This is a genomic window from Streptomyces sp. NRRL S-455 (assembly GCF_000717875.1).
GTDB lineage: Bacteria > Actinomycetota > Actinomycetes > Streptomycetales > Streptomycetaceae > Streptomyces.
Genome location: NZ_JOCT01000038.1, coordinates 1 through 55,124, shown reverse-complemented (window position 1 = coordinate 55,124; position 55,124 = coordinate 1). Strand labels below are relative to the sequence as shown.

Here is a 55,124-nt window from a genome sequence, read left to right as displayed (position 1 = left end):
CCCCCCCCCGCCCCACCCCGGCCCGCCACCCACCCCTGGTTCACTCCGGATGCGGGCCCACCGGACTCGACGAAGGCATGAAAAGGCATGAAAAGCATGAGAAAGGGCCGCCGCACCACAGGAGTGCGACGGCCCGTTCCCCAGGGACCGGTGAGGGCGGTCAGCGGACGTCGCCCATCATCGCCCTGACCTTCTTGCGGTACATGAACACCGCGAAACCGGCGACCGCGGCCAGCGCCGCCTCCAGCGCCACGAAGCCCATCCGGTCGAGGTTGATCCCCCCGACGGCCGGGTTGGACAGCAGCGCGGTGACGGAGTCGCCCGCGGTGACCGCGAGGAACCAGACGCCCATCATCTGCGAGGCGTACTTCACCGGCGCCATCTTCGTCGTCACGGACAGACCCACCGGCGACAGCGTCAGCTCACCAACCGTCTGCGCGAAGTAGATCGCGACCAGCCACATCGCCGCGGCCTTGTGACCGCCCTCCGCGATCGACAGCGGGGCGAGGAAGAGGAAGAAGGACGCACCCACGAGCACCAGACCGGAGGCGAACTTCACGATGGTGCTCGGCTCCTTGCCACGCCGGTTCAGCCACAGCCACAGCCAGGCGAAGACCGGCGCCAGAGCCATGATCATGACCGGGTTGACCGACTGGTACCAGGAGACCGGGAACTCCCAGCCGAAGATCGAGTTGTCGGCGCTCTTCTCGGCGAACAGCGACAGGGTGGAGCCGCCCTGGTCGTAGATCATCCAGAAGACGGCGGCGGCGGCGAAGAACCAGATGTACGCCGACACCTTCGACCGCTCACCGGAGTCGAGGTCCTTGTCCCGCATGATCCGGGAGATGACCAGGATCGGCACGATCAGGCCGAGCAGTGTGAGCGGGATCAGCGCCCAGTTCAGGGTGAAGTGGCCGGTGCCGCCGACGACGCCGTAGAACACCACGGCGACGGCCAGCCAGATCAGGCCCTTGCGCAGGGTGGACGCCTTCTCGGCGGGCGACAGCGGGGTCGGGACCTCGCTGCTCCGCGCGCTCAGGTGGCGTCCGCCGAGCAGGAACTGGACGAGACCCAGCGCCATGCCGAGCGCGGCCAGCGCGAAGCCCAGGTGCCAGTCGACGTTCTCGCCGACCGTGCCGATGACCAGCGGAGCGACGAAGGCACCGAGGTTGATGCCGATGTAGAAGACCGTGAAGCCACCGTCGCGGCGCGGGTCCTCCGGGCCGTCGTAGAGGTGGCCGACCATCGTGGAGATGTTGGCCTTCAGGAGGCCGGAGCCGATGGCGACGAGCCCCAGGCCGGTGTAGAAGCTCGCGGCCGCGGGCAGTGCGAGGCACAGGTGGCCGAGCATGATGACCAGGCCCGCGACGGCGACCGTCTTGCGGGGGCCGAGCACACGGTCGGCGAACCAGCCGCCGGGCAGGGTGAGCAGGTACACGAGCGACAGGTACACGGAGTAGATCGCCGTGGCCGTGCCCGCGCTGAGGTGCAGGCCACCCGGGGACACCAGGTACAGCGGGAGCAGGGCCCGCATGCCGTAGTAGGAGAACCGCTCCCACATCTCGGTCATGAACAGAGTGGCCAGTCCGCGGGGGTGGCCGAAGAAGGTCTTCTCGGAGCCGGGTGTGCCCGGGTGGGCCGAGTCCTTCGTCAGGCTGGACGCCATGGTCGTTCCTTGCTGGTCGGGACGCGCCACCGCGACAGCGGTGATGCGCCCGGTGGGGGGGCCGGCACCGGTGTGTACGGCCGTCCGTCCGACGCCTACGGGGTCCGCTCCGGGGCACGGAGCGGTGGGCGGTCGCCACCGGGATCCACGCCTCTACGCGCGTCGCCGCGCGCGAGGCCCGGTCACAGGTCGTTTCGGGTCGGGCCGGCGAGAAACCAGCCCGCACACAAAAGAGACCCCCGGGGCAGACAGCCTCCGAAGGTCGCCATGGTGCTACAGGCGTTCATTCACCATACGGCAGGACACTGCCGCATATGAAAGGACTTGAGACACGGATCACAGGATACTGGGGAACCATACGCCCCCTTTCCAAGGTCCTTACGGGAATCCCACCTCTAAGCCAGAGGTCACTCAGCCTTCCCCCAGGAGGTAAGAAGCGGGTGTGTCACCGGTAAGAATCAAGGCTTCCGGTCACACCCCAGCTCAGGGCCGTGCAGGTCTACCATCACTGGCATGACCCGTGTACTGCTCGCCGAGGACGACGCGTCCATCTCGGAGCCGCTGGCCCGTGCTCTGCGCCGGGAGGGCTACGAGGTCGAGGTGCGTGAGGACGGCCCCGCCGCCCTCGACGCCGGAATGCAGGGCGGCGTCGACCTGGTCGTGCTCGACCTGGGTCTGCCCGGCATGGACGGCCTCGAGGTGGCCCGTCGGCTGCGTGGCGAGGGCCACAGCATCCCGATCCTCATCCTGACCGCGCGCGCCGACGAGGTGGACACCGTCGTCGGGCTCGACGCGGGCGCCGACGACTACGTCACCAAGCCCTTCCGGCTCGCCGAGCTGCTCGCGCGCGTCCGGGCCCTGCTCCGGCGCGGTGCCGCCGAGCCCCAGCAGCCGCCCGCCACGCACGGCGTGCGCATCGACGTCGAGTCGCACCGCGCCTGGATGGGCGAGGAGGAGCTCCAGCTCACCGCCAAGGAGTTCGACCTGCTGCGTGTCCTGGTGCGCGACGCGGGCCGGGTCGTCACCCGCGACCAGCTGATGCGCGAGGTCTGGGACACCACCTGGTGGTCCTCGACCAAGACCCTCGACATGCACATCTCCTGGCTGCGCAAGAAGCTCGGCGACGACGCGGCCAACCCCCGCTACATCGCCACCGTGCGCGGTGTCGGCTTCCGCTTCGAGAAGAGCTGAGCGGCGGACAGGCACGAGTAACCGGGTATAGGACATGCGTCGCCGACTGATCCAGTCCACGCTCGCCGTGGTGCTCGTCGTGATCGCCGTCTTCGGTGTCTCACTCGTCATCGTCGAGACCCGCACGATCAGCAACAGCGCTCAGGAGCGGGTGGAGTCCGAGGCGGTCCGGCTGGCCAGCATCGTCGACAGCCGGCTCTTCGGGGAGCAGCAGGTCGACGCGGAGATGCTGCGCGACCAGGTCACGCAGGACCACTACTACGCGGTGATCCGGCTCCCCGGCGAGGCACCCATCGAGGTCGGCACCAAGCCGGACGGTGACGTCATCACCGCGACCGAGCCCGGTGAGGAGGGCGAGACGGTCACGGTCCAGGAGCCGCGCTCCTCCGTGACCCGGGAGGTCGGCCGCACACTGCTGATCATCGCCCTGGTGGCGCTGCTGGCGGTGGTGGCCGCGGTGCTGCTGGCGGTCCGCCAGGCGAACCGGCTGGCGTCGCCGCTGACCGACCTCGCGGAGACGGCCGAGCGGCTCGGCTCGGGAGACCCCCGCCCCCGGCACAAGCGGTACGGGGTGCCCGAGCTGGACCGGGTGGCGGACGTGCTGGACGGCTCCGCCGAGCGCATCGCGCGCATGCTCACCGCCGAACGACGGCTCGCCGCGGACGCCTCCCACCAGCTGCGGACCCCGCTGACGGCTCTGTCGATGCGGCTGGAGGAGATCACCCTCACCGACGACCTGGACACGGTGAAGGAGGAGGCGACGATCGCGTTGACGCAGGTGGAGCGCCTGACCGATGTCGTGGAGCGGCTGCTCACCAATTCCCGCGATCCGCGCACCGGCTCCGCCGTCACCTTCGACCTCGACGAGGTCATCCAGCAGCAGCTCGCCGAGTGGCGTCCCGCCTACCGCAGCGCGGGCCGGGCGATCGTCAGCTCAGGCAAACGCCACCTGGAGGCGGTCGGCACGCCCGGGGCGGTCGCGCAGGTCCTGGCCGCGCTGATCGAGAACTCCCTGATGCACGGCGGTGGCACGGTCGCGCTGCGTACCCGCGTCACCGGCAACCAGGCCGTCATCGAGGTCACCGACGAGGGCCCCGGCGTCCCCGCCGACCTCGGCGCACGCATCTTCGAGCGGGCGATCAGCGGCCGCAACTCCACGGGTATCGGCCTGGCCGTGGCCCGTGACCTGGCGGAAGCCGACGGCGGCCGCCTGGAGATGCTCCAGACCAAGCCCCCGGTGTTCGGCCTGTTCCTGTCCCGCACGCCGGTGCGGAAGTCCTCCGGCGGCGCGGACGAGCCGACGATCCGCTGACCCGGCTCACCGACACCCTCTGAGGACCTCTAAGGCACCCGCTGCCCGGCCCGGGACTTCCCGGCCCGCTCCCGCTCCAGGACCGCTTCCGCGTCCGCCACCGCCTCGCGGGACGGCAGGGCGCGGAACACCCAGGTGCGGTAGGACCAGAAGCGGAACAGCGTGGCGACGCCGATGCCGAGGAACTTGAAGATGTTGTTCTGCAGCGGGGTGTTCCAGTCGAAACCGTAGGTCGCCACGTACAGGACGCCGTTCTCGATGACCAGGCCCACCGCGCTGAACAGCAGGAACATGGTCATCTCACGCGTACGGCCGGTCTTGTCGCGGTCGCGGTACGTGAAGTGGCGGAAGCCGACGTAGTTGAAGACGATCGCCACGACGGTCGCGATGACGCTCGCGCGCACCACCTGGAGGTCGGTGACGTGCCGTACCAGGTTGAACACGAGGAGGTTGACCAGCACCCCGGCACCGCCCACCGCGCCGAACTTGGCGACTTCGTGAGCGAGCCGTCGGAGCCGCGAGGCACCATGTCCCATGGTCGTGCAGGCCCCCGTCCCTTGCTTCGGCGTCAACTCAGTCATGCTAACCACCCTCCTGCGCGATCTTCCTGCGGATGGCGGTCGACGGCCGCAGATGGTCCGGACCCGGCCGGGGCGGGGCAGGAAACCGGCCACCTTGGCGCGGCCGATACTCTGGGGGAGTGACGTTCCCGGTAGTCGGCATGGTCGGCGGTGGCCAGCTCGCTCGTATGACACACGAGGCTGGTATCCCGCTGGGCATCAGGTTCAAGCTCCTCAGTGACACCCCGCAGGACTCCGCTGCGCAGGTCGTGAGCGATGTCGTCGTCGGCGACTATCGCGACCTCGACACGCTGCGCGAGTTCGCCCGCGGGTGCGATGTGATCACCTTCGATCACGAACACGTACCCACCGAGCACCTCCGGGCCCTGGAGGCGGACGGCATCCCCGTGCGCCCCGGTCCCGACGCGCTGGTGCACGCGCAGGACAAGGGCGTGATGCGCGCGAAGCTCGACGCGATCGGCGTGCCCTGCCCCAGACACAGAATCGTGTCCGATCCGCAGGACGTGGCGGTCTTCGCGGCCGAGGGCGACGGTTTCCCCGTCGTCCTCAAGACCGTCCGCGGCGGCTACGACGGCAAGGGCGTGTGGGTCGTCGGCTCCGTCGAGGAGGCCGCCGACCCGTTCAAGGCCGGTGTCCCCGTGCTCGCCGAGGAGAAGGTCGACTTCGTCCGCGAGCTCGCCGCCAACGTCGTACGGTCCCCGCACGGCCAGGCCGTCGCCTACCCGGTCGTGGAGTCCCGCCAGGTCAACGGCGTGTGCGACACGGTGATCGCTCCGGCCCCCGACCTCGACGAGGCCCTCGCCCTCAGGGCCGAGCAGATGGCGCTGAACATCGCCAAGGAACTCGGCGTCGTCGGCCACCTCGCGGTCGAGCTGTTCGAGGTCCGCAGGGCCGACGGGACCTCCGAAGTCCTCGTCAACGAACTCGCCATGCGCCCGCACAACTCCGGCCACTGGTCGATGGACGGCGCCGTCACCAGCCAGTTCGCCAACCACGTCCGGGCCGTCCTGGACCTGCCCCTCGGCGACCCGCGCCCGCGCGCCCCGTGGACGGTCATGGTCAACGTCCTCGGCGGCGACTTCCCGGACATGTACTCCGCGTACCTGCACTGCATGGCCCGCGACCCCCAGCTCAAGATCCACATGTACGGCAAGGACGTGAAGCCCGGCCGCAAGGTGGGCCACGTCAACACCTACGGCGACGACCTGGACGACGTGCTGGAGCGCGCCAGTCACGCAGCCGGCTATCTGAGAGGCACCATCACCGAATGAGCCCTGTTGTTGGCATCGTCATGGGGTCGGACTCCGACTGGCCCGTCATGGAGGCCGCCGCCAAGGCCCTCGACGAGTTCGAGATCCCCTACGAGGTGGACGTCGTCTCGGCCCACCGTATGCCGCGCGAGATGGTCGCCTACGGCGAGCAGGCCGACGAACGCGGGCTCAAGGTGATCATCGCCGGGGCGGGCGGCGCCGCCCACCTGCCCGGAATGCTCGCCTCCGTGACCCCGCTGCCGGTCATCGGTGTGCCCGTGCCGCTGAAGTACCTCGACGGCATGGACAGCCTCCTGTCGATCGTGCAGATGCCGGCCGGTGTCCCGGTCGCCACGGTCTCCGTCGCCGGCGCCCGCAACGCCGGTCTGCTCGCGGCCCGCATCCTCGCCGCGCACGACGAGGAACTGCGCGGCCGGATGCGCGAGTTCCAGCAGGAGCTCAACGACCAGGCCACCGAGAAGGGCAAGCGCCTGCGCTCCAAGGTCGAGGGCACGGGCGGCTTCGGTTTCGGCGCGGGGAAGTGACGACGATGACCTCCCTGGAGGCAGCCCGGGAACTCCTGCGCGAGTTCCCGGTCGCCGACGGGCACAACGACCTGCCCTGGGCACTGCGCGAACAGGTCCGCTACGACCTGGACGCCCGTGACGTCGCCGCCGACCAGAGCGCGCACCTGCACACCGACATCCCGCGGCTGCGCGCCGGCGGCGTCGGCGCCCAGTACTGGTCGGTGTACGTCCGCACGGACTCGCCAGAACCGGTCGCGGCCACCCTCGAACAGATCGACTGCGTACGGCAGTTGCTCGCCCGGTACCCCGAGCACCTGCGGCCCGCGCTGACGGCCGCCGACATGGAGGCCGCGCGCCGCGACGGCCGGATCGCCTCCCTCATGGGCGCGGAGGGCGGCCACTCCATCGCCAACTCGCTGGGCACTCTGCGCGGCATGTACGGACTCGGCGTGCGCTACCTCACGCTCACCCACAACGACAACGTGGACTGGGCGGACTCCGCCACCGACGAGCCGAAGGCCGGCGGCCTCACCGCGTTCGGCCGTGAGGTCGTGCGGGAGATGAACCGGCTCGGCATGCTCGTCGACCTCTCCCACGTGGCGGCGACGACCATGCGGCACGCGCTCGACACGAGCACCGCCCCGGTGATCTTCTCGCACTCCTCCGCGCGGGCCGTGTGCGACCACCCGCGCAACGTCCCGGACGACGTCCTGGAGCGGCTGCCCGCCAACGGCGGCATCGCGATGGTCACGTTCGTACCGAAGTTCGTGCTCCAGGCGGCCGTGGACTGGACGGCCGAAGCCGACGAGAACATGCGCGCCCACGGCTTCCACCACCTCGACACCACCGCGGAGGCCATGGAGGTCCACCGGGCCTTCGAGGAGCGCCACCCGCGTCCGGTCGCCACGGTGTCGACGGTCGCCGACCACCTGGACCACATGCGGGAGGTCGCGGGCGTCGACCACCTCGGCATCGGCGGCGACTACGACGGCACGGCCTTCACCCCCGACGGCCTGGACGACGTCTCCGGCTACCCGAACCTCCTCGCGGAACTCCTCGACCGCGGCTGGTCGAAAGCCGACCTGGCCAAGCTGACCTGGAAGAACGCGCTGCGGGTGCTGGACGCGGCGGAGGACGTGGCACGCGGGCTGCAGGCCACGCGCCCGCCGTCCAACGCCACCATCGAGTCACTCGACTCGCCGGCGGGCTGAGCGTCGAGGGCGGGGTGATCGGCCGTCGGCCGTACCCCGCCCTCGTGCATGCAGCGGGTGCGCTCCGGGGACACCCCGGGACGAGGTACCCCGACGAGCGCGGGACCGCTCAGGCGACGATCTCGGAGCTGGACGGGTAACGGGCCCGGCCCCCCGGGCGGGCCCGTCGGCTCAGCCGTGCTCGATCCGGCACAGGCAGAACGGATGCCCCGCCGGATCCGCGTACACCCGGAAGTCCTTCTTCTCGAAGTCCTCCTTGTCCAGCACCCGCGCCCCCAGAGCCAGCACCCGCTCCTCGGCCGCGTCGATCTCCTCCCAGGTCGACCCGCCGTCGAAGTCCAGGTGGAACTGCTGGGCGTTGCGGTCGGCCCGCGGCCACTCCGGCGGGGTGTATCCCGGCGAGCGCTGGAAAGCGAGCCGAGGCCCGCCGGGGACGTTCAGCACCACCCAGTCCGGGTCGTCGTCCTCCGGCGTGCCACCCCCGACCTGCGCGTAGAAGCGAGCCAGCTCGCGCGGCTCGGGGCAGTCGACGACCACGGAACGGAAACGTGCCACAGCGGACATGGACCCTCCCTGGGGTCAGCAGGCGCAGAGACAGAACGGGTGCCCGGCCGGGTCGGCGTAAACCCGGAAGCTCCGCTCACGGTCCTCGGCGTCCAGCACCGTCGCGCCGAGCGCCAGCACACCCTTCTCGGCCGCGTCCAGATCCTCCACGTCCAGGTCGAGGTGGAACTGCTGCGAGTGCTCGGGCGACGGCCACCGCGGCGCCACGTACCCGGGGGCGGCCTGGAACGCCAGCGCCGGTCCGCCCGGCACCTTCAGGTCGACCCACTCGTCCTGCCCGTCCGTCTCCTCCGTCGGCGTGCCGCCGAGTACCTCGGCGTAGAACGCGGCCAGTGCCCGCGGGTCGGGACAGTCCAGGACGACGACACCCAGCTTGGCGAGAGCCATGACTTCCTCCTCGAAGTCGCTGTTACCTTCACATCCAGGTAACCGGTAACCGTTACTGCATGCTCCCGCATAAGCGGTAACCTCGCAAGGGAAACGCGAGAGGTACGGTCCAGCCATGACGGAGAGATCGCCCGCACCGGGCGGCCTGGCACTGGTCGAGGCCCTGGTGAACACGCTGGACATCGAGTCGGGCGCCGACTCGCTGGACACCGCCGAGGGCCGGGCGCGCTTCGGCATCACACCGGACGAGACCGACCGGGCCCGTACCCTGCGCGAGTCACTCCGGGCGACTCTCCTCGCCCACGCCGGCCACCCGCCCCACCGCGAGGTGCCTCCGCTCGGCGACCTCCTGGCCGCGGCTCCCCTCGTCGTCACGGTCGACACGGCGGACGGCTCGGCCGCCCTCACCCCCACCGACGCCGGCACCCTCCACGCGCGCGTGGCCGCCGCCGTGGCCGAGTCACTGATCGCCGGCACCTGGACCCGCCTCAAGGCCTGCGAGGCCCCGGACTGCCACTGGGCCTACTACGATCGCAGCCCGGCGGGCCGTGGCCGCTGGTGCTCGATGCAGGTCTGCGGAGCCCGGGCGAAGATGCGCCGCTACCGCGCGAAAGGGGCATGACCGCCCCGCCTTCCCACCCGGTGAGGCAGAATGCAACACGACGCCGTTTCGGCCGACTGAGCCTCGGCCGAAACGGCGTCACCTGTTCGACGCGTCGTACGCTCAGGCCCTGGGGCGGCCCATCGCCCGGTACGTCCAGCCGGCCTTGCGCCAGCGCTCCGGGTCGAGGGCGTTGCGGCCGTCGAGGATGAGCCGGGCCGCCGCGACCTCGCCGAGAGCCTCCTCGTCCAGCTCCCGGAACTCCCGCCACTCCGTCAGGTGCAGCACGATGTCGGCGCCCCGCACGGCCTCCAGCGCCGAGTCGGCGTAACCGAGGGTCGGGAAGACACGGCGGGCGTTCTCCATGCCCTTCGGGTCGTAGACCGTGACCTGGCCGCCCTGGAGGTGGATCTGCCCGGCGACGTTCAGCGCGGGCGAGTCCCGCACGTCGTCCGAGTCGGGCTTGAAGGTCGCGCCCAGCACCGCCACCCGCTTGCCGAGGAACGGCCCGCCGCCCAGCGCCTGCCGGGCCAGCTCCACCATCTGCCCGCGCTGGCGCATGTTGATGGAGTCGATCTCCCGCAGGAACGTCAGCGCCTGGTCCGCGCCCAGCTCACCGGCGCGCGCCATGAACGCCCGGATGTCCTTCGGCAGACAGCCACCGCCGAAGCCGATCCCGGCCCGCAGGAACTTCCTTCCGATCCGGTCGTCGTAACCGATGGCCTCCGCCAGCTTCGCGACGTCACCGCCCGCGGCCTCGCACACCTCCGCCATCGCGTTGATGAAGGAGATCTTCGTGGCGAGGAAGGAGTTCGCGGACGTCTTCACCAGCTCCGCCGTCGGGAAGTCCGTCACCACGAACGGCGAGCCCTCGGCGATCGGCGTGGCGTACACCTCCCGCAGCAGCTTCTCGGCCCGCTCACTGCGCACGCCCACCACGAGCCGGTCCGGGTGCAGCGTGTCGTCCACCGCGAAGCCCTCGCGCAGGAACTCCGGGTTCCAGGCCAGCTCGGCGTCCTCCCCGGCCGGCGCGTGCGCGGCCAGGTAGCTCGCGAGACGGTCCGCCGAGCCCACCGGCACCGTCGACTTGCCGACGACCAGCGCCGGACCGTGCAGATGCGGCGCGAGCGAGGCGATCGCGGAATCGACGTACGACATGTCACACGCGTACTCGCCGTGCCGCTGGGGCGTATTCACACAGACGAAGTGCACATCGCCGAACGCGCCGACCTCGGCCCAGTCCTGCGTGAAGCGCAACCGCCCGCTGGAGCCCTCGATACCGGCGACGTGCTTGCGCAGCAACTCCTCGAGCCCCGGCTCGTACATCGGGGCCTCGCCACGCTCCAGCTTCTCGATCTTCTCGCGCACCACGTCGAGAGCGAGCACCTCGAAGCCCAGTTCGGCCATGGCCGCCGCGTGTGTCGCGCCGAGATAACCGGTGCCGATCACGGTGATCTTCAGGGCCATGGGTGCTCCAGGGGTCTACGGCATGCGGTGCGCGCCCGAGCATAGCCGGGGCTTGGGAACGCGCTTCACCGGGCAACTTCTCCGCTGTCGTCTAGCTCACGTATCACTCCAGCGGGCGACCCCATAAACTTTTGATTACTTAACGGTAGTTAGCGCCACCATCGCAGCGTTTTGGAGCGTGAGAGACCTTGGCCGGATCGGCTGACTTCGACCTGTACCGCCCGTCCGAGGAGCACGACATGCTCCGTGACGCCGTCCGCTCGCTGGCCGAGGCGAAGATCGCGCCGTACGCCGCCGCGGTGGACGAGGAGGCCCGCTTCCCGCGCGAGGCGCTCCAGGCGCTGGTCGCGAACGACCTGCACGCCGTGCACGTACCCGAGGAGTACGGCGGTGCGGGCGCCGACGCCCTGGCGACCGTCATAGTCATCGAGGAGGTCGCCCGCGTGTGCGCCTCCTCCTCCCTCATCCCCGCGGTGAACAAGCTGGGTTCGCTCCCGGTGATCCTCTCCGGCTCCGAGGACCTGAAGAAGAAGTACATGACCCCGCTCGCCAAGGGCGAGGGCATGTTCTCCTACTGCCTCTCCGAGCCGGACGCCGGCTCCGACGCCGCCGGCATGAAGACCAAGGCCGTGCGCGACGGCGACCACTACGTCCTCAACGGCGTGAAGCGCTGGATCACCAACGCCGGCGAGTCCGAGTACTACACGGTGATGGCGGTCACCGACCCCACCAAGCGCTCCAAGGGCATCTCCGCCTTCGTCGTCGAGAAGTCCGACGAGGGCGTCTCCTTCGGCGCCCCCGAGAAGAAGCTCGGCATCAAGGGCTCCCCGACCCGCGAGGTCTACCTCGACAACGTCCGCATCCCCGCCGACCGCATGATCGGCGACGAGGGCACCGGCTTCGCCACCGCCATGAAGACCCTCGACCACACCCGCATCACCATCGCCGCCCAGGCCCTCGGCATCGCCCAGGGCGCCCTCGACTACGCCAAGGGCTACGTCCAGGAGCGCAAGCAGTTCGGCAAGCCCATCGCCGACTTCCAGGGCATCCAGTTCATGCTCGCCGACATGGCCATGAAGATCTCGGCCGCCCGCGCCCTGACCTACCAGGCCGCCGCCGCCTCCCAGCGCGTCGACGCCGACCTCACCTACCAGGGCGCCGCCGCCAAGTGCTTCGCCTCGGACGTGGCGATGGAGGTCACGACGGACGCGGTGCAGTTGCTCGGTGGCTATGGCTACACCCGCGACTACCCCGTGGAGCGCATGATGCGCGATGCGAAGATCACACAGATCTACGAGGGTACGAACCAGGTCCAGCGGATCGTGATGGCCCGCAACCTGCCGTAACGACTGGCCGAACCAGCCCCGGTCCGCGCTTCGAGCGGGGCCGGGGCTGTTCTCGTGCCGGTGACTCCTCCGGTCGGTGTGCGTGTCGATCAGCCGGGAGACCGTTCACCGGCTCGTCTTCGCCGCGTGCAGGAGGAAGTCCGCCCAGGCGATGGGGTGGTGAAAAGCCCTCGGGCTCAGTCCTCGTACCCCTCCGCCGCCCGCTTCTCCCTCAGCTCCATGATCGCCCGACGCCGGGCCAGGCGGTGGGTGCGGCGGATCTGGGCCTCCTGGTAGCGGCGCTTGTCGCGTTCGGTCTCCGGGAGGACCGGAGGAACCCGGCGCGGCTTGCCGTCGGCGTCGACCGCCGCGAAGACGAGGTAGGCCGAGCCGACCTGCGTGGGCGGGGCGGACTCGTTCCAGCGCTCGGCCAGGACGCGGACGCCGACCTCCATGGAGGTGCGGCCGGTCCAGTTGACCTGGGCCTTGACATGGACCAGGTCGCCGACGCGGACCGGCTCCAGGAAGGCCATCTCGTCCATGGAGGCGGTGACGGCCGGCCCGCCGGAGTGCCGCCCGGCCACGGCCCCCGCCGCGTCGTCGACCAGCTTCATGATGACCCCGCCGTGCACCGTCCCCAGAAGGTTCGTGTCGTTGTGGGTCATGATGTGGCTGAGGGTGGTGCGGGACGCCGAAGTCGGCTTGCCCGGGATGTCCGGAGTGCCGGAATCCGCAGCTGGGGCCTGGTCTGTCATGGCCCCCACCTTATGCCGAGGCGGCATGAGGGGGATTTGTGTCAGCTTCGCCACAGCCCTGCTCTGATTTTCCGACGACCCTTGTATGGCACACAGCAGCGCCCGGCACACTGGGGCGCATGAACAATTGGCCCGAGGGATGGTCCGACGACAACCGCGGCAGCCGGTACGGACGCGGCAGCGGGAGCGCACAGCCCGAGAGCGCCCGTGTCATGCGGCAGGTCCGCCGCGGTCCGGCGCCGTCACCCGGGCAGGGTGCCTACGGCGGCGCCCCGCAGTACGCCGGCGGGGTACCGCAGCAGCCGTCGTACGTCGACGGCGGCTACGCCGAGCCGTCGAGCGGCTACGACAGCGGCTACAACACCGGTCAGGTGTACGGCTCCGCCGGGGGCAGAGGCCCGGGCGGGCCGGGCGGCGGCGTGTACGAGCCGCGTCCCGCGCCGAACTGGCGCCGCCGTATCAAGGTGACGACCCTCATACTCGTGACCGTCCTGGTCGTGACGAGCGTCGCCACGTACTTCTGGGCCGACTCGAAGCTCAACCGCGACGTCGACCTGTCGAAGGTCATCGAGAGACCGGAGGCGGGCGAGGGCACCAACTACCTGATCGTCGGCTCCGACAGCCGCGCGGGTCTGTCGGCCGAGGACAGGAAGAGGCTGCGCACCGGGTCCGCCGAGGGCAAGCGCACGGACTCGATGATGATCCTGCACACCGGCAGCAACGGCCCCACGCTGATCTCCCTGCCCCGCGACTCGAACGTCACGATCCCGCAGTTTCAGGGCTCTGAGTCCGGCAAGGTCAGGCCCGCCATGGGCGCCAACAAGCTGAACGCGGCGTACTCGATCGACGGGCCCACGCTGCTGGTGCGCACGGTCGAGTTCAACACCGGCCTGCACATCGACCACTACGTCGAGATCGGCTTCGGCGGCTTCGCGAACATCGTGGACGCGGTCGGTGGCGTCGAGATGGACATCCCCCAGGACATCAAGGACACCAAGTCGGGCGCGGACCTCAAGAAGGGCAAGCAGACGCTGAACGGCGAACAGGCCCTCGCCTTCGTCCGCACCCGCTACGCGCTCGCCGGGTCCGACCTGGACCGAACGAAGAACCAGCAGAAGTTCCTCTCGGCGCTCGCCAACCAGGTGGCCACGCCGAGCACGGTCCTCAACCCGTTCAAGCTCTACCCGACCATGGGCGCGGGCCTCGACTCACTCGTGGTCGACAAGGACATGGGCCTGCTCGACCTGGCGTCCATGTTCTGGGCGATGAAGGGCGTCAGCGGCGGCGAGGGCAAGTCCATGAACATGCCGATCGCGGGCAACTCCGCGAACGGCAACCTCCAGTGGGACAACGCGAAGGTGAAGACGCTGGTGCAGCAGCTGAAGAACGATGAACCCGTGACGGTGAGCAGCGGCTGACGGACCGTGGTCGACGAAGAGCCGGGTAAAGCCGGCCCGTTGGCTGAAAGTCCTTTACTCCATATACATGAACATGCCATGATCGGCCCCCTGTTCGACAGGATCAACAGGGGGACACATGCGCCTGACCGGATTTTCCCGCCGTCTCGTCGCCAGAGGCCTGGCCGTCTCGCTGACCGCGATGGGCTTGTCGGTTCTCGGCAGCCAGACTGCGTCGGCCGCCTACTGCAGCGAGGACTCGAGCGTGGTGTACAGCGCCTACGGCCACTCCGCCGCTTGGTTCAAGCACGACGGCGACAAGATCTACGTGAAGGACTCGGTGGCCGACGGTCACTCGGCCGTCGCCGTGATCTCGGTCCAGTACCCGGACGGCAGCGGTGGGCTCTACGACATCGTCTGGAACCGACAGGGATCCGGCACCACGATCAGCGAGGCGTACGGCACCGCCCTGGACGAGTGCACCCTGGTCAACGTCTCGGCCTGCGTGGGCAACTACTCCACGAAGAAGTACTGGGACTGCATCGCCGGCCGGCCCGGCATCGCCTAGGAGCACCACCGCCGCGGTACCAAGGGCACCCGCCGGGCGCTCTTGGTACCGCGGTGATGCGGTCCTCACATCGTGGCGGCCGACATCGAGCGGCACGTCTCGGCGCAGCGGCGACACGCCTCGGCGCAGCGCATCATCTGGGCGTCGTCCGGCATGGACATACACGCCTCGGCGCACATGTCACAGGCCCGGGCGCACATCGCGCACATCTCGGCCGACAGCGGCGAGCGGCGCATCATCATGTCGGCGCACAGACGCGTCATCTCGGCGCAGTCCATGACGGCGCGCATGATCTGCATCTGGGCCGTGCCGCCCATCTGCAGGCAGGAGCTCATGGTCTCCTCGCACACGCTGTGGCAGGTCATGCAGGCCTGGACGCAGTCCTGCATCTCCTTGCTGAGCGGGGTGGTGGTGGCGGGCTGCTGGGTCATGACTTCCTCCCGGGGGGAGACGGGGAGGGCCGGGGACCGGCCTCCGTGTCTTCCGTCCTACGCCTGTCGGGCCCGGTCCGCCATGGGGCGGAAGAAGCCAATCCGCATGTGTGTGCCAGCTACCCGCACCCCACCTCGTCCCCTCGCACCACCCCGTACTCGCCCTGCCCCGGCTCCTCGGCCCGCACCCGCTGCACGCGCTCGAAATCCGAGCCCGCGATCACCTTCAGGGTCGCGCCCTGGCCCTTGACCGGCCGGAGCTCGCTGCCCGGCAGGGCCGCCGCGAGGGACTTGGCCGAGCGGTCCCAGCGGGGGTCGTAGGCGACGATGGTGCGTTTCACGTCTGTCGTGGCGGAGTTCACGGGTGTGCGGGTCGTACGGAAGCCCGTCGACGCGAGCGCCGCGTCCACCCGGCGGCCGAGGCCGGGCGTGCTCGTGCCGTTCTCCACCTGGACGTGGATCTGCTGCGGGGCGACCGGGACGATCCGGGCGGTGTTGTGCGCGCGGGGCACGGACAGCGGCTGGTCCTCGCGCAGGGAGCGGAAGAGGCGCTCCGCCTTCGCGGGGTCCCACTTCAGCGTCGAGCCGACACCCTCGACGGCGAATCCCATCCGCCCGATCGGGACGGTCGTGAACTCCGAGGAGGAGGGGGAGAAGTTCCGCATGGCCCGGCCCAGGTCCAGCATCTCGTCCGTGCCGAAGCCCTTGTCGGCGCGTACCGAGCCGAGGACCGCCCGGGTCACGTCCCGGAACTTCATCGGGTTGAGGAGGATGCCGGAGGAGGTGACCCGGTCCACGAGCGCCGCCATGAAGCGCTGCTGGCGTTGCATCCGGCCCAGGTCGGAGGCCCCGTCGACGTGCCGGGCGCGCACGTACTGCAGCGCCTCCCCGCCCGCCAGGGTGTGCCGCCCGGTCGGCAGGTCGAGGCCGGTGTAGCTGTCCTTCATGGGGGTGGCGGTGCAGATCCGCACGCCTCCGACCACGTCCACGGTCTTCATGAAGCTGGTGAAGTCGACCTCCAGATAGTGGTCGATCTTCACCTTGGTCATGCTCTCGACCGTCCGCACGGTCAGCTGCGGACCGCCCTCCGCGTACGCCGCGTTCAGTTTGACCGGGTGTCCCTCGTGCCGCCTGCCGGTCGTACGGTCGACGTGCGCGGGCGTCACCGCGTACGAGTCGCGGGGCAGGCTCACCACGCTCGCCCGCTCCCGGTCCTCCGAGATGTGCACGATCATCATCGTGTCGGTGCAGTGGCAGGGCGCGCCGCCGAGCCGGTACTTCCGCCGCTCCTCCGGGCTGATCTTCTCGCGGCCGTCGGTACCGACCAGCAGGACGTTCATGCCGTGGCCCGCCTGGGGGCGGTTCTTCATGTCCTTGAAGGCGTCGACCCGGACGATGTCCGCTTCCAGGCTGCTCATCACCGCGTGCCCGATGCCGGCGGAGGCCAGGACCACCACGGACAGCGTGGTGACCGCCCGCAGGGCCCAGCGCGGCTTCCGGCGCGGCACCGGTGGGGCCGGCCTGCGCGGGGCGCGGCCGGGGGAGGGCTGCGGGCGGCGCCGCGGGGCGGCGGTGGTCCGGGGGGACCGCGGCGGCGTGGGCAAGGGGATACCTCCGGACGGCGGCCGTACCTGGGATCCGTGACACCGTAGGCCGATACGATCTGCGGCCCGCGGTACCGCCCCGGCGGCGCGCACCCGTGTCCCCCGTTCGCGGTAACGTGAGCCCCCTATGAACGCCAATCCCGACGTGCGGCTCCCCGCCGTTTCCGTGATCATGCCCGTCCTCAACGAGGAACGGCATCTGCGGGGAGCAGTCCAAGCGATCCTCGCGCAGGAGTACGCCGGCGAGATGGAGGTCGTGATCGCCCTCGGTCCGTCCACGGACCGCACGGACGAGATCGCCGCCGAGCTCGTGGCAGAAGACGCGCGTGTTCACACCGTCCCGAACCCGACCGGTCGTACGCCCGCGGCGCTGAACGCGGCGATCAACGCCTCCAGCCACCCGATCGTCGTCCGCGTCGACGGGCACGGCATGCTCTCCCCGAACTACATCGCCACCGCCGTACGGCTCCTGGAGGAGACCGGCGCGCAGAACGTCGGCGGCATCATGCACGCCGAGGGCGAGAACGACTGGGAGCACGCCGTCGCCGCCGCGATGACCTCGAAGATAGGGGTCGGCAACGCCGCCTTCCACACGGGTGGGCAGGCGGGCCCGGCCGAGACCGTCTACCTGGGTGTGTTCCGGCGCGAGGCGCTGGAGCAGCAGGGCGGCTACAACGTGGAGTTCATCCGCGCCCAGGACTGGGAGCTGAACTTCCGTATCCGTGAGGCCGGCGGGCTGATCTGGTTCTCGCCCGAGCTGAGGGTGTCGTACCGGCCGCGGCCGAGCGTGAAGGCGCTCGCCAAGCAGTACAAGGACTACGGCCGCTGGCGCCACGTCGTCGCCCGCTACCACGAGGGCTCGATCAACCTGCGTTACCTCGCTCCGCCGACCGCGGTGTGCGCGATCGCGGCCGGGACCGTGGTGGGCGCGCTGCTGACGCCGTGGGGTTTCGTGGTGCCCGGCGGCTATCTCGCGGCGATCCTGCTCGGCTCGGTGCCCGCGGGCAAGGGGCTGCCGCTGAAGGCGCGGCTGCAGATCCCGGTGGCGCTCGCCACCATGCACATGTCGTGGGGCTGGGGCTTCCTGACCAGTCCGCGGTCGCTGGCGAGGAAGGTCATCGCCTCCCGCCGCCCGGCGGTCCGCGCGGACGCCGCCACCGGCTGACGCACGTACGTTCGCCGCTCGTGTCCGGGCCCCGCCCCCTGTGGGCGGGGCCCGTTTCCGTCACCAGGTGAACGCCGGGTCGACCTTCATGCAGGCCTTGTCGTCTGCGCCGTTGAGGGCGTTGGCCGACTCCGGGGTCTTGTCGTCCTGCTTCGGCGCCTCGTAGTCGGTGCCCTCGCGCCAGTCGGCGCCCACGACGAGTGTGACGCCGGAGACCTCGGTCGACCGCTTCACCGAACTGAGCGGAATGCCCAGGGCCTTGGCGACCCGCTGGGCGTCGCCCTCCAGGTCGGCGCTCGGGTAGCGGACGACGGTGCGGTCCTCGCTCCACGAACCGTCGGTGTCGGCGACGGCCTGGGCGAAGCCCTTCTCCGTGAGCAGGCCGGCCACCGTGCTCGCACGGCCACGTGCCGGGGCCAGGGTGTCGGTGCGGGTGCCGTTGCGGACCTGGACGGGGATCTCGTCGTCGGCCGCGGCCGGGTCGGCGGAGTCCTGCTCCGTCGTCTGCTTCCCGGCCTTGTCCCGGCCGTCCAGAGCGATGTCCTGGCGCACCAGCCGGAACAGCTGCTCGGCGTCCTCGGTGGGCTCCACGCGGGCGCCGACGTACCGGTTGGGCATCGTGGTCATGGTGATGCGCTTCGGCTCCACCTTGCGCAGCTCGGTGCTGAGGTCGTAGAGCTTCTTCACGGTGTCGAGGCCGGGGTCGACCGTCAGGGCCCGGGTGGCCTCCTCGGCCAGTCTGCGGAGCTTGTTCGGGCTGCTCAGGGTGGCGTTGTCGCGCAGTTGGCGGACCATCGCGTTCATGTACATGTGCTGGGCCTTGGAGCGGGCGAGGTCGCTGCCGTCCTCGAAGCCGTAGCGGGTGCGCAGCCACTGCAGGGCCTGCTCGCCCTGGATGTACGAGGTGCCCTTCTCCAGTTTCAGGCCCGAGCCCTTGCCGTCGGAGGTGCGGGAGTGGATGTTGGCGTCGACGCACACCGGGACACCGCCGACGGCGTCGGCCATCGACACCACGCCCGCGAAGTCGACCATGATGAAGTGGTCGATGTGGATGCCGGTGAGCTCCTGCCAGGTGGCCACGGTGCAGCCCGGGCCGCCGTGGCCGAGGCTCTGGTTGGTCATCCTCCGGCCCTGGGTCGCCTCGTACACCTTCCCGTCGTCGGGGTCGGTGCACTTGGGGATCTTCACCAGGGTGTCGCGGGGCATGCTGATGACGGACATGTTGGTGCGGTCGGCGGACAGGTGCAGCAGCATCTGGACGTCCGCGAGGGGGGTGGCGCCGAACGTCTCGCGGGCGCCGCCGAGTTTCTGGTTCTCCTTGCTGTCCCGCGCGTCGGAACCGATGAGCAGGATGTTCAGCGGGGTCTGACCGGCCGCGTTCGGGGTGGGAGCGGCGACCTTGCTGTCGCCGAGGTTCAGGGCCTCCTTCTTGATGTTGCCGTTGAGGTGCCGGTAGTACACGTAACCGGCTCCGGCCGTCCCGAGTATGAGCAGGGCGAGCACGGCGGCGGACCATTTCAGCAGCCGACGCGGGCGCCGGGGCCGGCCGGCACTACTCCGGCCATCGCCGTCACCGTCGCCGTCGTCGGGGGGTTGTGCGCTCGCCAGGCCGGCCGGCCCGGCCTCCCGCGCCGGTGCGGGGGCGTGCCCCGGCTCCCCGGCGTCCGGAGCCGGCGCATCGGCGGCGTCGGCCGCCTTCGCGGCCCCCGGCGATCCGCCTTCACCGTCAGGCGTCTTCGCCTCCGACTCGCCCGGGACTCGTTCACGGCGGCGGACGCCCTGCCGCGTTTCGTTCTCCCGCACACCGCTCTGCGTCACTTTTCCCGGTCCTTCCCGCCGACGGCGCATGCAACAGGCCCGCCCTGCCTCCTGTTAGACGCACGACGGGCCTGTCAGTTGCCCTCAGCGGGTCAACTCGCGCACTTCACCTTGTCGGCCGTGGACTTCTCCACGTCCGAAGCGTCGACCGGGGCGTTGATCTTCACACCCGCGCCCTTGTAGTCCTTGCCGAGGGTGAGGGTCATCGTCGGCACACCCTGGGAGTTGGTCACGCTCTCGCCGGGCTTCAGCGCCGCCCCGGACAGTCCCATGATGTCTGCGAGGCGGCGGGCCTGGTCGGCCTGGTCGGGGGCGTACTCGAGCGTGGTCTTCGCCAGGGCGGAGGGCGCGTTGCCGCCGTTCTCGGACTTGGTCACGCCCTCCTCGACCTGGAGGTACTGGAGCGTCTTCTGCGCGCTGCCGGCGACGGCACCGCCGTTGAGGATCCGCACCCGGACGTCGGAGGCCGGGGCCTTGCTGCCCTTCAGCCGCGCGGCCTCGGCGTCCTTCTCCTTCTTCTTCTGCTCCTTGACCTCGGTGAACGAGATGTCGTTCACGATCATGTCGAACACCTGCGGGGCCTTCGACGGGTCGAGGACGACCGTCGCCTTCACCCGCTCCGCGGGGTTGTCCACCACCGGCACCGTCGCGAAGCTGATGTTCTTCGTCGGCACCTTCTTCAGCTCCAGCGCGACGTCCTTGAGCGTGCCGACGCTGCCGATGGCCTCGTCCACGGTCAGCGCCTTGGTGGCGGCCTCGGCCAGCTTCAGCAGCTTGGAGGGGTTGATGAGGGTGTCACTGGAGGACATCTTGCGCATGAGCGAGCCCAGGAACTGCTGCTGCACCTTGATCCGGTCGAGGTCGCCGCTGTTTCCGAAGCTCTTGCGGGTGCGGACGAACGCGAGAGCCTGCTCGCCCTCGACCGTCGACTCGCCCGCGGGCAGGACGAGTTTGGACTCCTTGTCGTTCACCGGCTTCTCCACGCAGACGTCGACGCCGTCCACCGCCGTGGTCAGCGTCTTCACCGCGTTGAAGTCGGCCATCATGAAGTGGTCGGGCTGGATGCCGGTGTTCTCCTTCACCGTGCGCATGGTGCAGCCGGGGTCCCGGCCGCTCTCGCCGAGGCTCCGGTTGAAGCGGACGCCCTGCTGGCCCGGAATGATCTTCTCCGAGCCGTCCTCCAGCTTCGTCGGGCAGTCAGGGATGTTCACGATCAGGTCCCGGGGGATGCTGAGCACGGTCGCGTTGGAGCGGTCCTCGGCGACGTGCAGCAGGATCGTGGTGTCGGCGTGCCCGGAGCTGCCCTTGTCGCCGTAGCCCTCGTTGCCCTCGCCGGTGCGCTTGTCCGTGCCGATGATGAGGATGTTGAACGCCTCGGACTTGCTGAAGTTGCTCGCTCCCGCGCTGCCGACGTCGGTCGTGCTGACGTTGCCCTCCAGGTGCTGGAGGTAGAAGTAGCCGGCCGCGCCGACACCGACCAGCAGAAACGCCATCGTGCCGCCGGTCCACACCAGCACCTTCTTCGCCTTCTTCGGCTTCCGCTGCACCGGCCGTCGCCCGGCACGCCGCCCCGGCGGCGGTTCCTCGGGGGCGCCGCGCCGCCTGCGCTGCGGCGGGACATCGGTGCGGGGCGCCGCACTACGACGGCCCGCGCCCGCACGTTCCCCGGCGCCCGGCGACTGCGCTGCGGATGGAGTCAGTCGCAGTTCGTATTCGCCGGTGTTCGGATTGAGTACCCACTGGTCTGCGGGGTCGATCTGATCCCCCCGCCCACGGCGTTGCGCGTCCACGGTCTTGTTTCCTCCGTCGGGGCACGCGGCGCCCTCTCCCCCCGGAAGGCGCACGGGTACTTGGTCATCACAGAAGCACTGGATCGCTCACACTATCCGCCCAGTTGAACGCCGGTGTGCGCCGAATGACAAATTCACCGTCCATACATTCGGGCAATCCAGCCCAATTCCATGCCGTGAATCTCTACCAGCGGTAGGGCGCGTACACGTCCATGCACTTTCCGGTGTCGGAACCATTGAGCGCGTCCGCGTCGCCGGGCAGGTCCCCGGCCTTCGGCGACGGCTGCTTCGGATAGGCCGTGCCCGTACGCCAGTCGGCGCCCACGACCACGGTGACGCCGGAGACATCGGTCGACCGTTTCACCGAACCCGCGGGAATGCCCAGCGACTTGGCGACGCGCTGGGCGTCGCCCGCCAGTTCGGCGCTCGGATAGCGCACCACGGTCCGTTCCTCGGACAGCGCGGGTGAGGTGTCCGCGGCGGCCTTGCTGAAGCCCTTGCCCACGAGCGACTGCGCGACGGAACTCGCTCGGCCGCTCACCGGGCCGAGGATGCTCGACCGCGTGGCGTTCCGCACCAGGACGCCGATCTCGTCGTCCGCAGCGGCAGGGTCGTCGGACACCTTGCGCGCGGCCCCGGACGGCTTCCCCGCGCCCGGTTTCCCGCCCTTGTCGTCGAAGGGCACGTCGTCGCGGAGCATGGCCCACACCCGGTCGGCGTCGGCGCCTGCCGGGATCAGGTGGTTGGCGTTCTCCGGGTCCGCCGCGGTGGGCAGTGTCGTCATGGTGATGCGGTCCGTCGGGACGGTCTTCAGCTGCATGCCCAGGTCGTACAGCTTCTTCACCGTGCCGATCTCCTCGGACACATGCAGCGATCTGGTGGCCGCCTCGGCCAGGTCCGTCAGCCGGCCGGTGTCGGTGAAGACGTTCTGCGCCTTGAGCGTGCGGATCATCGAGTTCATGTACATGTGCTGCGCCCTGGCCCGCAGCGGGTCGCTGCCCCAGGCGTGGCGGGTGCGCAGCCACTGGAGCGCCTGCACCCCCTGGACCTTCCGGTGACCGGCCCTCATCTTCAGACCCGAGCCGCCCGGTACCCCGGGCAGCGGGCGGTCCCACACGTTCTGCTCGACGCACACGTCGACCCCGCCGATGGCGTCCGCCATCTTCACGACGCCGGCGAAGTCGATCGTCATCCAGTGGTCGATGTAGACCCCGGTGAGGTTCTCCCAGGTCGCCAGCGTGCAGCCCGCTCCGCCCCGGGCCAGCGACGCGTTGATGATCGTGTTGACCGGCGGGTACGTCCTTCCGGTCTTCGGGTCGGTGCACTTGGGTATGTCGACCCGGGTGTCGCGCGGGATGGTCACCACGGAGGCGCTCTCGCGGTCCGCGGCCAGGTGGATCAGCATCTGCACGTCGCCCCGGGGTGGGTTGTCGCGGTCCTTCCGGGCGCCGCCCAGCCGCACGTTCTCGTCGGAGGCGCGGCTGTCGGAGCCGATCAGCAGGATGTTCAGGGGCGTCTGTCCGGCCGCGTTCGGGGCGGCCTTCCGCGCCTTGGAGTCGCCGCTGCTGCGCGCGCCCTTCTGGATGTTGCCGTTCAGGTGCTCGTAGTAGAAGTAACCGGCGCCGGCCGTCCCCAGGATCAGCACGGACAGGGTCGTCGCCGACCAGCGCAGGGCGCGGCGCCCGGTGCGGGGACGCCTGCTGTCACGGCTCTCTGCGCCGTCCCGCCCGAAGGGGCCGCCCGGTTCCGGCACCCGCGGCCCGGCACCCGGTGCCGCCCCCTCCTCGTACCCCCTGCTGCTCTGCCGCATCTGCTTTCCCCCACCCCCGTGTCACCGGACAAGGCCTGCCGTACGCCTTGTGAGACGTACGGCAGGCCCCTCAGGTCACTCGGCGCACTCGACCTTGTCCGCCGTGGACTTGTCGACGCCCTCCGGCGCCTTCGCCGGAGCGGTGAGGGAGACGCCCGCGCCCTCGAAGTCCTTGCCGAGGGTGAGCGTCATCGCGGGCAGCCCCTGGCCGTTCTCCACGCTCTCGCCCGGCTTCATCGCCGACCCGGACAGGCCCATGATGTCGGCGAGGCGGCGCGCCTGGTCGGCCTGGTCGGGGGCGTACTCGAGCGTGGTCTTCGCCAGTTCGGAGGGCGCGTTACCGGCGTTCTCCGACCTGGTCACGCCCTCCTCGTTCTGCAGCCAGCCGAGCGTCTCCTGGGCGCTGCCGGCGTCGGCACCGCCGTTGAGGATCCGCACCCGCACCTCGGAGGCCGGGGCCTTGGCGCCCTCCAGCCGGGCGGCCACCGCGGCCGCCTCCTTCTTCTTCTGCTGCTTGACCGCGGTGAAGGAGACGTCGTTCTTGATCATCTGGAAGACCTGCGGGGCCGTCGACTCGTTGAGGACGACCGTCGTCTTGACCTTCTCCGCCGGGTTGTCGATCACCGGGGTCGTGGTGAACGTCAGGTTCTTGGTGTCGAGCTTGCCCAGCTCCATGCCGAGGTCCTTCAGTTTGCTGATGCTGTCCAGCTGCGAGTCGACGGTCAGTGCCTTGGTGCCCGCCTCGGCCAGGTCGAGCATCTTGGAAGGGCTGGTGAGCGTGTCGTTGGACTTCAGCTTGCGCATCAGCGCGCTCAGGAACTGCTGCTGCAGCCCGATCCGGCTCAGGTCGCCGCCGAAGCCGACGGCGTGCCGGGTGCGCACGAACGCGAGGGCCTGCTCGCCCTCGATCGTGTGGGTGCCCTTCGACAGCTTGAGGTGCGAGTCCGGGTCGTCGATGTCCTTGCCGAGACAGACCTCGACCCCGCCGACCGCGCTGGTCAGCGTCTTGACCGCGTTGAAGTCGGCGACCATGAAGTTGTCCGGCTTGACGCCGGTCAGCTCGGTCACGGTCCGCATGGTGCAGCTGGGCGTACGGCCGTCCTGGCCGAGGCTGGTGTTGAAGCGGGCCTGCGGCGTGCCGGGGATGACCTTCTGTGAGCCGTCCTTCTGCGTCGTCGGGCAGTCCGGCACGTCGACGATCAGGTCACGCGGGATGCTCAGCGCGGTCGCGTTGGAACGGTCCTTGGAGACGTGCAGCAGGATCGTGGTGTCGGCGTGACCGACACTGCCCGCGTCGCCGTAGCTCTCGTTGCCCGCGCCGGTGCGCTTGTCGGTGCCGATCAGCAGGATGTTGATGGCCTTGTCCTTCTGGAAGCCACCGGTGCTCGCGCCGTCGTCGGAGACGGACGCGATGTTGCCGTTCAGGTGCTCGATGTAGAAGTACGCGGCACCCGCCCCCGCGACCAGCACGAACGCCATCGCGCCGCCGGTCCACAGCAGGGCCTTCTTCCCCTTCGCGGCCTTCTTGGCCGGCCGGCGCCCGCGCCGCCCGGGCAGTGGCTCCTCCGGCACCCGGCGGCGCCTGCGCGACGGTGGTACCGCGCGGCCGGGCGTCTCGGACCGCCGACCGGGCGCCTCCGCACGGCCGCGCGCCGGCGTGTCCATGTCGGAGGACGGTGGCCTGCGGGGGCTGGGAACGCCTGACTGCAGTGGGGAACTGGGCGGTCGCATTTCGTATTCGCCGGTGTTCGGATTGAGCACCCACTGGTCTGCGGGATCGATGTCGTCCGCCCGCCCACGGCCTTGCGCGTCCACGGTTGTCTGTTTCCTCCGTCGGGGCGCGGCGCCTTCCCCCTCCAAGGCGCCCGGGTCTCGGTCACACAGTGCGCGACCTCAGGACCGTCCTCAGAGCCGGGCGCACCGGATCGCTCACACTAACCGCCCGGTTCAGCGTCGAGCGACGACGGTGATGCATTGCACGTCCCTACACCTGGGCAATTCGCCCATTTCTCAAGTGAAGAGTTCGTTACCTTGGAGTTGCTTGGCGCCCGCTTTACTCACAGGTGTCCTCGGCTGCCGTGTTGCCCCGGAACGTCGGTGGAGGAGAAACGGTGACGACGGGCCCCGTGAACGGCCCCGCAAATGGCACCGCAAACGGCCCGGTATACGAATCCCCGTACGAACCGTCATGCGAATCGGCGGACCTCCGTGGGGCGGAACCATGCGGCGCGTGCCCCGCGACCACCACCGGCGCGTCCGTGCGCAGCCGCTCGAACAGCCTCTCCGCCTCGGGCTCCACGAGTTGGTCGCGATTGGCGTCGTACGCGTACGAGCGCCGAGGGACGGTCAGGAATTGCACTTGTTCCATGGGGATGTCGCGCAGCCCCCGCACGAGTTCGTACAAACCGCGAAGGCTCGCCAGATCCGGATCGGTTGTGAGCGAGGATGTGGCGGCGTCGAGCACGGGATACAGCTTCACCGGATTCAGCAGCACGTCATTGCTGCGCACCTTGTTGGCGAGTGCCCCGAGGAACCGCTGCTGCCGCTCCATTCTTTCCGTGTCGCTGCCGTCACCGAGCGACTTGCGGGCACGGACGTAGCCCAGGGCCTGCTCGCCGTTGAGTGTCACCCGTCCCGCCGGCAACTTCAGCTTGGCCGCCCGGTCGTCGATCGACTCCTTCAGGCACACCTCGACGCCGTCGACCGCGTCGACCATCTTCTTGAAGCCATGGAAGTCGACGACGACGTGGTGGTCGACGCGGATGTCGGTGAGCTTCTCGACGGTCCGGATGGTGCAGGCCGAACCGCCCAGCTGGAAGGCCTGGTTGAACATGGCGAACCTCGGTGCGCTGCGGGACCCGTCAGGGCGCCGGCAGCCCGGCAGGTCCACCATCAGGTCCCGGGGCAGGGAGACGGCGGTGGCGCTGCTCCGGCCCGCGGACAGGTGCAGCAGGATCGTGGTGTCCGACCGCTCGGTCCCGGAGTCCCGTCCGTAGCGGGCGTTGTCGTCGCCCTCGCGCGAGTCCGACCCGATCAGCAGGATGTTCCGCGCGTCCTTGACCAGCGAGGTGGGCCGCTCCTTCTCGTACCGCGCGAGCTCGGCCGCGGCCGCCTCGTCGGGCGTGATGTTCCCGCTGAGCTTCGCGTACACCGCCCATCCGGCCCCCGCGGCCACCGCGACGAGGGCGGTGCCCCCGAACGCCGTCCACCGCACCCACCGCCGCCGACGCCGCCGCACCAGCCCCCGGCCGCTGGCCGAGGCGCCCGCGCCGGCCTTCGGCTTCCGGAAGGACCCACCACTGGTGCCGGCCAAGACAGCACCCCTCCAGACACCTGACGTAGGAACGCGCCGCGCGCACTTCTCCTACGACTGTGGCGTGGATGGGGGGTGGGGGAGGGGTGGGGATGGGCCGAACGGGGGAGGGTAGGCGCAGCGGCACTCCCGTAGCGTCGGGTTGCCCCCCGGCCCCCAGCACCGACGCCGAGCACCCTAAAACGCCCTACCGGGCGATGGCCGTAACCCGCTCATTCTCCACCCGCTTGTCCAGCACCTCGTCCCCGGCCCGCTCGAGATGCCGGCACAGCACCACGGAACCCCCCGTGGCCAGCGGCCCGTACAACCCCGCGTTCAACCCCTCCCACGTGTCGTACGGAAGCCCCGACAGGATCCGCGACCCCGGCCCCGTGAGCCCCAGCCTTGTCGCCTCCGCCCGAGCCCGCTCCACGACCTCCGCGCCACTGAACTCCCGCCCCGCCACGACCAGCGCGGGCTCCTCCGGATCCACGGGCGCGTACGGCACGAACCGGTCGCCCTGCCCCGGCACCTCCACCGCGTAGTCGACGAAGCCCTCGGGAGTTTCCGGGAACCGCCCGCCGAGGGGCCGCAGCGCCATCGCGATCCGTGCCCCGGAACAGGCCCGCGCCGCCTCCAGCCCGTCCGGCCCGCTCACCACGACGTCGGCCGCCCGCGCATCCCCCGACACATCCGCGAGGACCCCCACCGACGAGCACGCCAGCAACCACACCGCCGTCTGCCAGTGCGCGGGCAGCAGCAGAGCCACCCGGTCCCCGGGCTCGACGGACAGCTCGTCCTGGAGGAGGTTGGCGGTCTTGGCCACCCAATTGGCGAAGGTGGCCACGGACAGTTCGACGCGTTCGCCCGTGGCGTCGTCGTAGAAGGTCACGAGCGGGCGTCCCGGATCCGCGGCGAGCGCGGAACCCAGCAGGTCGGCAGGGGTGCGATCGATGGCGTTCACCCGCGCAAGCGTACGTGCCGCACGGACCCGCACCCAACGCCCCGGCCACCGCCCCGCCGCCGGTCCGTCACCGGTTCGGCCGAACGTGGACCGACGGTGCGTCAAATCCCAAATGGACAGACTTATACGACTATGTCCAAGATCAGGGGCATGCGCGGAATCCTTGCTTCTTCCATCGGTGTCACCTGTGCGGCCGCTCTGGCCCTCCCGCTCACTCCTCCCGCCGTCGCGGCGACGGCGAGACCGGTACCGACCGCGGAAGCCGCCATGACAGCGAGACCCGCGCCCCGTGCGGGGACGCCGACCACGACCACGACCGACCGGCGCGCGGCCGAACCGTACGCCCTGGGCAGCACCCAGTCCCTCCCCCTCGAACCCCTCAGCCGCGACCGCGCCACCCCGAGCGCCCCCGGCACCACCGAACAGGGCCTGTCCCGCCGTGCCGTACGCCAGTTCTCCCTCCTCGGGGTCGTCTGGGACGACCCCGAAGCCGAACTGCACGGCCGCGTCCAGGTCCGCACCCGCTCCGCCGGCACCCGCACCTGGTCGGGCTGGCAGGACGTGGAGACGCACACAGCCGACCACAGGGCCGACCCGGGCGGCCCGGAGAGCGCCACCGACCGGGCGCGGGGCGCCACGGCACCACTCTGGGTGGGCGAGTCCGACGGCGTGGAACTCCGGGTCACGCCCGAGCCCGACGGCCCGGAAGCCGACCCCGGTCCCTACGGCACGGACGCCCACGACCTGCCCGCCGATCCCTCGCTCCCCTCCGGCCTCCGCCTCGAACTCGTGGACCCCGGCGAGGCGGCCCAGGACGCCTCACTCTCCGGCGCACCGGAGGAGAGCCCCCGCAACGCCGGCCCGAACGCCGGCCCGAACGCCGGCCCGAACGCCGGCCCGAACGCCGGCCCGAACGCCGGGACCTCCGCCGCCACGGCGGTCACCGCCGCCGCCGAAGCCTCCGCCGTCAACGCCGAGCTCGCCTCCTTCGGCGCCACCGAGATCGCGGAACTGAGCCGCCCCGAGACCGAGCAGGAGTACTTCGCCCTCAACGCGGGCGCGCTGACGGAGCAGCTGCTGCAGGCGAAGCCGTACATCGGCCCGCGGCCGCGCATCGTCACGCGCCGCGGCTGGGGCGCGAACGAGGGTCTGCGGGAGCGGAAGTTCCGCTACACCAAGAAGGTCAAGGCGGCTTTCGTGCACCACACCGCCAGCGGAAACAACTACAGCTGCTCGCAGTCCCCGTCACTCATCCGTGGTATCTACCGCTACCACGTACAGAGCATGGGCTGGCGCGACGTCGGCTACAACTTCCTCATCGACAAGTGCGGAAAGATCTACGAGGGCCGCGCCGGGGGCGTGGCGAAGCCGGTCCTCGGCGCGCACACCCGTGGTTTCAACAGCAACAGCATGGGGATCGCCGTCCTCGGTTCGTACGGCGCCACCAATCCGTCGTCCGCCGCCGTCAGGGCCATCGCCCGGCTCACGGCGTGGAAGCTGGGCCTGCACGGGGTCAATCCACGAGGGAAGACATACCTGAAGTCCGGGGGTGGCAATCTCTACCGAAAGGGCAAGAAGGTTCGACTGAACGTGATCTCGGGTCACCGGGACGGCTTTCAGACGGCGTGCCCGGGGCGCAAGCTCTACGGCAAGCTCGGCTCGGCCCGCTCCCAGGCGGCCCGGTACCAGGGCCGCTGAGACACACGTTCACCGCCGTCGGGGGGCAGCGGGGCGGAATGCCGCACGGCCAGCGAAGGCGCCACGGAACGGTCTGCATACACTGACCGGCCGAAAGACAGTTCGGCCGGTCCCGGCAGGAAGCAGAGACGACACGTGACAGAAGCGATCCTCCTGGTCGGCGGCAAGGGAACCCGGCTGCGCCCGCTCACGGTGCACACGCCCAAGCCCATGGTCCCGGCGGCCGGGGTGCCCTTCCTCACGCACCAGTTGGCGAGAGCGAGAGCGGCGGGCGTCGAGCACATCGTCCTGGCCACGTCCTATCTGGCCGAGGTCTTCGAGCCGTACTTCGGAGACGGATCCGCGCTCGGACTCCACCTCGAGTACGTGACGGAGGAGGAGCCCCTGGGCACCGGCGGAGCCATCCGCAACGTGGCCTCCCGGCTGCACTCCGGCCCCGACGACCCGGTGCTGATCTTCAACGGGGACATCCTGACCGGCCTCGACATCCGGGCCCTGGTGGACACCCACGCGACGACGGGCGCGGACGTCTCGCTCCACCTCACGAAGGTGACGGACCCGCGGGCCTACGGCCTGGTCCCCACGGACGAGACGGGCCGGGTGCTGGCGTTCCTGGAGAAGCCGCAGACGCCGGAGGAGATCGTCACCGACCAGATCAACGCGGGGGCGTACGTCTTCCGCCGCTCGGTCATCGACACCATCCCGCTGGGCCGCCCGGTCTCCGTGGAACGGGAGACCTTCCCCGGCCTGCTGTCCGCCGGGGCGCACCTGCAGGGCATGGTCGACTCGACGTACTGGCTGGACCTGGGCACACCGGCGGCCTTCGTCCGGGGCTCGGCGGACCTGGTCCTGGGCAGGGCCCCGTCCCCCGCGGTCCCCGGCCGCTGCGGCGACCGCCTGGTCCTCCCGACGGCGAGGGTCGCGGCCGACGCGAAGCTCTCGGGCGGCACCGTGGTGGGGGAGGGCGCCTTCGTCGCCGAGGGCGCCCGCGTCTTCGGCAGCACGATCCTCCCGGGGGCCGTGATCGAACCCGGCGCGGTCATCACCGACTCCCTCATAGGCACCCGGGCCCGCGTAGGCGAACGCTCGGTCCTCACGGGCACGGTCATAGGCGACGGCGCGACAGTCGGCCCCGACAACGAACTCCTCCAGGGCACCCGCATCTGGTGCGACGCCCAGATCCCAGCCGGAGCGGTCCGCTTCTCGTCCGACCAGTAACCGCCCCCGCCGCTGCGGGCAGTCGTGCCGCTGGGGCGGCACGGGTGGGCGCAGCGGCACCCCGCAGCGCCGGGCTGCGCACTCACCAGGCCCCAGCACCGACGCCGAGCACCCGGAAAAGGGGCAGCGCTCACAACACCCCGATATCCCACCGCGGCATCTTCGGCGCCCGCCGCCCCGGCACCCTCCCACTCAGCAGGATCAACCGAGCCGCCCGATGCCGCTGCCCCGCATACGGCTCCAGCAACTCCAGCATCACGGAGTCATCCGCATCCCGGTCCCCGGCGAGCGCCCACCCCACGATCCCCGGCAGATGCAGATCCCCGACGGTCACCTCGTCCGCCGCCCCGTGACTGCGCTGCACCGTCTCCGCCGAGGTCCACGGCCCGATCCCCGGCACGACCTCCAGCCGCGCCCGAGCGGCCCCCGGCTCCATCCGGACCGCCTCCTCCAACCGCCCGGCCACCCGGACCGCACGCAGAATCGTCGACGCCCGCTTGTTGTCGACCCCGGCCCGATGCCACTCCCACGACGGAATCAACGCCCACGTCCGAGGCGCCGGCATCACGCACATCCGCCCGGGCGCGGGCCCCGGCGCCGGCTCCCCGAACTTCCGCACCAGCAACCGCCACGCCCGATACGCCTCATCGGTCGTGACCTTCTGCTCCAGGATCGACGGGATCAGCGACTCCAGCACCAGCCCGCTCCGCGTCAGCCTCAGCCCCGGCCGCCGATGCCGGGTCAACGCCACCAGCCGGTGCCGCGGCACGAACGCGGACGGATCATCGGCGGCCCCGAGCATCTCCGGCAACTGCTCCAGCAGCCACTCCGCCCCAGGCCCCCAGGCCTCCCCGCGCACCCCACCGCCGTAGGCGCGGACCCGGAGCGTCCCGGGCCCGGCGGGCGTACGGCAGGCCCGCCACACGGACCCGTCCGGCGTCACACGGAACGTGGGATCCCCCGGCCCGCGCCGCAGCGGCCCCAGCACCAGCCCGAGATCCAGCGGCCCGTCCGGCACATGGTCCCGCACCCGCCCCGGTCCCGCCGCCTGCCGCGGCACGCCCCCGGCGACGGCGACATGCCCACCGCGCACCGTCGTACGGGTGGGTCTGGGAGCGAACCGACCTGCCATGGATGAAGTCCCTGGGATGCGAGCGAAGGAGGATACAAGCGAAGCAGGACACGAGCGAAGCAGCCCTACGAGGGTAGGCCCCGCCCCGCGCCTGTCACCGCACCTCGATGAACGCCCCCGCGTCCCGCTCCGGCCGCGGCCGGGGTTCCTCCGCCGGATGCCCGACCGCCACCGCGCCCATCGGGTCCCAGTCCGCGGGCAGTTGCAGCACCTCGCGCACCACGTCCCGGCAGAACATCGTCGACGACACCCACGCCGATCCGAGCCGCTCCCCGGCCAGCGCGACCAGGAAGTTCTGCACGCCGGCACCCGTGGCGACCACGAACATCTCGCGCTCGGCCCCGTCACGCCGGGCGTCGCCGTACGTGTGCGAGCCGTCCATGACCAGGCACGGAACGACGAGGTAGGGCGCGTTCCGCAGGACGTCCCCGCGCCGTATCCGCTTGGCGATGGACTCCTCCGTCTTGCCGTCCCGCCGCAGGTCCGCGATCCAGGCGTCCCGCATGGCGTCGAGCAGCCGCGTCCGCGACTCCCCGGACTCCAGCAGCACGAAGCGCCACGGCGTGGTGTGGTGCGGTGCAGGCGCGGTCACTGCCGCGGCCACCGCCCGTCGTACCGCCTCGGGATCGACGGGCTCGTCCGTGAAGGCCCGGACCGTACGCCGCTGGGTCACCGCCAGCCGTACCGCCTCCGAGGTGCCGAGCCGGAACATGTCGTCGCGCGCCCCGCGCAGCATGACCCGTGCCCCCTCTTCGCCGTCGCCGTCCGCGACCACGTGCGGCAGTCCGCGCACCACGGCGACGGGCAGCCCGGCCGCCTTGCCCTTGACCAGGTCGCCGGCGGCGGCGAGTTCGTCGGCGGTGGCGACGACGGTGGCGCCGAGCGGATTGCCGTACGCGTCCGTGCCCCCGCGCAGGTCGTCCAGTACGCGCACTCCGGCGGCGCCGATCGCGACATCCGTCAGCCCCGCGCGCCAGGGCCGCCCGAAGGTGTCGGTGACGACCACGCCGACGTCCACCCCGAGGACGTCCCGCAGCCCCTCGCGGATCCCGCGCGCCGAGGCGTCCGGGTCCTCGGGGAGCAACAGCACGGTCCCGGGAGGGGTGTTGGAGGCGTCGACCCCGGCCGCGGCCATCACGAGGCCCTGCCGGTTCTCGACGATCCGGAGGCTGCCGCGCCGGGCGACCACCCGCACGGTCTCCGCGTCGATGGCCGCCTCCCGGTCGGCCGCCTGGACGATCCGGCCCTCCGCCTTGGACACGATCTTCGACGTGACGAGCAGCACGTCACCGTCGGCGAGACCGGGCTCGGCGGCCGCGATCAGCTTGGCCAGGTCGTCCCCGGCCGTGACCTCCGGTATGCCCCCGAGGGCCCACACCCGGTAGCCGCCGTCGCCCTGCTCCGCGCCGCTCATGCCCCGCGCACCTCCTCCGCGAGAGCCAGCGCCTCCTGAGCCATCCGCGCGGTCGCGTCGGCGTCGGTCATCATCAGCGGCACGGCCCGGCAGCGGATCCCGGCGGCCTCCACACGCTCCACCGCGCCCGCGTCCACCGTGTCGACCAGCCAGCCGTCCAGCAGGCCCGAGCCGTAGTGCTCGGCCACCGCCGGTGCGGTCGACTCGACGCCCACCGCGGCGAGCACCTTGTCGGCCATGCCGCGCACGGGCGCGTCGCCGACGATGGGGGAGAGGCCGATCACCGGCACCCCGGCGTCCGCGATCGCCTCCCGGATGCCCGGCACGGCCAGGATCGTGCCGATCGACACGACCGGGTTGGACGGCGGGAAGAGGATCACGTCCGCCTCGGAGATCGCCTCCAGGACGCCCGGCGCGGGCTTCGCCTGGTCGGCGCCCACCGGCACGATCGCCTCGGCCGGCACCGAGGCGCGCAACCGCACCCAGTACTCCTGGAAGTGAACCGCCTTGCGCTCCCCGTCGACCTCGACGGCCACATGGGTCTCGACGCGGTCGTCGGACATAGGGATCAGCCGCACGCCCGGCTTCCAGCGGTCGCACAGCGCCTCCGTCACCGCGCTCAGCGGATATCCGGCGCCGATCATCTGGGTCCGCACTATGTGTGTGGCGAAGTCCCGGTCGCCGAGGCCGAACCACTCGGGCCCGACTCCGTACGCCGCGAGTTCCTCCTTGAGGTGGAAGGTCTCGTCGGCGCGCCCCCAGCCCTGCTCCTCGTTGATGCCGCCGCCGAGCGTGTACATCACCGTGTCGAGGTCCGGGCAGACCTTCAGCCCGAAGAGGTGGATGTCGTCCCCGGTGTTGCCGATGACCGTGATGTCCGCGTCCGGCACGGCCCGCTTCAGACCACGCAGGAACCGGGCACCACCGATGCCGCCTGCCAGAACCACAATGCGCATGGGAGCCAGTCTTGCAGGCCGCTGCGACAAGCGGTCAGCGGCTACGACAACCGGTCAGCGGCTACGGCAACCGGTCAGGCGGTCATGGCCCCCGGCGTGCTCCGGGCCTCGCAGTGCTGCGCCGTGTGCATGGGCATCTCCGTCAGGCCCGGGTAGTAGACGTGCAGGCTGACGGCCGGCTCCAGCGCGTCGTTGACGACTTCGTGCACGTACCCCGGCGCGAACACCCGCTGCGCGCCTGCCCGCAAGGCGCGTGTGCCCCGGTCCGTGCGCTCGGTCAGCGTGCCGTCCAGCACGGTCAGCACACCGGAGGAGCGGCCGTGGTCGTGCAGCCCGCTGCCCTGCCCGGGCACCCAGGACAGCAGCCACACCTCGTAGCCCGGGCCGGTGCGCAGCCGGTGGTACCAGCGGCTGGCCGCGTCGTAGCGGACGAGGTGCTCCCACTGGGCACGGTCGGCGGCGATGGCGCGGGCGAGGCCGACGAACTCGGCGACGGTGGCCGGGTGCTCGCGGGGGGCCTGGAGCAGGTGGGGGACTTCGAGGATGTCGCCGGCGATCTGGAGGTCGCTGTCGCTGTTCATGGGTGCGGTGGTTCCTCAGTGAAAGAAGGTCAGAGGGAACGAGAGCCGAGGGTCGGGGTGGCTCGGCCTTCAGCTGGAGCGGGTGTGGCTCAACAGCTGGAACAGCGACAGCTACAGCGAGCGCGGGCAGCACCGTGGGACCCGGCGGGGCGGGTCGAGGTGAGTGCCGAGTTCGCGAGCATGCCCACTAGGACACCGGTTCACACCTCCACTGTCAACTCGGCACCCGGTATGTGGGACGTGGTTCACCTCATCCGGTTCATCGCTCAGATGAAAGGTTTGTTCATGGCCCGTCCGGGACACATGGCGTCCATCCAGGCGCGTCAAACGCCGTTGCGGACTCGTGATCCGAATGTGATCCGGTTCGCTTCGACATGCGTGTCGGAACGAGATCGAACCTCTGGGCGTCCTTCTTCGTACGGGTCTGCGAGAGGTCCGGCGGACGTGCGGAGCCCCTGCGGGCTCCGTCGGTGTGTCAGGTTTTAAGGTGATTTGAACACTTTCCGCATGGGCTTGGTTCCGCAGAGTGAATAAGGGGCTCAATAGCAGATCTCGGCTTGACTCGCCCGGAGCAGCACACTTGTAATTTCACTCGTGTCGTTCAGCCGGAATCGGTAACGGCTACATCACGGGGACGCGGAAAGAACAGACGAGGGGCGCACATGACCGAGCTGGTGCAGCAACTGCTGGTCGACGACGCGGATGAGGAGCTCGGCTGGCAGGAGCGCGCACTGTGCGCCCAGACCGACCCCGAGTCCTTCTTTCCCGAGAAGGGCGGTTCGACCCGGGAGGCCAAGAAGGTCTGCCTCGCCTGCGAGGTCCGCTCCGAGTGCCTCGAGTACGCCCTGGCCAACGACGAGCGTTTCGGCATCTGGGGTGGCCTGTCCGAGCGGGAGCGCCGCCGGCTGAAGAAGGCGGCCGTCTGACGGCACCCGGTTCTTCGTGAAGGCCCGTCACCCGTGGGTTGTCCACAGGCGGCGGGCCCCGTTGTTGCACAGCCGATAGTGTGGTCGCTCGTCCGAGACGCCCCGCAGCCCCACCGGTCGCGGGCGTCCCCCACAGTCCACCGAACCGGGGCCCGTACCTCGATGTCCGTGCACAGCCACCCGGCAGCTCCCCACGACACCGCTGCCACCGCCGCGTTCGACGCAGCCCGCCCGCCCGAGTTCCCGCGCCACGTGGTGACCGCGGTCCTCGTCTCCCACGACGGCGCCCGCTGGCTGCCCGACGCGCTCGCCGGGCTGCTCGGCCAGGAGCGCCCCGTCCAGTACGCGATGGGCGCCGACACCGGCAGCGCGGACGACTCCGCCCAGCTGGTCACCGAAGCCCTCGGCGCAGACCGCGTACTGCACCTCGCCCGCCGCACCGGCTTCGGCCAGGCCGTCGAGGAGTGCGGTCGCACCGCCCCGGTCCTCACCCCGGAGCACCTGCCGTACCTGAAGCGGCCCAGCGGCTGGGACCCGGTGACGCGCTCGTGGCGCGACGACGCCTACGACATGCCGGAGCTCCCGCACGGCGAGCCGGTCCAGTGGCTGTGGCTGCTGCACGACGACTGCGCCCCGGAGCCCGACGCCCTGGCCCAGCTGCTGCGGGTCGTGGACAACGAGTACGAGCTGGGCCGCGAGGACGTGGCCGTGGTGGGCCCCAAGCTGCGCGGCTGGTACGACCGGCGGCAGCTGCTGGAGGTCGGCGTCTCCATCGCCAACTCCGGCCGCCGCTGGACCGGCCTGGACCGCCGCGAGCAGGACCAGGGCCAGCACGACCACGTCCGGACCGTGCTGTCGGTGTCCACCGCCGGCATGCTGATCCGCCGTGACGTCTTCGAACAGCTCGGCGGTTTCGACCGGCACCTGCCGCTCATGCGCGACGACGTCGACCTGTGCTGGCGCGCCCACGCGGCGGGGTACCGCGTCCTCGTCGCCCCCGAGGCGGTCGTCCGGCACGCCGAGGCGTCCTCCCGCGAGCGCCGCACCGTCGACTGCGTGGGCCGCACCGCCGCCTCCCCGCACAAGGTCGACAAGGCCGGCGCCGTCTACACCCTCCTCGTCAACACACGTACGGCCGCACTGCCCTGGGTGCTGCTGCGCATCGTGCTCGGCACCCTGCTGCGGACCCTCGCCTACCTCGTCGGCAAGGTCCCCGGTCAGGCCGTCGACGAGATCCGGGGCCTGCTGGGCACGCTGCTGAGGCCCGAGCGGATCCTCGCCGGGCGGCGCGGCAGAGGCGCGCCCCAGATCGACAAGGGCGAACTGCGGGCGCTGTTCCCGCCGCCCGGCGCGACCGTCCGCGCCACCGTCGAGCAGGTCGCGAGCAACCTCGTCGGCCGCTCCGACCCCGAGGTCGCCGCCGGTGCCGGACGGCACGGCGGAGCCGTCGAGTCGGGCCCGGGCGGCGACGACGCGGACTTCCTGGAGATCGAGCAGTTCGCCCGGCTCAAGCGCGTCGCGCGCAAGCCCGGCCCGGTGCTCTTCCTGGTGCTGCTGCTGGTCTCCCTGGTCGCCTGCCGCGAACTCCTCGGCGGCGGGGCGCTCGCGGGCGGTGCCCTGCTGCCCGCCCCGGCCGACTCCGCCGACCTGTGGGCGCGCTACCTGGACGCCTGGCACCCGGTCGGCCCCGGCGGCACCTCCGCCGCGCCGCCGTACATCGCACTGGTGGCGATGCTGGCGTCCCTGCTGTTCGGATCGACCGGCCTCGCCGTGACGGTCCTGCTCGTCTGCTCGGTGCCGCTGGCCGGTGTCACCGCGTACTTCGCCTCCCGCCCGCTGGTCCAGTCCCGGCTGCTGCGCGCCTGGGCGGCCGTCGCCTACGCCTTCCTGCCCGCCGCCACCGGCGCCCTGGCCGGCGGCCGGATCGGCACCGCCGTCCTGGCCGTGCTGCTGCCGCTCATCGCCCGCGCGGGCATCGCGGCCGCCGGCCTTGCCAACCGCGCTGGAACGCGCGGAAGTTGGCGGGCCACATGGGCGTACGCCCTGCTGCTGACCATCACCACCGCGTTCACCCCGATCGTGTGGCCCATCGCCCTGCTCCTCGGCGTCGGGCTGCTGGTCCTGCGCCGGTCGGACATCACGGCGTACGCACTGCGGTTCCTCGCCCAGTTCGGCACACCCCTGCTGGCCCTCGCGCCCTGGTCGCTGTCGCTGCTCCCGTTCGGCTTCTTCCAGGAAGCCGGTCTGCGGTACGGCCCCTCGGCCGCCTCCGCCCTCGACCTGCTCGGCGCCAGCCCAGGTGGCCCCGGCACCGTCAGCGGCCTCATGCTGATCGGCATCGTGCTGGCCGCGCTCGCCGCCCTGCTGCGCTCGGAACGCCAACTGGCCATCTGGACGGCCTGGGCCGTCGCCCTGACCGGCTTCGTCTTCGCGGTCCTGGCCAACAGCTCCACCTGGGCCGGACCCGCGACCCTCGTCTACGGCATCGCCCTCCTCGCGGCCGCCGTGCTCGGCGCCGACGGGGCGCGCTCGCGCGTGGCCGAGCAGAGCTTCGGCTGGCGCCAGCCGGTCGCCGCGCTGATCGCCTTCGCCTCGGCCGCGGGCCCACTGCTCGTCGCCGCCGGCTGGATGATCCGCGGTGCCGACGGGCCCCTGGAGCGGCGCGACGCGACCCAGGTGCCCGCGTTCGTCGCCGAGGAGAGCGGCACCCGCGACCAGGCCCGCACCCTCGTCCTCGACAGCGACTCCGCCTCCCACGTCGGCTACATGCTGGTCCGCGGCTCCGGCGCCCGCCTCGGCGACGGCGAGATCGCCGCGGCCGGCGGCGAGAACAGCAGGCTCGACAAGGTCGTCGCCAACCTCGTCGCCGGCTCCGGCGCCGACCAGGCCGACCAACTCGGCGGCTTCGCCGTGCGCTACGTCCTCGTCCACCGGGGCGCGCCCCGCGAGGTCACCCGGGTCCTGGACGCCACGCCCGGTCTGACCCGGCTCAGCCAGCAGGCCGGCGGCGCGCTGTGGCGCATCGACCGGGAGGTGGCGCGCGCCACCATCGTCCCCGCCTCCGGCTCCGGCACCCCCGCTCCGGTCGCCGCCGGGCCCGTCGACATCCACACCACGATCCCGGCCGGCGCCGAAGGGCGCGTGCTGCGTCTGGCCGACTCCGCCGCGGACGGCTGGGCGGCCACGCTCGACGGCAAGCCGCTGCCCCGCACCACGGTCGACGGCTGGGCGCAGGGCTTCGAACTCCCCGCTTCGGGCGGCAAACTGGACGTCACCTACGACGACCCGGTCGGCCACACCCTGTGGCTGTGGGCGCAGGGCCTGCTCGCCGTCGTCCTCGTGGTGCTCGCGCTGCCCGGCCGGCGCCGCGACATCGACGACGACCTGCCCGACGAGCCGGCCGTCCCCGCCCAGGCGGTCGCCGGCGAGGGCCGCCGCGCCCGCCGCCTGCGCGCCCAGGCCGAGGCCGAGGCCGAAGGGACCACCGGGCCCGAGGAGTTCCCGGCCGCACCTCCGCAGCCGGAACAGCCACCCGTCGGCGTTCCGCAGCAGCAGGGCTACGGTCAGTGGGACGCGGCGGGCTACCCGAGCGGCGGCGAGCACGCGGGCCACGGCGACCAGTACCAGGGCGACCAGTACCGGGGCGCGCAGTACCCGGCGGACGCGTACGGCGGGCAGTACCAGGCGGATCCGTACCAGGCGGATCCGTACCAGGGCGGCCAGTACGACCCGTACGCCTACGGCGGCCAGTCCCAGCAGCCGTCGTACGACCAGGCGGGCTACGAGCAGACCTACACCCAGGGTTACGGCACGCCGTACGACCCGGCGCAGCAGGAGCACCACCCCCACGGCACGGGCAGTGAGCGTCCCGACGGGAGCCAGCAGTGAACCGCACGACCCTGTCCCTGATCGCCGGCGTGACCGCACTCGCCGCCGTCACCGGATTCGCGGCCCTGTCCGCCCCGGACGCGCCGGGCACGAACGCCACCGCCGCGGCGGCCGCCCAACGGCCCGTGGAGCGCACGAGCCTGCTGTGCCCCGCGCCCAGCATGTCCGACCTCGCCGAGACGTCCTACACCTCCTTCACGCCCGTCACCAAGGGCACGGAAGGGGGCGGCAGGGCCGAACTCCAGGCGGCGGCAGTGGAGTCCGCGGACGGCTCGGGCGCGGGCGGCGACAAGGGCGATAAGGATGACGGGAAGTCCGGAAAGCAGAAAACCGAGGAGCCCGTACTGACTCCCAAGGAGCCCGGCAAGCCGGTCACCGGGGACAGTTCGGGAGCCGACACGCCCGCGCTCGTCGGCACCGCGGACGGCGGGTTCGCGCCCGGCTGGACCGTCCAGGAGACGACGGAGGTCGCCGCGGGGACCGGGCGCGGCCTCCAGGGCGTCAACTGCACGGCCCCGGACACGAGTTTCTGGTTCCCGGGCGCCAGCACCACGTCCGAGCGCACCGACTACGTCCACCTGACGAACCCCGACGACTCGGCCGCCGTGGTCGACCTCGAGCTCTACGGCAAGGACGGCGCCCTCCAGTCCGCGGTGGGGGAGGGGATCACCGTCCAGCCGCACTCCAGCGAGCCGGTCCTGCTGTCCACCCTCACCGACGAGCGGCAGAGCGACGTCACCGTGCACGTCAACGTCCGCAGCGGGCGCGTCGGCGCCGCCGTGCAGGCCCTGGACGACGAACTCGGCGGCGACTGGCTGGCCGCGTCCACGGACCCGTCGGGCAGCCTGGTCCTGCCCGGCATCCCCAAGGACGCCACCTCCGTGCGCCTGGTCGCCTTCACTCCCGGCGACGACGACGCCGACCTGAAGGTGCGCCTCGCCTCACCCTCCGGGCTGATCACTCCGGCCGGGCACGAGACGGTGCACGTCAAGGGCGGTATGACGACCGCCGTCGACCTGAACGACGTGACCCGCGGCGAGGCGGGCTCCCTGGTGCTGACGCCGACGGACCGGTCCGTACCGGTCGTGGCGGCCCTGCGGGTCGTACGCGGCAAGGGCGACAAGCAGGAGACGGCGTTCATCCCGGCCACCCGCCCGGTCGGCACGCGCGCGACGTCCGCGGACAACAGCGGCAAGGGCAGCACCCTGTCCCTGACCGCCCCCACCAAGACCGCCACGGTCGAGGTGACCGCCTCGGCGGGCAGCGAGGGCGGCACGCCGGTGTCCAAGACGTACACGATCAAGGCGGGCACCACCCAGGACATCGAGCCCCCGGTCCCCAGCGGCCTGAAGGGCACCTACGCGCTCACGGTCGAGCCGAAGTCCGGCGGCCCCGTCTACGGCGCCCGCACCCTGGCCGCGGCCGACAGCGGCGTCCCCGGCTTCACGGTGCAGACCCTGCCGGACGACCGGGGGACCGTCGCGGTGCCGGAGGCGGACGAGGACCTGTCGGTGCTCCAGAAGTAGCCTGCCGGCGTTCCGGAAGCAGGCCGGGTGACCGGTTTCGGCCGGTCTCAGCCCGGGTCCTCGCCGTACCGCGGATCCACTGTCTCCGGCGTCAGTCCGAGCAGCTCGGCGACCTGCTCGACGACGACCTCGTGCACCAGCGCCGCCCGCTCGTCGCGGCCCTTGGTGCGGATCTCGACCGGCCGCCGGTAGATCACCACGCGCGCGGGGCGCCCCGCGCGGGCGCTGATCGTGCCGCCGAGCGGCACCGCCTCGTCGTTCCAGGCCTGGCCGGGGCCGTCGAGCCGTGGCACCTCGAGTACCAGGAAATCGATCTCGGCGAGCTGCGGCCACCGCCGCTCCAGCCGCTCCACCGAGTCCTGCACCAGATCCGCGAACGCCTCCGCGCGGCTCGCGGCGAGCGGCACCTGTGGTGGTGCGATCGGGCCGCGCATGCCCCGGCCGTGGCGATCACGACGGCGGGGCCCGCGGGCGGCGTCAGCGGGCGTCACGGGCTTCTCCATCACTGGTGAAGGGTAGTCCCAGCGACGCCCGCGTGCCCGGCACCGCACGGTGCCACGGACGGCTTCCGGCCGACCCGCGCGGCATGTCGTTACATGGCCATTCAAGCCAACGTTGGGCTCGATTCCGTATCCCTACGAGACTGGTGGCATCACGGTAATTGAGGGTTTTGTGACGACTCTTGACCGCTTGGAGGCTCGTTCGACGTGCCGGACGAGGCTGTTCGAGCAGGTCAGCCAAGCGGGCCGAAGGGGGCGTGTGGGGCGTTTCACAGCGCGACACGGTGGAGTGACCTGGTGGAGAGTCGTCGCGGCCCGCTCAAGAGTGCGGTACCGTCCATCGACGTGAGCCCTGTACGTCGCTGTTCGCGCACCGCCTGCGGCCGTCCCGCCGTCGCGACGCTGACGTACGTCTACGCCGACTCGACCGCGGTCCTCGGCCCGCTCGCCACCTACGCCGAACCCCACTGCTACGACCTGTGCGCCGAGCACTCCGAGCGCCTCACCGCCCCGCGCGGCTGGGAGGTCGTCCGGCTCCTCGACGGCTCCGCTCCGGCGCGCCCCAGCGGCGACGACCTGGAAGCGCTTGCGAACGCCGTGCGTGAGGCGGCCCGTCCCCAGGAGCGGGCGGCCGGGGCCGGGGGAGGCGGGCGGGCGGCCGACCCGATGGAGGTCGCGCGGCGAGGGCATCTGCGCGTTCTCCGGTCGCCCGACAACTGACCGCACCCCCGGGTCCCTTTCCCCTGCGTGTCCGCAGTGACCAGGTATGGGTCCGGCACTCACTCCTGCTCATCGAGCGGGAACGGTAGTTTGGGCCGACCGACATACTTTCCAGGAAGGCTGGCCGTGGCTGCTGATCTGTCGCAGGTCGTGAAGGCGTACGACGTACGCGGGGTCGTCCCCGACCAGTGGGACGAGTCCCTGGCCGAGCTCTTCGGAGCGGCCTTCGTACGGGTCACCGGCGCGAGCTCCATCGCGACCGGGCACGACATGCGGCCCTCCTCGCCCGGCCTCTCCCGTGCCTTCGCACGCGGCGCCGCCGCGCTGGGCGCCGACGTCACCGAGATCGGCCTGTGCTCGACGGACCAGCTGTACTACGCCTCGGGCGCGCTGAACCTGCCGGGCGCCATGTTCACCGCCTCCCACAACCCGGCCCGGTACAACGGCATCAAGATGTGCCGCACGGGTGCCGCCCCTATCGGCCAGGACACCGGCCTCGCCGAGATCCGCGAACTGGTCGAGCGCTGGAGCGAGTCGGGGGCCCCCGAACCGGCCGCGAAGGCGGGAAAGATCACCGGCCGCGACACGCTGCCGGACTACGCCGCCCACCTGCGCTCCCTGGTCGACCTGACCTCCATCCGCCCCCTGAAGGTCGTCGTCGACGCCGGGAACGGCATGGGGGGCCACACGGTCCCCGAGGTCTTCGCCGGCCTGCCGCTGACCCTGGTCCCGATGTACTTCGAGCTCGACGGCACCTTCCCCAACCACGAGGCCAACCCCCTCGACCCCGCCAACCTGGTCGACCTGCAGAAGCGGGTCCGCGAGGAGGACGCCGACCTGGGCCTCGCCTTCGACGGTGACGCCGACCGCTGCTTCGTCGTGGACGAGCGCGGCGAGCCGGTCTCCCCGTCGGTGATCACCGCCCTGGTCGCCTCCCGCGAGCTGGCCAGACACGGCGGCAAGGGCACGATCATCCACAACCTGATCACGTCCTGGTCCGTCCCCGAGGTCGTCGAGGAGAACGGCGGCACACCGGTCCGCACCCGCGTGGGCCACTCCTTCATCAAGGCCGAGATGGCCCGCACCGGCGCGATCTTCGGCGGCGAGCACTCCGCCCACTACTACTTCCGCGACTTCTGGAACGCCGACACGGGCATGCTGGCCGCCCTCCACGTCCTCGCCGCACTCGGCGGCCAGCAGGCCCCCCTGTCCTCCCTCGTGGCCGAGTACGACCGCTACACCGGCTCCGGCGAGATCAACTCCACCGTCACCGACCAGACGGCCCGCCTCGCCGCGATCCGCACCGCCTACCAGGGCCGCGAGGGCGTCACCCTCGACGACCTCGACGGCCTCACGGTCGCCGCCGCCGACTGGTGGTTCAACGTCCGCCCGTCCAACACCGAGCCGCTGCTGCGGCTGAACGCGGAGGCGCGGGACCCGGAGACCATGGCGCGCGTGCGGGACGAGGCGCTGGGGATCATCAGGGGCTGAGGTCCCGCTCCCACCGGCGGTAACCTGACCAGGCACAACCCCAAGCGTCCGCACCTCGGAGGAACCCCTTATGCCCCTCGAATCCGGCCTCCTCGAGATCCTCGCCTGCCCGGCCTGCCACGCCCCCCTCAAGGAGCAGGACAGCGAGCTGATCTGCACCGACGCGAGCTGCGGCCTGGCCTACCCCGTCCGCGACGGCATCCCCGTCCTCCTCGTCGACGAGGCCCGCCGCCCCGCGTGACCGGCGGCGGCCCAGGCCCCCGTACCACCCCGCACGGTGCACATACCCGCGGACTCAACGGGCACCGGCGTAGGACGACATCCCCATAACGAACCCCGGCGATCGGGAGGCTGCCGCCCCATGCTCGACGAATCGCTGCTCGACTCCCCGGAGGGCCTCGCCGAGGCCGACCACCGCGGCCTGCTCCGCGGCGCCGCCGAAGCCGGTGCCCGCGTCCGCACAGCCGCGCGCCACTCCACCGAGGCCGGCATCAACGACCTCAAGCCCGACGGCCGCCCCCGCGCCGTCCTCATCGCCGGCCCGGGCGCCGCCGCCACCCACGCCGCCGACCTCCTCGGCACCCTCGCCGGCGCCGGCAGCCCGGTCACGCGGCTGGCCCCCACCGGCGTCGCGCCCGCGGCGGGCGCCCTGCGCTGGGAGCTGCCCGGCTGGGTCGGCTCCGTAGACCTCCTCCTGATCACCACCCCGGACGGTTCCGAACCGGGCCTGTCCCTCCTCGCCGAACAGGCCTACCGCCGCGGCTGCGCCGTCGTCGCCGTGGCCCCCAGCCGCTCCCCGCTCGCCGACGCGGTGAACGGCTCGCACGGCATGTTCGTGCCCATGGCGACCGCCCCGTACGACCAGGACGAGCCGCTCGCCGCTTCCGCCCCCGGCGTCCTGTGGGCGCTGCTCACCCCGCTCCTCGCCCTCCTGGACCGCACGGGCGTGCTCGACGCCCCGCCGGACGCCCTCGGCAGGGTCGCCGACCGCCTCGACCGCATCGCCGAACGCTGCGGCCCCGCCATCGCCACCTACAGCAACCCCGCCAAGACCCTCGCCGCCGAACTCGCCGACGCGCTTCCCATCGTCTGGACGGAAGGCACCTCGGCCGGCCCGGCGGGCCGCCGTTTCGCCGCCGCGCTCGCCGAACTGTCCGGCACCCCCGCGGTCGTCGCCGAACTCCCCGAGGCCCTCGCCGCCCACAGCGCCCTGCTCGCGGGCCCGCTCGCCGCCAGCGCGGACCCCGACGACTTCTTCCGCGACCGCGTCGAGGAACCACCCGCCCTGCACGCGCGCGTCGTGCTCCTGCGCGACCGCCCCATCGGCGGCCTCACCGCCGCCCCCGGCGCCCGCGATCTGGCCCTCAGCCACGACACACCGATCAGCGAACTGGAACCGGAGGCGGGCGGCGAACTGGAGACCCTCGCGGAACTGATCGCCATCACGGATTTCGCCGCGGTTTACCTGGCGCTCGCTTCGAGGGCCTGATCATGCCCGGGACACCCTGACGCCCGACCGCGGAACACCCGCACGCCGGCCGGGTACGCCACCGCCGTACGCACAGAACAACGCGGAGAGATCCCCATGGACCGCCTCGACAACACCATCCGCCCCTACGCCTGGGGTTCCACCACCGCCATACCGCACCTGCTCGGCACCGAACCGACCGGCGAACCCCAGGCGGAGATGTGGATGGGCGCCCACCCGGGCGCACCCTCACGCACCGACCGGGGCACGCTCGTCGAGGTCATCGACGCCGACCCCGAGAAGGAACTCGGACCGGCCGCCGTCGCCAAGTTCGGCCCCCGCCTGCCCTTCCTCCTCAAGATCCTCGCCGCAGGCGCCCCGCTCTCCCTCCAGGTCCACCCCGACCTGGAACAGGCCAAGGAGGGCTACGCCGACGAGGAACGCCGCGGCATCCCTGTGGACGCCCCGCACCGCAACTACAAGGACGCCAACCACAAGCCCGAACTGATCTGCGCCCTCACCGAGTTCGACGGCCTGTGCGGCTTCCGCGACCCGCTCGAGGCCGCCGGCCTGCTCGACGACCTCGGCGTCGACTCCCTCAAGCCGTACGTCGACCTGCTGCACGCCCACCCCGAGGAAGCCGCACTGCGCGAGGTCCTCACAGCCATCCTCACCGCCGACCCGGACGAGATGTCCCGCACGGTCGCGGAAGCAGCAGCCGCCTGCATCCGCCTCGGCGGCGCCTACGCCCCCTACGCCGACATCGCCCACCACTACCCGGGCGACCCCGGCGTCATCGCCGCGATGCTGCTGAATTACGTCCGACTGCAGCCCGGCGAGGCCCTCTACCTCGGCGCCGGTGTCCCGCACGCCTACCTGAACGGCCTCGGCGTCGAGATCATGGCCAACTCCGACAACGTCCTGCGCTGCGGCCTGACCCCCAAGCACGTCGACGTCCCCGAACTCCTGCGCATCGTCCGCTTCCACCCCAGCGACCCCGGTGTCCTGCGCCCCGAGGCCTCCCCGGACGGCGAGGAGCTCTACGAGACCCCCATCGACGAGTTCCGCCTGTCCCGACACGTCCTCCCCGAGCCCGGCGCGGTCCACGACCTCACCCGGGCGACCCCGCAGATCCTGCTCTGCACGGCCGGCACCGTCCGGGCCGGCGAGCACGACCTGACCCCGGGCCGGTCCGTCTTCGTCCCGGCCGGCGAAAAGGCCGAAGTGTCCGGAACCGGCACGCTTTTCCGGGCCACGGTCATCGCCTGACCGTTTCGATCGCCCCTGTGCCGGTGACCTGAAACACCGCGGCCGGAGCGGGCTGCAACAATGGCCCACCGTCAAGCACGGGCAAAGCCACGGGCGTCGCACCAAGGCGGCGCCCGGCCCTGGAACGGCGTACGAAGGGACAACGCGAACATATGAGCGCGTCAGGCGGCACCAAGGCGATCGTGGCGGCACTGGCCGCCAACCTCGCGATCGCGGTAGCGAAGTTCGTGGCGTTCCTCTTCAGCGGCTCGTCATCGATGCTCGCCGAGTCCGTGCACTCGGTCGCCGACTCCGGCAACCAGGCGCTTCTCCTGGTCGGCGGCAAGAAGGCGAAGCGCGAGGCCACCCCGGAGCACCCCTTCGGCTACGGCCGCGAGCGCTACATCTACGCCTTCCTCGTCTCCATCGTCCTCTTCTCGGTCGGCGGCATGTTCGCCCTCTACGAGGGCTACGAGAAGATCAAGCACCCGCACGAGCTGACGCACTGGTACTGGCCGGTCGGCGTCCTGGTCTTCGCGATCATCGCCGAGACGTTCTCCTTCCGCACGGCCATCAAGGAGTCCAACCTCCTGCGCGGTAAGCGCTCCTGGAAGGAGTTCGTCCGCCACGCCAAGGCCCCCGAGCTCCCGGTCGTCCTCCTGGAGGACCTCGGCGCCCTCGTCGGCCTGATCCTCGCGCTCGGCGGCGTCGGCCTCGCCCTGCTCACCGGCGACAGCGTCTGGGACGGCGTCGGCACCCTCTGCATCGGCATCCTGCTCATCCTGATCGCCCTGGTCCTCGCCGCCGAGACCAAGTCGCTGCTGCTCGGCGAGTCCGCCGGCGCCGAGGAGACCCGGAAGATCGAGGCCGCCCTCGTCGACGGCGACACGGTCACCCGCGTCATCCACATGCGCACGCTCCACCTCGGCCCCGAGGAACTCCTCGTCGCCGCCAAGATCGCCGTCCGTCACGAGGACACGGCCACCGAGATCGCCACCGCCATCGACGCCGCCGAGGCCCGCATCCGCGAGGCGGTCCCGATCGCCCGCGTCATCTACCTCGAGCCGGACATCTACAGCGAGGCCGAAGCCGCCAAGGGCCCCGACCCCGAGGCGACGCCCGGGGGACCGACGCCCAGCGGACACTGACGTACCGCACCAGCCCGTGGGGCCCGCCGAACCACTGACGCCGTCGGCAGCGTCAACCACTCGGCGGGCCCCACGGGCTTCGCAGTGCGACGGGGGCCGTGCGGGTCCGCGTCCGGCATCCGAACGCGGACCCGACCCGTGTTACCCGACTTCGCGCAACACCCCGAGGAGAGCCGATTCGTCCGGCGCGGCCAGCAGCCGCTCCCGGAACGCGGCGTCCATCAGCTTCCGCGACAGCAGCGCCAGAATCCGCAGATGCTCGTCACCCGCCGCCGCCTCCGGCACGGCGATCATGAACACCAGCCTCGCCTTCGTACCGTCCAGAGAGTCCCACTCCACACCTTCCGTGGACCGGGCGAAACCGACGACCGGCTCCGTCACCGCATCCGTCTTGGCGTGCGGAATCGCGATCTCCTCACCGAGCCCGGTCGTGCCCTGGGCCTCCCGCCGAAGCGCACACGCCACCAGCTCGTCCACGTCCGCGACCCTGCCGGTACGGGCCAGCAGCTCACTCATCTCCCGGATCGCGGACTCCTTGTCCCCCGAACCGAGTTCGACCTTCACGGTCTGCCGGGTGAGATAGCCGGAGAGAACCTCGCCGACGCCGGTCTCCGCGGCCGGAGCACTGTCCGCGGTCTCCTCGGGCGCCGCCGCCTGCTCGGGCGCCGCGGACCGCTCGGGCGCCGCCGGCCGCTCGGGGGCCGCGGGCTGTGCGGCCGCGGCCGCGAAGGGCTCACGCGCGCCGACCACCTCAGCCTCGCGTACGACTTGCCGCGCCACCACACCGCCGGTCTCCGACCCTTCGGCACTCGCACCTGCCGGCGCGGGTTCGGCCCCGGCCGGGCCCACGCCGCCGACCGCCTCCCCACGCCGCCTGCGCTCACTCAGGTCGACCAGGGCGACCGTGGCCAGCGCGGTGACGACCGAGCCGATCACCACGGCCACGAAGAACATCGGCACGCCGCTCACCGCGCCCAGCACCGCCACGATCGGCCCGCCGTGCGGCACCGCGTCCTCGACCCCGGCGACCCCCGCGATCGCACCGGCGACCGCGCCGCCCAGCATGTTCGCCGGGATGACCTGCGCGGGCCGCGCCGCCGCGAACGGGATCGCGCCCTCCGAGATGCCGAAACACCCCATGAACAGCGAGGCCAACCCGGTCTCCCGCTCCTGCTCCGTGTACAGCCGCTTCCGTATCAGCGTGGCCAGGCCCTGCCCCAGCGGCATGACCGGGATCGCGGCCGCGCACATGCCCATGACCGTCTGGTTGCCGGTCGCGATGAGCCCGGTGCCGAACAGGAACGCCGTCTTGTTGACCGGCCCGCCCATGTCGAACGCGATCATGAGCCCCAGAATCGCCCCGAGCAGGATCGCGCTGGTTCCGGTCATCCCGCTGAGCCAGTCGGTCAGGTGCTCGAACACCCAGGAGATCGGCTCGCCGATGACATAGACGAAGAACAGCCCCAGAGCCGTGGTCGCCACGATCGGGATCACGATGATCGGCATGATCGGCTGCGCGAACCTCGGGACCCGGACCTTCTTGATCCACACCACCAGATATCCGGCGAGGAACCCGGTCACGATCGCCCCGATGAACCCGGCCCCCGCCTTGGAGCCGTACAGCTCACCGGTGTTGGCGATCCAGCCACCGATCATGCCGGGCACGAGAGCGGGCCGGTCCCCGATGGCATACGCGATGTAGCCGGACAGGATCGGCACCATCAGCGTGAAACCGATCACGCCGATGTTGTTCACATCCATCCAGAAGGAGTCCTTCGGGATGACCAGACCGCCCGACGGGTCGGTGTGCCCGCCGAGTGAGAGCGAGATCGCGATCAGCAGCCCGCCGACCACGACGAACGGGATCATGTAACTGACCCCGTTCATCAGCGCCTTGTACCCGACGCTCCGCTCCTTGCCGCCACCGGTCGCAGACGCCGTGGGGACGCCCCCTTCCGCGTGCACGGGCGCCGACAGCACCCGCTCGATCAGCCGCTCCGGGTGGCGAATCCCCTCGGCCACCCCGACGGTGAGGACCCGCTTCCCCGCGAAACGACTCAGGTCCACGTCCTTGTCCGCGGCGACGATGACACCGTCGGCGTGCTTGACATCGTTGTCATCGAGGACGTTTTCAGCCCCGATGGATCCTTGCGTCTCCACCTTCATGTCGATACCGCGGCTCTCGGCGGCCTGCGCGAGTTTCTCCGCCGCCATGTACGTGTGGGCGATGCCGGTCGGGCAGGCGGTCACCGCGAGCAACCTCAACCGCTTCTGCTCGCCACTGCCGCCGCCCGTGGGGGGAGGGCCGGCCGGACTGGTCACGTCGATCTCCTTAACGCCTTTGTCTGCGGGATCGCCGTCCAGGACGCCCGCAAGATCGATCAGTTGTTCAGATCTCCGGGGCATCCTGCACCACCCCGCCGCGGACTCAAAGGTCCGAAGATCCCGGAACATCCCGCTTCGCGGCCTCCTGCCGACCGTTCGTTGGCGTCCTGTTATCGCACCCGCTCATCCCCCGCACACCCCACGACCACTGACCTGCCGCCGCCCCCGGAAGCACCCGCGCCCTCCCCGGCCACGCATCCTCGATGGCGAGATCTCTTCGGAGGCGGACTGGGGACGGCCCGGCCTCCCGGTGTAGCTTGGGACGGAGCCAGACGTCGCTGCTGATGGCGGTCGGGCGGTCCCGTGGCGGACCGGCCGAGGGAGAGAGGGCCTCCGACGGACTGCGCTGCGCGTACGCGGGCATGCCTGTGTCCTCTTCCGGGCACCCCTGTGTCCGCCGCCGCGCAGACCAGCCGTACCCACCTCGACCCGAACCCGAGGAGCAGCTCGCAATGACGACTGTCGAGAACCGACAGGACTTCAAGGTCGCCGACCTCTCCCTGGCCGACTTCGGCCGCAAGGAGATCACCCTCGCCGAGCACGAGATGCCGGGCCTGATGGCGATCCGCAAGGAGTACGCCGAGGCACAGCCCCTGGCCGGCGCCCGCGTCACCGGCTCCCTGCACATGACCGTGCAGACCGCCGTGCTCATCGAGACCCTGGTCGCCCTCGGCGCACAGGTCCGCTGGGCGTCCTGCAACATCTTCTCCACCCAGGACCACGCCGCCGCGGCCATCGCCGTCGGCCCGAACGGCACGGTGGACAACCCGCAGGGCGTCCCGGTGTTCGCCTGGAAGGGCGAGACCCTGGAGGAGTACTGGTGGTGCACGGAGCAGGCGCTGACCTGGCCGGACAGCCCCACCGGCGGCCCCAACATGATCCTGGACGACGGCGGTGACGCCACCCTCCTCGTCCACAAGGGCGTCGAGTACGAGAAGGACGGCAAGGTCCCCTCGCCCGACACCGCCGAGTCCGACGAGCACCGCGTCATCCTCGAGCTGCTGACCCGCACCCTGGGCGAGAACCCCCAGAAGTGGACCCAGCTGTCCTCCGAGATCCGCGGTGTCACCGAGGAGACCACGACCGGTGTCCACCGCCTGTACGAGATGCAGCGCGACGGCACCCTCCTGTTCCCGGCGATCAACGTCAACGACGCCGTCACCAAGTCGAAGTTCGACAACAAGTACGGCTGCCGCCACTCCCTGGTCGACGGCATCAACCGCGCCACCGACGTCCTCATCGGCGGCAAGACCGCGGTCGTCTGCGGCTACGGCGACGTGGGCAAGGGCTGCGCGGAGTCCCTGCGCGGCCAGGGCGCCCGCGTGATCGTCACCGAGATCGACCCGATCTGCGCCCTGCAGGCCGCGATGGACGGCTACCAGGTCACGACCCTCGACGAGGTCGTCGACAAGGCCGACATCTTCATCACCACGACCGGCAACAAGGACATCATCATGGCCTCGGACATGGCCAAGATGAAGCACCAGGCCATCGTCGGCAACATCGGCCACTTCGACAACGAGATCGACATGGCCGGTCTCGCCAGGATCCCGGGCATCGTCAAGGACGAGGTCAAGCCGCAGGTCCACACCTGGACCTTCCCCGACGGCAAGGTGATCATCGTCCTGTCCGAGGGCCGCCTGCTGAACCTGGGCAACGCCACCGGCCACCCGTCGTTCGTGATGTCCAACTCCTTCGCGGACCAGACCCTGGCCCAGATCGAGCTGTTCACCAAGCCCGACGAGTACCCGACCGGCGTCTACGTGCTGCCCAAGCACCTCGACGAGAAGGTCGCCCGCCTCCACCTCGACGCCCTCGGCGTGAAGCTGACCACGCTCCGCCCCGAGCAGGCCGAGTACATCGGCGTGAAGGTCGAGGGCCCGTTCAAGCCGGACCACTACCGCTACTGAGCACAAGAGCACCATTGCCGGTTGGTTCGCTGCCGGTCAGATCTCCGAGCAGGCCCCCGCACCCCCGTGCCGGGGGCCTGCCCCGTTCCGACCGGCCGGTGACCGGCCCACCCCGTCAGGACCCAGGACCCCCATGCCCCGCGGCCGTTATTCGCTCCACGATCCGCACGATCACACCCCCCTCGCGGATGAACACTTCCAGTGCGCCGTCGGCCCCTCCGGCTGGCGCTACGTCTCCCAGCTGACCACCCCCTCGGGCGATCACCACGGCTCCGTCGACCTCACCCTCGACGAACTCGGCCGACCTCTCCGCCTCGAACTCCACGCCGCCGCCTGGCAGGTCCGCGGCGCCGCCCTCGACGGCGTCACCTGGGTCCGCACCGACCCCACCGGAACCGACGCCACCGAAGGCAATGTGCGCGCCCACGCCTTCACCGGCACCTCCCCGGCGTTCCTCGTCGCCACCGCCCGTCTCCTGCGCCTCACCCCCTCCGCCGCCGCCACCCGCGTACGCCTCGTCGCCTTCACGGACCCGGTCCTCGCCCCCCGTACCGTGGACCAGTCGTGGACCTTGCTGAAAAGAGAAGCACACGCCACTGACAACGGCCCTCTGACCGTGGACGAATACCAGGTCACAGCCCTGGACACGGGCGAGCAGCATGCCGTGCACATCGCCGGCGACGTGGTCCTCGCGGCCCCCGGCGTCGAACTCGAGGACCTCGAGTCACCACCGTCGCTGTTCACCTGAACCGACTGCCCAGACGGGCGGACCCCCGCCCGCCACTAGGCCGGCGGCACGAACCCGGTGCAGGGACGGTCGTCCCCTGGGGCCTCCGGTGACCGTGCGGGCCGGCCTTCGGCCGACGGCCCGGATTCCCCGGACAGCGGACCAGGTGGCACGACCGGCGGGGGTAGGTAAGCAGCCGGGACCTTTTCCCGCGCCGCACCCCGCTCTTCCGCCGAGCTCGACTCCGCGGCCGGAGCGGCAGCAGAGACGGCCCCGTTACCGAAAGCCCGCCGTGCCTCCCGCGCCTGCCGTTCCTGCAGGACCGCCGCCAGGAACGCCGCCGGCGGAACACCCTGCGGTACCGGGGCCCCCGTGAGTTCCGCGAGATCCGACGCCAGCCGCTCCGCCATGGACCAGCCCACCTGCGGGTCCAACTGCTGCATACGCGTCAGGTACTGCCGGACCGCGAGCCACAGACCGTCTGGCACCGCGGACAGATCGAGCTGTGAGAACCGCCCCGCCAGCCAGGGCGGAGGAGGCGGCACGAAACCGGTCGGCGTGACGGGGACCCGTTCCCGTACGACGAGAGTCCCCGCGAACACATCACCGAGCCGCCGCCCACGCGCCGACACGAACGAGGCGACACAGGCGACGATCCCGAAGGTCATCAGAATCTCGATCACCCCGATCAAGCCCCTCACCAGCGCATGCCGGAACCTGATCGGCCCCCCGTCGTCCCGCACCACACGCAGGCCGCAGGCCATCTTCCCGAGCGACCGCCCATGACTGAGCGTCTCCACCGCGATCGGCACGCCCACCAGCACGAGAACGAACGTCGCGATCGACAGCGCCGTCTGAGCCGCCTCGTCCAGCGAGGCAGTGGAAGCCACCAACGCGATGGTCACCGCGACATAGACGGCCAGGGCCGCCACAAGATCCAACAACACGGCCAACGCCCTGCTGGGCAGCCTCGCGGGGCGCAGCTCCAACGCCACCGCCTCGCCCGTCACCAGCTCACTCACGCCCGCCGTCCTTCCCCTGCCCTGCCCCCGACAGGGCCAGTCTGCCAAGCTGAGGGCGCATCGCGCCGCAGTACGACAAGCTGATCCACGACGAGCCGCCGACGAACAGCCGAGGAGAAGGCACACCGATGGACCTCGACGTCTTCGTCTCCGCCCATCGCGCGGAGTGGGACCGCCTCGAAGCCCTGCTTCGCCGCCAGCGCCGCCTCAGCGGCGCCGAAGCCGACGAACTCGTCACCCTCTACCAACGCACCGCCACGCACCTTTCCCTGATCCAGTCCAGCGCCCCCGACCCCCAGCTGACCGGCCGGCTCAGCCAGCTCGTGGCACGCGCGCGCAGCGCGGTGACCGGCAACCGCCGCGCCTCCTGGCGCGACGTCACCCGGTTCCTCGCCCACGGCTTCCCCGCCGCCGTCTACACGTCACGCCACTGGTGGGTACCCACGGCGCTGCTGTCCACGGCGGTGGCGGCCCTCCTCGGCTGGTGGATCGGCACGCACCCTGAAGTACAGGCCTCCATCGCGGCACCCAGCGAGCTGCGCGAGCTCACCCGCCCAGGCGGCCAGTACGAGACGTACTACTCCAGCCACCCGGCCGCGAGCTTCGCCGCCCAGGTCTGGACGAACAACGCCTGGGCCGCCGCCCTGTGCCTGATCCTCGGGGTCTTCCTGGGCCTCCCGGTCATCTGGATCCTCTTCCAGAACATGCTCAACCTCGGCGTCGGCTTCGGCCTGATGTCCTCGGCCGGCCGCCTCGACACGTTCCTCGGTCTCGTCCTCCCGCACGGCCTCCTGGAGCTGACCGCCGTCTTCGTCGCCGCCGGTACCGGCCTGCGCCTGGGCTGGACCCTCATCGACCCGGGCCCCCGCCCACGACGCACGGCTCTGGCCGAAGAGGGCCGAGCCGCCATCGGCATGGCGATAGGACTCGCCCTGGTCCTCTTCATCTCTGGCGCCATCGAAGGCTTCGTCACCCCGTCCGGCCTCCCGACCTGGGCACGCATCACCATCGGAGTCGTCGCCGAAGTGGCCTTCCTGCTCTACGTCTACGTAGTGGGGGGCCGTGCCGCACGCGCCGGTGAGACCGGTGACGTCGAGGCAGTGGAACGCAGCGCCACCGTCCCGACAGCTGCCTGAACCTCGCTACGGCCGCCTGATGTGCGGACACCTCCGTTCAGCTGCTAGTCTCCTCTTCGCCCCGCAGGAGCCGTTGACACGGCAAGTGCGAGGAGGTAGATTTGAACAGTTGCCCGGAGATGGGATACACGCCCGGATCGGCAACGGTGATTATCTGTCTGCTTCATGAAACGCTGATTTCATTGAAGCCCCTCCCGATTAATCGGAAATGAGCGGCTGGTCAGTCCGGCCCGAATCCTCTGATAAAGTCGGAACCGCCGGAAAGGGAAACGCGGAAGCGGGAACCTGGAAAGCACCGAGGAAATCGGATCGGGAAGATCTGATAGAGTCGGAAACGCAAGACCGAAGGGAAGC

The 55,124-nt window shown here is 71.0% G+C and carries 45 protein-coding genes; 24 read left to right on the top strand and 21 right to left on the bottom strand.

The window, feature by feature from the left end:
• Positions 1-160: 160 nt before the first annotated feature.
• Complete coding sequence (locus tag IE97_RS0135225) at positions 161-1,666, bottom strand: peptide MFS transporter (protein WP_030250394.1); 1,506 nt, start codon at positions 1,664-1,666, stop codon at positions 161-163.
• Between the two features lie 513 nt (positions 1,667-2,179).
• Between IE97_RS0135225 and IE97_RS0135220 the strand changes: the two genes are divergently transcribed.
• Positions 2,180-2,857 carry a response regulator transcription factor gene (locus IE97_RS0135220; protein WP_030250389.1) on the top strand — a complete coding sequence of 226 codons (678 nt, stop codon included), beginning with the start codon at positions 2,180-2,182 and terminating at the stop codon, positions 2,855-2,857.
• 34 nt (positions 2,858-2,891) lie between these two features.
• Positions 2,892-4,169 (top strand): ATP-binding protein, encoded by a 1,278-nt coding sequence (locus IE97_RS0135215; RefSeq protein WP_030250385.1) that lies wholly within the window; start codon positions 2,892-2,894, stop codon positions 4,167-4,169.
• A gap of 29 nt (positions 4,170-4,198) precedes the next feature.
• On the opposite strand, the gene IE97_RS0135210 is transcribed toward IE97_RS0135215, so the two are convergent.
• Positions 4,199-4,705 (bottom strand): GtrA family protein, encoded by a 507-nt coding sequence (locus IE97_RS0135210; protein WP_030250382.1) that lies wholly within the window; start codon positions 4,703-4,705, stop codon positions 4,199-4,201.
• Positions 4,706-4,869: 164 nt separating this feature from the next.
• On the opposite strand from IE97_RS0135210, the gene IE97_RS0135205 reads away from it, so the two are divergent.
• Genes IE97_RS0135205 through IE97_RS0135195 form a run of 3 tightly spaced genes read left to right on the top strand, consistent with a single transcriptional unit; the run spans position 4,870 to position 7,738 of the window.
• Entirely contained in the window at positions 4,870-6,021 is a 1,152-nt protein-coding gene (locus IE97_RS0135205; RefSeq protein ID WP_030250379.1) for a 5-(carboxyamino)imidazole ribonucleotide synthase, read from the top strand.
• Positions 6,018-6,545: a 5-(carboxyamino)imidazole ribonucleotide mutase gene (purE, locus tag IE97_RS0135200; RefSeq protein WP_199807131.1), complete on the top strand. Its 528-nt coding sequence runs from the start codon at positions 6,018-6,020 to the stop codon at positions 6,543-6,545. Before IE97_RS0135205 ends, purE begins: the two co-directional genes overlap by 4 nt.
• 5 nt (positions 6,546-6,550) lie before the next feature.
• The gene (locus IE97_RS0135195; RefSeq protein ID WP_030250372.1) at positions 6,551-7,738 is read left to right on the top strand and encodes a dipeptidase; all 1,188 of its coding nucleotides are present in this window, start codon (positions 6,551-6,553) and stop codon (positions 7,736-7,738) included.
• 171 nt (positions 7,739-7,909) lie between these two features.
• Here the strand turns inward: IE97_RS0135195 and IE97_RS0135190 are convergent, their stop codons facing one another.
• Both IE97_RS0135190 and IE97_RS0135185 read right to left on the bottom strand, forming a co-directional pair.
• Positions 7,910-8,302, bottom strand: coding sequence for a VOC family protein (locus tag IE97_RS0135190; RefSeq protein WP_030250369.1), 393 nt, complete (start codon positions 8,300-8,302; stop codon positions 7,910-7,912).
• A 15-nt stretch (positions 8,303-8,317) separates the two neighbouring features.
• Positions 8,318-8,689, bottom strand: a complete 372-nt coding sequence (locus IE97_RS0135185) for a VOC family protein (RefSeq protein ID WP_030250364.1) — start codon at positions 8,687-8,689, stop codon at positions 8,318-8,320.
• A gap of 115 nt (positions 8,690-8,804) precedes the next feature.
• Between IE97_RS0135185 and IE97_RS0135180 the strand changes: the two genes are divergently transcribed.
• Positions 8,805-9,311 carry a CGNR zinc finger domain-containing protein gene (locus IE97_RS0135180; RefSeq protein ID WP_030250360.1) on the top strand — a complete coding sequence of 169 codons (507 nt, stop codon included), beginning with the start codon at positions 8,805-8,807 and terminating at the stop codon, positions 9,309-9,311.
• 102 nt (positions 9,312-9,413) lie between these two features.
• Here the strand turns inward: IE97_RS0135180 and IE97_RS0135175 are convergent, their stop codons facing one another.
• A complete protein-coding gene (locus tag IE97_RS0135175; RefSeq protein WP_030250356.1) occupies positions 9,414-10,757 on the bottom strand; it encodes a UDP-glucose dehydrogenase family protein in 1,344 nt (447 codons plus the stop codon).
• A 188-nt stretch (positions 10,758-10,945) separates the two neighbouring features.
• On the opposite strand from IE97_RS0135175, the gene IE97_RS0135170 reads away from it, so the two are divergent.
• Positions 10,946-12,103 (top strand): acyl-CoA dehydrogenase, encoded by a 1,158-nt coding sequence (locus IE97_RS0135170; protein WP_030250351.1) that lies wholly within the window; start codon positions 10,946-10,948, stop codon positions 12,101-12,103.
• Positions 12,104-12,279: 176 nt separating this feature from the next.
• Here the strand turns inward: IE97_RS0135170 and IE97_RS0135165 are convergent, their stop codons facing one another.
• On the bottom strand, positions 12,280-12,837 hold the full coding sequence (locus IE97_RS0135165; RefSeq protein WP_030250349.1) for an acyl-CoA thioesterase: 558 nt from the start codon (positions 12,835-12,837) through the stop codon (positions 12,280-12,282).
• 119 nt (positions 12,838-12,956) lie between these two features.
• On the opposite strand from IE97_RS0135165, the gene IE97_RS0135160 reads away from it, so the two are divergent.
• Both IE97_RS0135160 and IE97_RS0135155 read left to right on the top strand, forming a co-directional pair.
• A complete protein-coding gene (locus tag IE97_RS0135160) occupies positions 12,957-14,255 on the top strand; it encodes an LCP family protein (protein WP_199809853.1) in 1,299 nt (432 codons plus the stop codon).
• Positions 14,256-14,373: 118 nt separating this feature from the next.
• Complete coding sequence (locus IE97_RS0135155) at positions 14,374-14,802, top strand: hypothetical protein (protein WP_030250342.1); 429 nt, start codon at positions 14,374-14,376, stop codon at positions 14,800-14,802.
• A gap of 65 nt (positions 14,803-14,867) precedes the next feature.
• Here the strand turns inward: IE97_RS0135155 and IE97_RS0135150 are convergent, their stop codons facing one another.
• A complete protein-coding gene (locus IE97_RS0135150) occupies positions 14,868-15,233 on the bottom strand; it encodes a four-helix bundle copper-binding protein (RefSeq protein ID WP_030250339.1) in 366 nt (121 codons plus the stop codon).
• 119 nt (positions 15,234-15,352) lie between these two features.
• Positions 15,353-16,837, bottom strand: coding sequence for an LCP family protein (locus IE97_RS0135145; RefSeq protein WP_030250334.1), 1,485 nt, complete (start codon positions 16,835-16,837; stop codon positions 15,353-15,355).
• 127 nt (positions 16,838-16,964) lie between these two features.
• On the opposite strand from IE97_RS0135145, the gene IE97_RS0135140 reads away from it, so the two are divergent.
• On the top strand, positions 16,965-18,002 hold the full coding sequence (locus IE97_RS0135140; RefSeq protein ID WP_030250330.1) for a glycosyltransferase family 2 protein: 1,038 nt from the start codon (positions 16,965-16,967) through the stop codon (positions 18,000-18,002).
• A gap of 60 nt (positions 18,003-18,062) precedes the next feature.
• On the opposite strand, the gene IE97_RS0135135 is transcribed toward IE97_RS0135140, so the two are convergent.
• The 6 genes from IE97_RS0135135 to IE97_RS0135110 all read right to left on the bottom strand — a co-directional run bounded on the left by IE97_RS0135135 (position 18,063) and on the right by IE97_RS0135110 (position 27,676).
• On the bottom strand, positions 18,063-19,820 hold the full coding sequence (locus tag IE97_RS0135135; protein WP_106975493.1) for an LCP family protein: 1,758 nt from the start codon (positions 19,818-19,820) through the stop codon (positions 18,063-18,065).
• Between the two features lie 92 nt (positions 19,821-19,912).
• A complete protein-coding gene (locus tag IE97_RS0135130; protein WP_030250324.1) occupies positions 19,913-21,610 on the bottom strand; it encodes an LCP family protein in 1,698 nt (565 codons plus the stop codon).
• A gap of 184 nt (positions 21,611-21,794) precedes the next feature.
• The gene (locus IE97_RS0135125) at positions 21,795-23,420 is read right to left on the bottom strand and encodes an LCP family protein (protein WP_199809852.1); all 1,626 of its coding nucleotides are present in this window, start codon (positions 23,418-23,420) and stop codon (positions 21,795-21,797) included.
• 75 nt (positions 23,421-23,495) lie between these two features.
• Positions 23,496-25,235 (bottom strand): LCP family protein, encoded by a 1,740-nt coding sequence (locus tag IE97_RS0135120; RefSeq protein ID WP_030250316.1) that lies wholly within the window; start codon positions 25,233-25,235, stop codon positions 23,496-23,498.
• 238 nt (positions 25,236-25,473) lie between these two features.
• Positions 25,474-26,733, bottom strand: a complete 1,260-nt coding sequence (locus tag IE97_RS0135115; RefSeq protein WP_051705239.1) for an LCP family protein — start codon at positions 26,731-26,733, stop codon at positions 25,474-25,476.
• A 187-nt stretch (positions 26,734-26,920) separates the two neighbouring features.
• The gene (locus IE97_RS0135110) at positions 26,921-27,676 is read right to left on the bottom strand and encodes a TIGR03089 family protein (RefSeq protein ID WP_030250307.1); all 756 of its coding nucleotides are present in this window, start codon (positions 27,674-27,676) and stop codon (positions 26,921-26,923) included.
• A gap of 150 nt (positions 27,677-27,826) precedes the next feature.
• Between IE97_RS0135110 and IE97_RS0135105 the strand changes: the two genes are divergently transcribed.
• Positions 27,827-29,374 carry a peptidoglycan recognition protein gene (locus IE97_RS0135105; RefSeq protein WP_030250302.1) on the top strand — a complete coding sequence of 516 codons (1,548 nt, stop codon included), beginning with the start codon at positions 27,827-27,829 and terminating at the stop codon, positions 29,372-29,374.
• A gap of 135 nt (positions 29,375-29,509) precedes the next feature.
• The gene (locus tag IE97_RS0135100; RefSeq protein ID WP_030250299.1) at positions 29,510-30,592 is read left to right on the top strand and encodes a sugar phosphate nucleotidyltransferase; all 1,083 of its coding nucleotides are present in this window, start codon (positions 29,510-29,512) and stop codon (positions 30,590-30,592) included.
• Between the two features lie 130 nt (positions 30,593-30,722).
• Here IE97_RS0135100 and IE97_RS0135095 read toward each other — a convergent pair whose 3' ends face one another.
• The 4 genes from IE97_RS0135095 to IE97_RS0135080 all read right to left on the bottom strand — a co-directional run bounded on the left by IE97_RS0135095 (position 30,723) and on the right by IE97_RS0135080 (position 34,675).
• A complete protein-coding gene (locus IE97_RS0135095) occupies positions 30,723-31,724 on the bottom strand; it encodes a DNA-3-methyladenine glycosylase family protein (protein ID WP_078603507.1) in 1,002 nt (333 codons plus the stop codon).
• A 94-nt stretch (positions 31,725-31,818) separates the two neighbouring features.
• Positions 31,819-33,138, bottom strand: coding sequence for a coenzyme F420-0:L-glutamate ligase (locus IE97_RS0135090; protein WP_030250291.1), 1,320 nt, complete (start codon positions 33,136-33,138; stop codon positions 31,819-31,821).
• Entirely contained in the window at positions 33,135-34,094 is a 960-nt protein-coding gene (gene cofD, locus IE97_RS0135085) for a 2-phospho-L-lactate transferase (protein ID WP_030250288.1), read from the bottom strand. The genes IE97_RS0135090 and cofD overlap by 4 nt, the downstream gene beginning before the upstream one ends.
• 74 nt (positions 34,095-34,168) lie before the next feature.
• Positions 34,169-34,675, bottom strand: a complete 507-nt coding sequence (locus tag IE97_RS0135080) for a cysteine dioxygenase (RefSeq protein WP_030250285.1) — start codon at positions 34,673-34,675, stop codon at positions 34,169-34,171.
• A 662-nt stretch (positions 34,676-35,337) separates the two neighbouring features.
• Here IE97_RS0135080 and IE97_RS0135075 point away from each other — a divergent pair.
• From IE97_RS0135075 to IE97_RS0135065, 3 genes are all read left to right on the top strand, one after another.
• Entirely contained in the window at positions 35,338-35,601 is a 264-nt protein-coding gene (locus IE97_RS0135075; protein WP_003975777.1) for a WhiB family transcriptional regulator, read from the top strand.
• Positions 35,602-35,763: 162 nt separating this feature from the next.
• A complete protein-coding gene (locus IE97_RS0135070; protein WP_078603506.1) occupies positions 35,764-39,489 on the top strand; it encodes a glycosyltransferase family 2 protein in 3,726 nt (1,241 codons plus the stop codon).
• Positions 39,486-41,015, top strand: coding sequence for a DUF5719 family protein (locus IE97_RS0135065; RefSeq protein WP_030250279.1), 1,530 nt, complete (start codon positions 39,486-39,488; stop codon positions 41,013-41,015). The genes IE97_RS0135070 and IE97_RS0135065 overlap by 4 nt, the downstream gene beginning before the upstream one ends.
• A 47-nt stretch (positions 41,016-41,062) precedes the next feature.
• On the opposite strand, the gene IE97_RS0135060 is transcribed toward IE97_RS0135065, so the two are convergent.
• Positions 41,063-41,518, bottom strand: coding sequence for a metallopeptidase family protein (locus tag IE97_RS0135060; protein ID WP_078603505.1), 456 nt, complete (start codon positions 41,516-41,518; stop codon positions 41,063-41,065).
• A gap of 294 nt (positions 41,519-41,812) precedes the next feature.
• Between IE97_RS0135060 and IE97_RS0135055 the strand changes: the two genes are divergently transcribed.
• The 6 genes from IE97_RS0135055 to IE97_RS0135030 all read left to right on the top strand — a co-directional run bounded on the left by IE97_RS0135055 (position 41,813) and on the right by IE97_RS0135030 (position 47,590).
• Positions 41,813-42,235, top strand: a complete 423-nt coding sequence (locus tag IE97_RS0135055) for a DUF3499 domain-containing protein (RefSeq protein ID WP_030250272.1) — start codon at positions 41,813-41,815, stop codon at positions 42,233-42,235.
• 126 nt (positions 42,236-42,361) lie between these two features.
• Entirely contained in the window at positions 42,362-43,726 is a 1,365-nt protein-coding gene (locus tag IE97_RS0135050) for a phosphomannomutase/phosphoglucomutase (RefSeq protein ID WP_030250269.1), read from the top strand.
• Between the two features lie 70 nt (positions 43,727-43,796).
• A complete protein-coding gene (locus tag IE97_RS41085; RefSeq protein WP_078603504.1) occupies positions 43,797-43,967 on the top strand; it encodes a Trm112 family protein in 171 nt (56 codons plus the stop codon).
• 120 nt (positions 43,968-44,087) lie between these two features.
• A complete protein-coding gene (locus IE97_RS0135040) occupies positions 44,088-45,215 on the top strand; it encodes an SIS domain-containing protein (protein WP_030250265.1) in 1,128 nt (375 codons plus the stop codon).
• A 96-nt stretch (positions 45,216-45,311) separates the two neighbouring features.
• Entirely contained in the window at positions 45,312-46,463 is a 1,152-nt protein-coding gene (manA, locus tag IE97_RS0135035; RefSeq protein WP_030250263.1) for a mannose-6-phosphate isomerase, class I, read from the top strand.
• A gap of 152 nt (positions 46,464-46,615) precedes the next feature.
• Positions 46,616-47,590, top strand: coding sequence for a cation diffusion facilitator family transporter (locus IE97_RS0135030; protein WP_030250260.1), 975 nt, complete (start codon positions 46,616-46,618; stop codon positions 47,588-47,590).
• A gap of 141 nt (positions 47,591-47,731) precedes the next feature.
• On the opposite strand, the gene IE97_RS0135025 is transcribed toward IE97_RS0135030, so the two are convergent.
• On the bottom strand, positions 47,732-49,912 hold the full coding sequence (locus IE97_RS0135025; protein ID WP_030250258.1) for a fructose-specific PTS transporter subunit EIIC: 2,181 nt from the start codon (positions 49,910-49,912) through the stop codon (positions 47,732-47,734).
• 515 nt (positions 49,913-50,427) lie between these two features.
• Here IE97_RS0135025 and ahcY point away from each other — a divergent pair.
• Positions 50,428-51,885 carry an adenosylhomocysteinase gene (gene ahcY / locus IE97_RS0135020; RefSeq protein WP_030250255.1) on the top strand — a complete coding sequence of 486 codons (1,458 nt, stop codon included), beginning with the start codon at positions 50,428-50,430 and terminating at the stop codon, positions 51,883-51,885.
• A 133-nt stretch (positions 51,886-52,018) separates the two neighbouring features.
• Complete coding sequence (locus IE97_RS0135015; RefSeq protein ID WP_030250252.1) at positions 52,019-52,633, top strand: hypothetical protein; 615 nt, start codon at positions 52,019-52,021, stop codon at positions 52,631-52,633.
• 35 nt (positions 52,634-52,668) lie between these two features.
• Here IE97_RS0135015 and IE97_RS0135010 read toward each other — a convergent pair whose 3' ends face one another.
• Positions 52,669-53,634 (bottom strand): RDD family protein, encoded by a 966-nt coding sequence (locus tag IE97_RS0135010; RefSeq protein WP_030250249.1) that lies wholly within the window; start codon positions 53,632-53,634, stop codon positions 52,669-52,671.
• A 128-nt stretch (positions 53,635-53,762) separates the two neighbouring features.
• On the opposite strand from IE97_RS0135010, the gene IE97_RS0135005 reads away from it, so the two are divergent.
• On the top strand, positions 53,763-54,770 hold the full coding sequence (locus tag IE97_RS0135005; RefSeq protein WP_030250246.1) for a stage II sporulation protein M: 1,008 nt from the start codon (positions 53,763-53,765) through the stop codon (positions 54,768-54,770).
• The last annotated feature ends 354 nt before the right edge of the window (positions 54,771-55,124 follow it).

Bases quoted from the DNA above. Each gene is read 5' to 3' on its own strand.
- IE97_RS0135225 (WP_030250394.1), bottom strand. From the start codon at position 1,666: ATGGCGTCCAGCCTGACGAAGGACTCGGCCCACCCGGGCACACCCGGC.
- IE97_RS0135220 (WP_030250389.1), top strand. From the start codon at position 2,180: ATGACCCGTGTACTGCTCGCCGAGGACGACGCGTCCATCTCGGAGCCG.
- IE97_RS0135215 (WP_030250385.1), top strand. From the start codon at position 2,892: ATGCGTCGCCGACTGATCCAGTCCACGCTCGCCGTGGTGCTCGTCGTG.
- IE97_RS0135210 (WP_030250382.1), bottom strand. From the start codon at position 4,705: ATGGGACATGGTGCCTCGCGGCTCCGACGGCTCGCTCACGAAGTCGCC.
- purE (WP_199807131.1), top strand. From the start codon at position 6,018: ATGAGCCCTGTTGTTGGCATCGTCATGGGGTCGGACTCCGACTGGCCC.
- IE97_RS0135195 (WP_030250372.1), top strand. From the start codon at position 6,551: ATGACCTCCCTGGAGGCAGCCCGGGAACTCCTGCGCGAGTTCCCGGTC.
- IE97_RS0135190 (WP_030250369.1), bottom strand. From the start codon at position 8,302: ATGTCCGCTGTGGCACGTTTCCGTTCCGTGGTCGTCGACTGCCCCGAG.
- IE97_RS0135185 (WP_030250364.1), bottom strand. From the start codon at position 8,689: ATGGCTCTCGCCAAGCTGGGTGTCGTCGTCCTGGACTGTCCCGACCCG.
- IE97_RS0135180 (WP_030250360.1), top strand. From the start codon at position 8,805: ATGACGGAGAGATCGCCCGCACCGGGCGGCCTGGCACTGGTCGAGGCC.
- IE97_RS0135175 (WP_030250356.1), bottom strand. From the start codon at position 10,757: ATGGCCCTGAAGATCACCGTGATCGGCACCGGTTATCTCGGCGCGACA.
- IE97_RS0135165 (WP_030250349.1), bottom strand. From the start codon at position 12,837: ATGACAGACCAGGCCCCAGCTGCGGATTCCGGCACTCCGGACATCCCG.
- IE97_RS0135160 (WP_199809853.1), top strand. From the start codon at position 12,957: ATGAACAATTGGCCCGAGGGATGGTCCGACGACAACCGCGGCAGCCGG.
- IE97_RS0135155 (WP_030250342.1), top strand. From the start codon at position 14,374: ATGCGCCTGACCGGATTTTCCCGCCGTCTCGTCGCCAGAGGCCTGGCC.
- IE97_RS0135150 (WP_030250339.1), bottom strand. From the start codon at position 15,233: ATGACCCAGCAGCCCGCCACCACCACCCCGCTCAGCAAGGAGATGCAG.
- IE97_RS0135140 (WP_030250330.1), top strand. From the start codon at position 16,965: ATGAACGCCAATCCCGACGTGCGGCTCCCCGCCGTTTCCGTGATCATG.
- IE97_RS0135125 (WP_199809852.1), bottom strand. From the start codon at position 23,420: ATGCGGCAGAGCAGCAGGGGGTACGAGGAGGGGGCGGCACCGGGTGCC.
- IE97_RS0135105 (WP_030250302.1), top strand. From the start codon at position 27,827: ATGCGCGGAATCCTTGCTTCTTCCATCGGTGTCACCTGTGCGGCCGCT.
- IE97_RS0135095 (WP_078603507.1), bottom strand. From the start codon at position 31,724: ATGGCAGGTCGGTTCGCTCCCAGACCCACCCGTACGACGGTGCGCGGT.
- IE97_RS0135090 (WP_030250291.1), bottom strand. From the start codon at position 33,138: ATGAGCGGCGCGGAGCAGGGCGACGGCGGCTACCGGGTGTGGGCCCTC.
- cofD (WP_030250288.1), bottom strand. From the start codon at position 34,094: ATGCGCATTGTGGTTCTGGCAGGCGGCATCGGTGGTGCCCGGTTCCTG.
- IE97_RS0135080 (WP_030250285.1), bottom strand. From the start codon at position 34,675: ATGAACAGCGACAGCGACCTCCAGATCGCCGGCGACATCCTCGAAGTC.
- IE97_RS0135075 (WP_003975777.1), top strand. From the start codon at position 35,338: ATGACCGAGCTGGTGCAGCAACTGCTGGTCGACGACGCGGATGAGGAG.
- IE97_RS0135070 (WP_078603506.1), top strand. From the start codon at position 35,764: ATGTCCGTGCACAGCCACCCGGCAGCTCCCCACGACACCGCTGCCACC.
- IE97_RS0135060 (WP_078603505.1), bottom strand. From the start codon at position 41,518: ATGGAGAAGCCCGTGACGCCCGCTGACGCCGCCCGCGGGCCCCGCCGT.
- IE97_RS41085 (WP_078603504.1), top strand. From the start codon at position 43,797: ATGCCCCTCGAATCCGGCCTCCTCGAGATCCTCGCCTGCCCGGCCTGC.
- IE97_RS0135040 (WP_030250265.1), top strand. From the start codon at position 44,088: ATGCTCGACGAATCGCTGCTCGACTCCCCGGAGGGCCTCGCCGAGGCC.
- manA (WP_030250263.1), top strand. From the start codon at position 45,312: ATGGACCGCCTCGACAACACCATCCGCCCCTACGCCTGGGGTTCCACC.
- IE97_RS0135030 (WP_030250260.1), top strand. From the start codon at position 46,616: ATGAGCGCGTCAGGCGGCACCAAGGCGATCGTGGCGGCACTGGCCGCC.
- ahcY (WP_030250255.1), top strand. From the start codon at position 50,428: ATGACGACTGTCGAGAACCGACAGGACTTCAAGGTCGCCGACCTCTCC.
- IE97_RS0135015 (WP_030250252.1), top strand. From the start codon at position 52,019: ATGCCCCGCGGCCGTTATTCGCTCCACGATCCGCACGATCACACCCCC.
- IE97_RS0135005 (WP_030250246.1), top strand. From the start codon at position 53,763: ATGGACCTCGACGTCTTCGTCTCCGCCCATCGCGCGGAGTGGGACCGC.